A 57,671-nucleotide genomic window follows, 5' to 3' on the forward strand; every position below is an offset into this window, starting at 1 on the left:
GAGCAATTTAAATAAAAGGATAAAAATGACTATAGAATTTGATATACAAGAATCAAAAATTTTAAAAGGAGTGTATATAATAACTCCTAATAAATTTAAAGATTTAAGAGGTGAAATATGGACAGCTTTTACCGAAGAAATTTTAGGTGATATTATTCCAAAAGACTTAAAATTTAAGCACGATAAGTTTATAAATTCACATTTTAATGTTTTGCGTGGCATACATGGTGATATTAAAACTTGGAAACTTGTCACTTGTGTTTATGGGGAAGTTCATCAGGTTGTGGTTGATTGTAGAAAAAATTCATCAACTTATTTAAAATGGGAAAAATTTATTATTAATCAGAATAATCAACAAATGATTTTATTACCACCAAATATGGGAAATTCGCATTATGTTAGCTCAAAAGATGCTGTCTATTACTATAAACTTGCTTATGATGGTGAATATCTAGATGCTCCAGAACAATTTACATATGCTTGGAATGATGAGAGAATAAATATCGACTGGCCAACTAATTCACCAATTCTCTCAGAAAGAGATATTTTAGCTACAAAAAAAGGAAAATAGATGAATAAAGATTCTAGAATTTATATAGCTGGACATAAAGGTACTGCTGGTACAGCTTTGGTGGAAAACTTAAAAAAAAGAGGATATGAAAATTTAATCTTTAAAACACGACAAGAGCTTAATTTGCTAAATCAACAAGCCGTGATTGACTTTTTTGAAAAAGAAAAACCTGAATATATTTTTTTAACAGCAGTTTTGCCATGTGGTGCTGCCAATGTTTCCCAAAGAGCAGATTTTATATATGAGAACACCACTATACAAAATAATATAATTCACCAATCTTTTAGATTCGGAGTTAAAAAACTGATATTTTTTGGATCAGGTTATATGTACCCCGAGAAAACCATTAATCCTATTAAAGAGGAGAGTATGCTAACTGATGTATTGGAATATAATGCAACCTCATTTGGTATTGCAAAAATATCAGGAGCATTAATGTGCGAATCGTATAATATTCAATATGGGACTAATTTTATAACTTTGGTTTTAAATAATCTTTACGGAACAAAAGCAAATTTTGATTTTGGAAAATCTAGGGTATTACCAGCTTTGCTTCGAAAATTTCATTTGGCTAAATTACTACAAGAACAAAAAGAAGAAGAAATTTTAAAAGATATGAAAATGAAAACATTTGTTGAGGCAAAAAAATATTTAGCTAGTTTTGGAATTTTAAAAGATTGTGTAGAAATTTGGGGAACAGGAAAAGTTAGAAGAGAATTTATACATAGTGATGATTTAGCCGATGCTGCTATTTATGTTATGGAAAATATAAATTTTTCCGATCTATATAAAAAAGATGGAAAAATAGAAAATACGCATATTAATATCGGAACAGGTATTGATTATAGTATAGCAGAAGTTGCTCAAATGGTTAAACAAATTGTTGGGTTTAAAGGAAAGTTGGTTTTTAATCCTAATAGACCAGATAGTACAATGGATCGTTTAATGGACTGTTCTAAAATTCATTCCTTGGGTTGGAAACATAAAATTGAACTTGAAGAAGGTATTAGAAAGATGTATAATTGGTATTTAAATGATTGCACTAAAGAAATAAAAACTTCACAGGGGGGGGGGATATAGAAATATAATTTGTATTCATTCTCTTTATAGTAATGCTTATAAGGAGGTGGCATGACAAAAAACTCCGCAATTTACATAGCTGGACATAATGGCTTAACTGGTTCAGCTATTTTAAAGAAATTACAAGAACAAGGTTATAAAAATTTTATATTAAAATCTCACAAAGAGCTAGATTTAACAAATCAACAAGCTGTGGAATATTTTTTTAAAAAAGAGAAGCCTGAGTATGTATTTTTGTGTGCTGCTAAAGTAGGTGGGATATTAGCTAATAATACTTATAGAGCTGATTTTATATATCAAAACTTACAAATTCAAAATAATGTTATTCATGGTGCTTATTTAAATAATGTAAAAAAGCTTCTATTTTTAGGAACAGCTTGTATATATCCCAAAAATTGTCCTCAGCCTATGAGAGAAGAGCATCTTTTGACAAGTGTTTTGGAATATACAAACGAACCTTATGCTATAGCTAAAATAGCGGGTCTTAAAATGTGTGAATCTTATAATTTGCAATACAATACAAACTTTATTTCTGTTATGCCTTGTTCTTTGTATGGTTTAAATGATAATTTTAATTTAGAAAAATCACATGTATTACCAGCATTGATTAGAAAATTTCATTTAGCAAAATTACTTAATGAAAAAAGGTATGATCTTGTATTAAAAGATGTACAGATGGATGATATCAGTCAAGCTAAAGAATATCTTCAAAAATTTGGTATTAGTGAAAAAAAAGTTGAAATTTGGGGAACTGGAAATGCAAGAAGGGAATTTTTACATGCTGATGATATGGCAGGTGCTTGTATTTATGTGATGGAAAATATCAATTTTAGTGACTTGTATAATCCTCAATGTAGAGAAATAAGAAATACGCATATTAATATAGGTTCTGGTAAAGATATAACAATAAAAGATTTGGTTTCTCTGGTAAATAGAATTATTAATTTTAAAGGAGACATATTTTACAATAGTACAAAACCAGAGGGGACTCTTCAAAAACTTGGTAGCTGTGATAAAATCCATTCTTTGGGTTGGAAACATAAAATCAAACTCGAAGAAGGTATTAGAATGATGTATGATTGGTATTTAAACCAAAAATATGTAAGAAATTAAGATAAAATGTTATAATTTTTAGTAAAAAAGAGGTTTTTTATGAAAAAAACAGCATTAATTACAGGTTTTACGGGTCAAGTTGGCTCGCAAATGGCGGACTTTTTACTAGAAAATACTAACTATGATGTTATAGGTATGATGCGTTGGCAAGAGCCTATGGATAATATCTATCATCTAAGTGATAGGATTAATAAAAAAGATAGAATCAGCATTTTTTATGCTGATTTGAATGATTATTCAAGTATTCAAAAACTTTTTGAGAGCAAAAGACCGGATGTGATCTTTCATTTAGCCGCACAGTCTTACCCAAAAACCTCTTTTGATATACCTATAGAAACCTTACAAACTAATATCATAGGTACAGCAAATATTTTAGAAAATATCAGATTATTAAAAGCCAAAGATGGTTATGATCCTGTAGTGCATGTGTGCTCTTCTAGTGAAGTTTATGGTAGAGCAAAAGCAGGTGTTAAGCTAAATGAAGATACAACTTTTCATGGCGCAAGTCCTTATAGTATAAGTAAAATCGGTACAGATTATTTGGGAAGATTTTATGGTGAGGCTTATGGCATAAAAACTTATGTCACTAGAATGGGAACTCATAGTGGGCCAAGACGCTCTGATGTATTTTTTGAAAGTACGGTTGCAAAACAAATCGCATTGATTGAAGCGGGTTATCAAGAGCCTATTATCAAAGTAGGAAATTTATCAAGTGTAAGAACTTTTCAAGATGCCAGAGATGCAATAAGGGCTTATTATTTACTCTCATTAGAAAGTGAAAAAGGAAAAGTTCCTTGTGGTGAGGCTTTTAATATAGCAGGTGAAGAGGCCTTTAAACTTCCTGAGGTTATTGATATACTTTTGAGTTTTTCTATAAGAAAGGATATTAAAGTAGAACAAGATGAAGAGAGATTGCGTCCTATTGATGCAGACTATCAAATGTTTGACAATACTAAAATCAAAAGCTATATCAATTGGAAGCCAGAAATTCCAGCTAGGCAGATGTTTGAAGATTTGCTAAATCATTGGAGAAAAGAAATCTCTATGGGTAGAATCCCACTTAATAGGTAGCAATCATGATAATTCGTTCTCAAACCCCATTGCGTTTAGGTTTAGCCGGCGGGGGTACTGATATTAATTTGTATTGTGATCAATATACGGGTTATGTTTTAAATGCGACAATATCTTTGTATGTGCACTGTACTTTAGTAGAAAGAGAAGATGGGAAAATCATTTTTGATTCATCAGATACAAATATAAAAGTAGAATATAAAAGCAAAGATTTTTTAGAAAATGATGGTAAACTAGATCTTTATAAGGCAATTTATAATCGTTTAGTAAAAGACTATATTAAAAAACCTTTAAGTTTTTCATTACATACTTATTCAGATGTGCCAAGCGGTAGTGGGCTTGGCGGTAGCTCTACTTTGGTTGTGGGTATTATCAAAGTATTTGCTGAGTGGCTAAATTTACCTTTAGGTGAGTATGAAATCGCGCGTTTGGCGTATGAGATTGAACGAGAGGATATGGCTATAGTGGGTGGTGCACAAGATCAATATGCTGCAACTTTTGGTGGATTTAACTTTATGGAATTTTATGATCAAAAAAGAGTTATAGTTAACCCTTTACGCATTAAAAATTGGATAGCAAGTGAACTTGAAGCTAGAGTTTTACTTTATTTTACAAATATCACTAGAGAAGCTAAAGATATAGAAGAGCATAAAAAAGGAAAGCTAGGAGATGAAAACTCTCTTAATGCTATGCACGCGATAAAGCAAGATGCGCTAGATATGAAAGAAGCATTATTTAGAGCTGATTTTGATAAAATAGCTCAAATTTTAGGTAAGTCATGGCAGTCAAAAAAGATCATTTCTGATATAGTTAGTAATGATGAGCTTGAAAGAATCTATCACTTAGCTATGGAAAATGGTGCCTATAGCGGTAAAACAAGCGGAGCTGGCGCTGGAGGGTTTATGTTTTTTATGGTTGATCCTATAAAAAAATATAAACTTAAAAAAATTCTAAATGAGCAACAAGGATATGTGCAAGAATTCTACTTCACTAAAGAAGGAGCAAAATCATGGAAAATTTAAATTTATATATAAAATCTCATTTTAGTGATTCAATTGATATCAAAACTAAGATTTTAAATGATAATGATATGATCAGCTTAATTAAAGAGGTATCTTTAAAAGTGATCAACGCCTATAAAAATGGCAATAAAACTTTACTAGCAGGCAATGGAGGAAGTGCAGCTGATGCACAGCATATAGCTGGGGAGTTTGTGAGTAGATTTTACTTTGATAGACCTGGTATTGCAAGTATTGCTTTAAGTACTGATACGAGTATTTTAACGGCTATTGGTAATGACTATGGCTATGAAAATTTATTTGCAAGACAAGTGCAAGCACAAGGCGTGAGTGGAGATGTTTTTATAGGAATTTCTACAAGTGGAAATAGTAAAAATATCCTAAAAGCTTTAGAAATTTGTAAAGAAAAAGGAATTTTAAGCATAGGTTTAACCGGGGCTAGTGGTGGTGCTATGAATGAGCTTTGTGATTATTGTATCAAAGTGCCATCATCGTGTACACCAAGAATTCAAGAAGCGCATATTTTAATAGGACATATCATCTGTGCTATAGTAGAAGAAGAACTTTTTGGCAAGGGGTTTGATTGCAAGCTATAGTTTTAGCAGGAGGTCTTGGCACAAGGTTAAAAAGCGTAGTGCAAGATCTTCCAAAGCCTATGGCGCCCATTAATGGAAAGCCATTTTTAGCCTTTGTTTTGGAGTATTTAAAAAAACAAGGAATCACCGAAGTTATTTTAAGTGTTTCGTATAAATACGAACTTATCCAAGAATACTTTAAAGATGAATTCGATGGTATAAAAATATACTATAATATTGAAAAAGAGCTTTTAGGTACAGGTGGAGCTATAAAAGATGCCTTGAAATTGATACAAAGTCAAGCTTATATTTTAAATGGTGACACTATATTTGATATTGATCTAAAAAAGCTTGTTTTAAATGATAGTAAAATTTGTATCGCACTAAAACAAATGCAAAATTTTGACCGGTATGGTACTGTAAATGTTGATAGTCAAGGCATTATAATGTCTTTCGAAGAAAAGGTGTTTAAAAAGCAAGGTCTAATCAATGGTGGTATATACTTGCTAAAAAAAGATATTTTTGATGAATTTGACTTAGAGAAAAAATTTTCTTTTGAGGAATTTTTGCAAAAAAATCATAAAGTATTGAAAATACAAACCCAAATTTTTGATGATTATTTTGTTGATATTGGGATACCGCAAGATTATAGAAGGTTTGCAGGTGAGAGAAAGGTGTAGATATTGAAACAATTAATAATTGATTTAGACGGTACATTGACATTGGATGCTGATGTTTCCTATCAGAATAAGCCCATCAATAAAGATTTTTTAAAGCAATTACGATATTACAAGGAAATAGGTTTTAAAATAGTGATATTTACTAGCAGAAATATGAGGACTTATAATGGAGATCTTAAAAAAATTCAAGAAAATACTTTACCAGTGATTATAGAATGGCTTGATAAAAATAGTGTTCCATATGATGATATAATTATTGGAAAGCCGTGGTGTGGTTTCGATGGCTTTTATGTGGATGACAAAGCTATAAGACCTTCCGAATTTATAAAATATTCCTACGATGAAATTTTGGATATCTTAAAAAAAGAAAATCCTTATAAAGATGGAGGTAATAAATGGTAGTTATAATGTCATCGGCTTATTGTTCATCAGATTTTGATTTAGAATTTGGTAAAATTCCACCTTCTTTTTTACCTCTTGGTGGTAAACGTTTGTACGAGTATCAAATAAATTTATTTAAAAATTTAAAGGATAAAATTATTTTAACAGTCCCTCAAGATTTTCATATAAACCAATATGAACTAAAAAAAATTAGCAGTTTAAATGTTGAATTATTTTATATTCCCAGTAATTTTAGTTTAAGCGAAGCGTTGATTTATGTTATAAATATGAATTCTCCAATTAAGGAAAACCTATATATATTGTATGGGGATACTTATTTTGATTTTTTGGAGTTTGATGATAATTCATTGGTGGTTTCAAAGGCAAAAGAAAATTATAGATGGGAATATTTGTTCAATAAAAATAAATTAAATTATAAAATAAAGAACAATTTAAAAAGAGAAAATAAATTAGTATTATCTGGATTTATAAGTATTAAAAAGCCATATTTTTTAATAAAATGTATAATTGAAAGTCAGTATTCCTTTATAGAAGGATTGAAAAAGTATTCTGATAAATATTCGTTCGAATGCTATATTAATAATTCATGGTTGGATTTTGGATTAATAACTAATTATTTTCATTCTAAAAAAATTATTAGTACTCAGAGATCTTTTAATAATTTAATTTTTTGTGATGATGGATATATTATAAAATCTTCAAGTTGGAGTGATAAAATTCAAGCAGAGGTTAATTGGTTTAAAAATTTTCCAAAAGAACTTGATGTTCATATACCTAAATTTAAAATACAAAGTAATATGGCTTATAAAATAGAATATTTGTGTAATAATACATTAGCTGAATTATTTGTTTTTGGTAGTTTGCCATATTACGTATGGGAAAATATTTTTATATCTATAAGTAGTTTTTTAAAAAAACTTCATAAATATAAAGGTAATTTAAATAAAAATATTATATTTAGTTATAATGAAAAAACGCTAGATAGATTAAATTTATTACAGTACAAAGGAAATATTGTAGAAGCAGATATAGATTTTTTAAATAAAAAATATTATTTTAATGATAAAAAACCTATATCTTTGCAAGAAATATTAAATGAGGTAAATTTATATTTATCTGAAGATAATGGTAAATATTGCGCGATTCATGGTGATTTTTGCTTTAGTAATATAATGTTTGATTTTAGATCTGGTTTTGTAAAAGTATTTGATCCAAGAGGTATGGATTTTTGTGAAAATATAACAATATATGGTGATAAAAATTATGATTATGCGAAGTTAGCTCACTCTGTATTAGGATTGTATGATTTTATTGTTTTTGATTTTGTTGAGTGTGTAATCAATGAAGATAAAATATTTTTTATTATAGATGTAAACAATAATGTTAATAAAATTCAAGATGAATTTCTGAAATATTTTAATATCAATAAAAATATTTGTTCTATTGTTATTCATCTTTTTGTATCGATGCTTCCTTTGCATGCTGATAATAAAAATAGGCAGAAAGCTTTATTTGCTAATATTTTTAGATTATATTTTTATTTCAAAGATAAGGGTCTGTTATGACTATTGTTTTTCCTATGGCAGGACTTAGTTCGAGATTTGCAAAAGCAGGTTATGAGTTGCCAAAATATATGCTTAAACTTCAAAAAGAAAGCGTATTTTATAATGTAGTTTTTGGATTTAAAAAATATTTTGATAATTGTAGTTTCTTATTTATCTATAGAGATATACATAACACAAAAGAATTTATAAAAAATGAGTGTCAAAAATTAGGAATTAATACAAAAATTTGTATTGAATTGCAAAATGAAACTTTAGGTCAGGCACATACGGTTATGCTTGGCTTAGAAAAAGCAAATATACAAGACGAGGAAGAAATATTAATTTTTAATATTGATACTTTGAGATTTAATTTTATCTTTCCAGAATTTATAAAAAATGATGAAGTAGATGGTTATTTAGAAGTGTTTGAAGCAGATGGAGAGCAGTGGTCTTTTGTTTTACCTGGAAAAAATAATAGAGTATTAAAAACTGCTGAAAAAGATAGAATTTCAAATTTATGTAGTAGCGGGTTATATTATTTTAAAAAAACTAAAGATTTTAAAGAGGTTTTTCGATATGTAAAAAATAATAATTTATTAGTAAAAAATGAATTTTATATAGCACCTATGTATAATTATTTAATTGATCAGAAAAAAGATATAAGATATAATAGAATAGATATAAATGATATAATATTTTGTGGAACACCACAAGAATATGAAAGGTTAATATGATAAAAAAAGTATTTATTTATGGAAGTGCTCAATTGGGAATCCAAATTGCGTGGTTTATAAACAATGATTACGAAATTTTAGGTTTTATTGATACAGACCCAAGAAAACATACTATTAATGGGGGAGGGTATATTAAAGTAGATAATAAAGATTATATAATATATGATCCAGATATTTTACTTGATATGCAGGTTGATAAGATATTTATTGGAACTGAAGTTGATATATATATAGCACAAATAAAAAATACGTTATTAAATTATGGTATTAGTGATGATAAAATCGATCTTAGTTTAACTTTTATTCCTTATTATGCTAGACTAAATTTTATAAAAACTATTTCTTTAGGGTTTCAGGAAGAAAATATTACAGGAGCTGTGGCTGAATTAGGTGTGTTTAGAGGAAAAACAGCAAGAGAAATTAATAGATTTTTTAAAGATGATATGTTTTATTTATTTGATACTTTTGAAGGCTTTAGTGAAAAAGATATCATTAAAGAAACTGGTTTAGCTAGGCAAGCTAATACAAATGATTTTAGTAACACTTCACTTGATTTTGTAAAAAAACAAATGCTCTACTTGGATAAATGTTGTTTTGTAAAAGGATATTTCCCAGAAAGTGTTGCTCAAATTTCACAAGATGAAAAATTTAAATTTGTAAATATTGATGTGGATTTGTATCAACCTATTTTAGAGGGATTGGAATATTTTTATCCAAGACTTGTGAAAAATGGTGTTATTTTAATTCATGATTATTTTCATCCGTACTATACTGGAGCAAAGAAAGCGGTTGATGAATTTTGCCAAAAAATGAATTTGAGATGTTTACCAATAGGAGATGCTTTTAGTGTAGCAATTTTTAAATAGTTTTTTGTTATAATCTCTTTTTGAATTAAAGAGATATTATGAAATTTTGCACTACATCAAAAAAATTAAAAAAAAATATTGAGAATTTTTATAAAGTATTTTTATATAGGAGCTATAAAAATATAAATAAAGATAATACTTTTGTAGGTTGGGGTAGGAAAAAGTCAGGTTTAAAAGCTATAGAACTAGCTAAAAAATATAGTGCAAAATTTTTACTTCTAGAAGATGGCTTTTTACGCTCACTAAATTTAGGAGTAGAGAAAAGCCCGAGTTTTTCTATCGTTAAAGATGATGTGGGAATTTACTATGATGCCACGACCCCATCTAAACTTGAAAATATTTTAAATACTTATGAGTTTAGTTTTGAAGAGTTAGAGCAAGCAAAAAAAGCTATAGAACTTATAAAAAAAGAAAAGCTTAGCAAGTATAACAATAATCTTTGTATACCAAAAGAGCTTTTTAGTGTTAATGAAGAACGTGTACTAATCATCACTCAAGTAGCAAATGATACTTCTCTTAAATTTGGTTTAGCTGATAGTTTTTCAACTCAAGATATTATAAATGAAGTTATCAAAGAAAATCCAAATGCTAAAATATACATTAAAATTCATCCTGATGTATTAAGTGGTAAAAAACAAAGTGATTTTAACGCACAAGATTTACCAAGTAAATGTGCAGTTATAAAAGAAAATTATAATCCTATAGAATTATTAAGTCATTTTAAAAAAGTTTATACTAAGACTTCTGGTATGGGCTTTGAAGCTTTGATGTTAGAACGCGAATGTGTATGTTATGGCGTGCCATTTTATGCAGGCTGGGGTTTAACGCAAGATAAACAAGTGTGTAAAAGAAGGCTTAAAAAAAGAACTTTGGAAGAGGTTTTTTATGCTACTTATATTTTATATAGTGAGTATTTTAATCCTTATTTAAATCAAAAAAGCAATATTTTTGACACTATTCATACTCTAGCAAAATATAAAAAGATAGAACAAGCTAATTCTAATACTTTGTATTTTTTAGGTTTTACTTTATGGAAACGTTGGTTTATGAAGCCATTTTTTAAAGCCAAGAATAATAAAATCATTTTTTTAAACTCACTTGATGAGCTTTATAAAGCGAATTTAAACCATGAAGATAAAATTTTCATTTGGGGTAAAAAGTATGATAAAGCTTTGCTAGCTAAAGATTTTAATAATGAAATTTTCTTAGTAGAAGATGGCTTTTTACGCTCTGTTTTTTTAGGTTCAGATCTCACACGCCCTTTTTCTTTGATAGTAGATAGTAAAGGTTTGTATGTTGATTCAAGTAAACCAAGTGATTTAGAAGATATTTTGCAAAATCACATTTTTGATGAGAGTTTAAAACAAAGAGCTAAAAAACTCATCTCTACCATTACACGCAATAAATTTTCAAAGTATAATGGTTTAAAACATGAAAAATTAAATTTTAATACCAACAAAAAAGTGATTTTAATCCCTGCTCAAGTAGAAGATGACGCTTCTATGATCTTAGGTGGTGCAGGTTATGATACCTTAAAACTTTTACAAAGTGTAAGAGAGGTCAATGAAAACGCCTTTATAGTTTTTAAACCCCACCCTGATGTTTTAAGCGGTAATCGCAAAGGTTTAAAAGATAAAAACATTATTTTAAAATATTGTGATGAGATTATAGAAAATGTCAGTATAGATAGCGCTATAAATGCATGTGATGAAGTACATACTATAACCTCTACAAGCGGTTTTGATGCTCTTTTGCGTGGTAAAAAAGTAGTGGTCTATGGCAAACCTTTTTATGCAGGTTGGGGTTTGACTACAGATTTACATCAAATCCCAAGACGCACAAGAATGCTTAGTTTAGAAGAGTTGGTTGCGGGAGTTTTGATCCTTTATCCAAGATACATCCATCCAAAAAGTAAAAATTTATGTGAAGTTGAGCTTGCTTTAGATATAATGTTAAAAATGCAAAAAGATTATTTTTCTAAATTTTATTTGCGTTGGTTTATAGATATAAGAATTTATATATTAAGAAAAATAAGAAGATTGATAGAATTTATTTTGATTAGATGAATTTAAGTAAAAAGTTAAAAAAATTTTCTGGTAAAAATGTTTTATTGCTCCAAGGACCTGTGGGAGGGTTTTTTCGTAAAATTGCTATAAAAATTCCAAAAGCTAAGGTTTATAAAGTAAATTTTAATGGCGGAGATTTTTTCTTTTATCCTTTTAAAAGCATTAATTATACTAAAAGTTTAGCCGAGCTTGAAGAATTTTATAAAAAGCTTTTTGAAGAAAAACAAATTCAAGTTATCATTATGTATAATGATTGTAGAAAAGTACATGAGATAGCCATCAGTGTTGCTAAGCAAATGGGTATTGAAGTATGGATTTTTGAAGAAGGTTATATAAGACCAAACTTCATTACTTTTGAAAAAGATGGAGTGAATGCGAACTCCACTTTACCAAGAGAAAAAGAATTTTATCTAAATCAGAAAAAATTTGACAAAGATTTTAAATTTAAAACTTTCTCAAGCACTTTTAAAAATATGGCTTTTGCTTCATTTTTATACTGGCTTTTTGCTTTTTTATTTTCTTGGTATTTTAATAATTCTTTACATCATAGAAGTTTAAAGCTATTTGACTTTTTACCTTGGCTTTGTTCAGTATATAGAAAAAACAAATACAAAATTACAGAAAAAAGTTTAAATGAAAAAATTCTTTCCCTAAAACAAAAGTATTTTTTAGCTATTTTGCAAGTACACAATGATACTCAACTCTCCCATCATTATAAAAAAACTACAGAAAAATTTATAGAAGAAGTGATTATCTCTTTTGCTAATCATGCCAAAGCAAAGTCATACCTAGTTTTTAAACACCATCCTATGGACCGTGGTTATAGGGATTACACAAAGCTTATAGAAGATTTGAGCTTAAAATACAATGTCGAGGGCAGAATTTTATATGTACATGACTTACACTTACCTACGCTCTTAATCAATGCAAGGGGTACTATAGTCATAAATAGCACAGTAGGACTTTCTGCTTTATATCACAATAGCCCTTTAAAAGTTATAGGAAAAGCTTTTTATGATATAGAAGGTTTGACTTATCAAAAAAGCTTGCATACCTTTTGGAAAGAGTGCAGGGCATATAAACCTGATGCTGTTTTACATGCTAAATTTAGAAATTATGTGATATATAAAACCCAAATCAATGGAAATTTTTTCAAAAATACTAGTTTAGATTAAATTTTCTTTTTATAGTTTTTTGCAATTTTTTTCAGTTTAAAAGGTAAGCTTAAATAGCCTATTTTAAAAGGGGTTCTTGAAGCTTGCAAAAGTGCATTACCTAAAAGATAAGGCAAGTGTGTTTTGGCTATTTGAGCGTGTTTGTAGTCTGCATAGGCTTTTAGTGGTGGTAGATTTTTTTGAACTTTTTGATTTTTAAAATGTTCTTTTTTAACTTTTCTTAGTTCAAAGGGTATTTTAAAGCAATCCAAATAACTTTTGCTATTTTTCATGATAGCTTCCCCAAGTTTATAGCTTAATCTATCTTTTATCCTTAAGCTAGCTCCATAAAGTTGGTTGTTTTGATGGATGAATACTTCATATTCATTTTTTAAGCCTTTGTGATTTAAAAAACGCAAAAGATTATGATTTTGACTTTGTAAAAATGTTTGCATATCAAGTTTTTTTAGTTCATGGTATTCTAATGCTAATTCCTTATAAAATGCTATGGGTGGTATTAAAGAATCATGAGTATTTGTAAGATGAATTTTGCATTCATTTTTTTTATCATTATCATTTTCTAAAAGTAAAATTCCTATTAAATCCACATAATCAAGTCTTGGTGTTTTTTCATTTGCTGTACTTAAACCAGAACTTTCCTCACTTTGCTTGATAATTTGCGTATTAACATACAAAAAGGTTTGCTCATCACAAATTGCTTTTTCATTTTGTATATCTTGAAAAGTATTGATAAGTCCAAAATTTTTTATTAATTTAAAAGATGAGTTTTCAATACTTATAGATGATATAGCATGGGTTGATGAGTTAGTGTGATTCCAAGTATGTATGCCTAAGATTTGATAGTCTTTTAACTCTTTTGGAAAAATAATTTTTTCATTAGTTTTAATCTTTGTAGTTTTTTCACAAAAAAATGAGTTTTTATGCTCTATTTTGGTTAAATTTGAAGGTGCAAAGATATGATATTTTCTTTTTGAGCAAATGATATTTTCTTTGGATTTTTTAAAGTTATGTAAATTTTTAACGATGTTTTTTCCAAGCTCTTGCATAGCTAGTGGCATAGGATGGAATTTATAGCTTTGATCAAAATCATAAAGATTATTTTTTTGGTAGTAAAAGTCTACATCAATTAGATTAAAACCATAATAAGCACAATTTTTCCTATGAGCTTCATTGATAGCTTTTGATTTATCATTACAAGCTGGTATGGGGAGTATAAGTACTATTGTAGTTTTATTTGCTTTGTAAAGTTCTTCGTAAAAATAGTCAATATTTCTAAGTATGATATTTAAATTCATAGGACTTAGATAATCGTTGATATTTGATTCGCTAATGAGAAAATCACTTTTGATTATAGTTTTTTCATGGCGTATTAACTCATAAAGATTTTGTAAAGAAGTGCTAAGCCCTAAAGCGTAATTATGTAGTGTAATGTCTTTATTTTCAAGACCTATTCTAAGACCATTTTTAACTACACTATTGCTACCACCTAGTAAGATTACATCCATAAGTTCTTTCTTGTTTATAAATTTTTATTTATTTTATAAAATATTTTTTAATGAATAATTTCAGAGTAAAAACCCCTCATTTTGCCTTTAAATAAGCATTTGACAAAGATAACAACTTTAGCTATATTTTTAAATTCATTTTGAGTTTATTTGGGATTTTAATGGATAAATTGTGTCAAAAAAGAGATGTTTTTTATATAGCTGGTTATGATCCTAGAGGATATAGGCATTATTATGCTATGTTTAAAAAAAATTTAGCTGAGCAAAATACACTTTTAAATTATGATTATACTTTATCAAAAGCTCAAGTTAATGCATATGCTTTTTGGCAAATTCAAACTCCATATACAAACACCACTTATACTTTTTTAAGCTGGAATGATATAGTCAAAAAAAATTGGTCAGAAGGTATAAAAGATGCTTTGAGTGATTGCTATAGTTTTTTTAGAATTTATACTATAACAGGGCTTTTTTTAAAATTTGGCAAAGAATCCCCGCACCAACTCATCACAGGCTATTATCCATTTTTTTATGTACTTTTGAGTTTGATTTTTACTTTAGTTTGTGCTTTTGGAAGCTTGTTTTATTTGCAAAATTTTCATACTGTTTTGGGAATTTTGGTTTTTATTTTATCATTAGTACTTTTGCCAAAAATGCTTTATAAACTAGGCAAGAAATTAGCTGTTTTTTGGATAGCTAGAATTTGTTCTTTTTGTGCAAACTGGGAGAAAAATTCTCAAGGTGAACTTGAATTAAGAATGGATGATTTTGCTAGAGTTATTTTTGAAAAACTAAAAGAAAATGCAAATGATAAAAACTATGAGCTCATCTTAAGCACACATAGCGTAGGAACGGTGCTTTGCATAAATGTTTTAGCAAAAGTGCTTAGAAAATGTGAAGATGAAAATATATCTTTTGAAAATTTAAAAGTCTTAACTTTAGGTGAATGCATACCTTTAGTAAGCTATCAAAAAAAATCTTTTGAGTTTAGAAAAGATTTAGAGTATTTAGGAAGTAAAAATTTAATATGGTATGATTTTACTTCTATTATCGATGGGGCTTGTTTTGCACAAGTTGATTTCATACGCACAAGCGGAGTAAAAGCACAATTTAGTCCAAAATACCTTTCGGCTAAATTTCATACCTTATATAAAAGCATAGATTATAAAAAAATCAAAAAAGACAAATATAAAGCACATTTTTTATATTTATTTGCCACGCAAATTCAAGGGGTATATAACTTTTTTGAATTTATCATAGGTAAAAATAAATTAGAAGAAAAAATCAAATAGGAGAAAAACATGGGTCAGTGTCCTTTTCATCCAAAGCCTTATAAAAATAAAGCTTCTACATTAACTACTTTTTTACTAAAAAGAAGATCATGGCTTGATGGGCTTTATGAGCGAAGCTATAAGATGATGATGGGTAGAGTAAAAATGCCTGGATTTGATCTATATGTAGTAAATGATCCAAAAGAAGTTAGACGCATTATGGTAGATGAGGTTAGAGAATACCCAAAAAGCCAACTTTTACATGAACTTTTAGAGCCACTTTTAGGTATAAGCATTTTTACAACTAACGATAGAGTATGGGAAAAGCAAAGAGAGCTTTTAAGGCCTTCTTTTGAAATGACAAGGATTTCTAAGGTTTTTGATTTGATGAGTGAGGCGGCTTCTGATATGATGGCAAGATTTGCAAAATATGAAGATAAAGCAGTTATAGAAGTAGATGAAGCTATGACTTTTGTAACTGCAGATGTGATTTTTAGAACTATCATGTCATCAAAACTTGATGAGCAAAAAGGTAAACTTGTTTTGGATGCTTTTGTAACTGTGCAAGAAGAAACAGTTAAAACAGCTATGCGAAGAATGTTTCGCTTCCCAACTTGGCTTTCAAATCTTTTGGGCGAGAGAAAAAGACTTAAAGCGGGTGGAGTAATACGTAAGGTTTTATCAGATATTATAAAACCAAGATATGATAATGCCCTAAATAATCAAGGAAAATATGAAGATATTTTATCATCATTGCTTATGGTGGTAGATGCAGATACTAATGAGAGATTTTCTTTTAATGAAATTTTAGACCAAGTTGCCATGCTTTTCTTAGCAGGCCATGAAACTACTGCAAGCTCGCTAACTTGGACACTATATATTTTAAGTATTTCTTCAAATGAGCAACAAAAAGCTTATGAAGAAATCATGCAAGTTGCGGGTGATGAGGAGTTTAAAATAGAACATATTAGAGCAATGAAATATCTTACAAATGTGTTTAAAGAAAGTTTAAGACTTTATCCACCAGTTGGTTTTTTTGCTAGAGAAGCAAGAAATGAAAGCAAAATGAGAGATAAACTTATTAAAAAAGGTTCAGGCGTAGTAGTAGCTCCATGGCTTATCCATAGACATGATAGTTTTTGGGAAAATCCACATGAGTTTGATCCAAGTCGCCATGAAGACAAAAGCAAGATTAAAAAAGACACTTATATGCCTTTTGGTATGGGAGAGCGTGTGTGTATAGGGCAGGGCTTTGCTATGCAAGAGGCTGTTTTGATTTTAGCTAATATTTTAAGGACTTATAAGTTAGAATTAGAAGAAAATTTTGTACCTGATATTGTAGGAAGACTAACTATAAGATCAGCAAATGGTATGAATATAAGATTTATAAAAAGGCAAAAATGAAAGAAAAATTAGCAGGAACCATACTACTTTGTGCTATCGTTCCTTTAGCAGTGATTAGTTATCTTTTTATTGTTATAGTGGGTACTTTTGGTAATCCTGCTAGGGTTAGACAAGGTGTGAGAGCGCTTGATCATTTTGTCAATGCTACTTTGTTTAATGGCTATGCTTGGGAGTCTTTATCATCTCATGCTTGGAGAGAACGCGATAAAAGATGGGCTAAAATAGTTATTAAAATCACAGATTTTTTTGATAAAAATCACTGCCAAAAGGCAAATAAAAGAGAACAACCTATAGTAGATTTAGTTTTAGAAAGAAAGCTTACCGAACAAACCGTCGGCAAGCAGCTTTAATTTTCTCCAAATAAAGCTTTAAGGTTTTTAAACGCTTCTTCTTGGTTATTAGTTTTGTCTTCATTATTTACTTCATTAAGCTCTATCTCATATCCAAGAAGCATGCTAGCTAAGCGTATATTAATACCACTTTTTCCTATGGCTTTGCTTTTTTGTTCGCTATTTAGCGTTACAATGGCTTTTTTATCTTCAATACTAACTGAGTTTATAATGGCTGGAGCTAGGCTTCTAGTGATTAAAATTGCCATTTCATTAGAATACTCAATGCAGTCAATATTTTCATTTTTTAATTCTTTGCTTACAGCATTGATTCTAACTCCTTTTATACCCACAGTTGCTCCTACTGCATCAACGCTTGGGCTATTAGCTTGTAAGATGATTTTTGCTCTCTCGCCCGGAATTCTTGCACTTGCATAAATATTTATAAGACCATCTTTGATTTCAGGAACTTCAGCTTTTAGTAAAGCTTCTAAAAATTTAGGGCTAGTTCTACTAAGCTCCATTCTCATACCTGATTTATCAATATATACATGTCTAATAACAGCTTTAATCACATCGCCAACTTTAAATTTTTCACCTTTGATACGATTTTTTCTAGGTAAATATGCACGAAACTCATCAATTTCTACATAAGTATTTTCTTCACTATCTACTCTTACTACGCTACCAAAAACCATATGTCCTACCATTTTTTGGTATTTTTCATAGATTTTTTCTTCTAAGAGTTTTTGTATATTGTATTCTAATTCTTTATGTAAAATATTTACAGCAGTGCGGCCTAAATTTTCTAAAGAACATTCATAAGTTAGCTCATCGCCAATTTCTACATCTTTAGCTTCAGCCCTTGCTTTACTTAAAGCGATAAAATGCTCATTTTCATTTTCTAATCTTTCATCATTATCAGCTACTACGATGATTTTTTGATAAAGTTGTAAATTTTTACCTGAATCAACAAAAAATTCATACTTATCGCCATAAATTTTCTTAGCAGTATTAATAAGTGCTTTTTTAACTCTTTCTCTTACATCTTCTATTTGTAAATTTTTCTCATTAGCAATGGATTCAATTATATCTGTGATTTTTTCCATAATGACAACACAACCTTAATTTTGGATTTTAAAAGTTTGAAGAATAAAATTATATCTTTAATAAGTTTAATTAAAAGTAAAATTTGCTATAATTTCAGATTAAAAAAAACTTGAGGATGATGATATGGATTTAAAAATAGCAAGAACCTCTGTTGATGAAAAGCCAAAAAGTATAAGTTTAGAAAGTATTGAAAAGGCTGTGGATAAAGAAGGTCAAAAATTTTTCTATTTTGATAAAGACAATGCGCATAAGCAATTAATTGCTTTAGTAGAGCATTTTGAAAAAAAAGGAAAATGTGTTTATCATAGAACGATCAAATATGGTTTAGATGATACAGATTTTATGTATGAGGTACACATTCTTTGAGTAAAAAACTTTTTATACAAACTTTAGGTTGTGCTATGAATGTTAGAGATTCAGAGCATATGATAGCCGAACTTAAAGAAAAAGAAAATTACGAATTAACTCAAGATGCAAAAGAAGCAGATTTGATTTTAATCAATACTTGCTCAGTGCGTGAAAAGCCTGTGCATAAGCTTTTTTCAGAAGTTGGAAGTTTTGAAAAAATCAAAAAAAATGGCGCTAAAATAGGAGTTTGTGGTTGTACTGCTTCGCATTTAGGAGATGAGATTTTTAAGCGCGCTCCAAATGTGGATTTTGTTTTGGGCGCTAGAAATGTTTCTAAAATTACAAAGGCTGTAAATACGCCAAAATTTTTAGGTAATGATATAGATTTTGATGAGAGTAATTATGCTTTTGCAGATTTTAGAAATAGTCTTTATAAAACTTATATTAATATTTCTATAGGTTGTGATAAACATTGTACTTATTGTATAGTGCCACACACAAGAGGAGATGAAATTTCTATACCTTTTGAGATTATTAAAAATGAAGCATTAAAAGCTGTTTCTAAAGGTGCTAAAGAGATTTTTTTACTAGGGCAAAATGTTAATAATTATGGCAAAAGATTTTCTAATGCACATGAAAAGATTAATTTTTCAGATCTTTTGGAAAAGTTAAGTGAAATAGAAGGATTAGAACGTATCCGCTTTACAAGTCCACACCCATTACATATGGATGATAGATTTTTAGAGGTTTTTTCTAAAAATCCTAAAGTGTGTAAGTCTATGCATATGCCTTTACAAAGTGGCTCAAGTGAAATTTTAAAAGCTATGAAACGTGGTTATACTAAAGAGTGGTATTTAGATAGAGCATTGAAATTGCGTTCTATGTGTAAAGATGTGAGTATTTCTACTGATGTGATTGTAGCTTTTCCAGGTGAGAGTGATAAAGACTTTGAAGATACTATGGATGTACTTGAAAAAGTGCGATTTGAGCAAATGTTTTCTTTTAAATACTCTAAAAGACCATTAACTAAAGCTGCAACTATGCCAAATCAAATTCCTGATGATATAGCTTCAAAACGCTTGAGTATTTTACAAGCAAGACATACAGAAATTTTAGACGAAATTGTTGCAAAACAAAAAGATAAAGAAATTGAAGTTTTATTTGAAGAATTAAGAAGTGAAGGTTTTGTAGCAGGTAGAAGTGATAATAACTTTTTGATTCAAGTTAAAGGTAGTGAAGAGTTATTAGGACAAATGAAAAAAGTAAAAATCACCAATCCTAGGCGTATGGTGTTAAATGGCGAAATCCTTTAAGATTAATCTTTTAGCTTTTGGAATTTTTTTATTACAATGGCTGATTTTTTTAACTTGCAGAAAGGTTTATTTAGGGCAAAAGCTTCCAAAAAGATCATGTGTGATACTTTTTTGGCATGGGCGTCTTGCTCTAATGCCTTTTGCTTATCGTAAGATGGGTATTAAAGGAAAAAAAGCTTATGTGATGATTTCACACCATAAAGATGGAGAAATCATTGCTAGAAATATTGCTTTGTTTGGTTTAGATACTCTAAGAGGTAGTACAAGTAAAGGTGCTTTGGCTTTGCTAAAACAATCTTTTAAAATTTTAGATCAAGGTGATGATGTGATTATTACTCCAGATGGCCCAAGAGGACCTTATCATAGTGTTTCTGATGGTTCTGTGATGATTGCTTTGAAAAAAAATGCTCCACTTTTTTTACTAAATTATGAGGCAAGTTCCTTTTGGGAATTTAAAAGTTGGGATAAAATGATTTTACCTAAACCTTTTTCTAAAATTACTTATAGATTGAGTAAAGAAATAAAAATACAAAATTTAAATTTAGAAGAAGCTAAAGTATTGATAAAAGAAAAATTTGATATGATAAGTCAAATAGATAAAGGATAAACATTATGTTATCTTTTTTTAGAAAATATATTTTACAGCTTTTAATTAGTATTTGTTATGATGAAAAACGGTATATTATAAGATGTCATACTTGGAAAAAATCTCAGCCTATTGATACTTTTGAAAAGAGCTTTGAAGATAAAGAAAAAGCTATAGAATATGTTAAGAATTTAGTTAAAGATTTTCAAATTTATTATATTTGTGCTTTTTTTACTCCTATTGCTCAAGGAGTAGTGCCAAGTTTAAATTTTAAGGAACTTTCTAAATTTGGTGTAGATGCGAATAGTGTTAAATGCATTTCTTTTAGCAATAGTTTGTTGTATGTTTCTCATAGTTCTTTAAAATCTTACCAAGAAGATTATGAGGTTTTTGGTGGTTTAGATTTACTTTATTCACCTTTTTCTTTACTTTATTATTGTATAACAAATAGAGGTTTTGAAAAAAAAATAGGGCTTTTTGTATATAGATATCATGATTTTGTTGCGATGTTAATTTGTAAAAATGAAACTATATTATTTGGAAGCTATTTTAATATAGCAAGTCAAAATTATGATGAAGATGATTTTTTTGATGATATTAAAGAAGAATTTGACTTACAAATTGATGATGAAAATCAAGAAGAAGAAAATGAACAAAATTATGATTTAAAAAGTTTAGAAGAAATGAGTCAAGAGCTTGATAAACTTGAAGAATTAGAAGATGAAAAAGAAGATAGACCTATAAATTCTTTAGAAAATTTTAGTTCTGATATGAAAATGATAGAATATATTATTTCAAGTGTTAAAGAATTTTATCATAATCCTTTATATGAAAATAGTTTTTTAGAAGAGATTGTGATTTTTGATGAAGAAAGTTTTAGTTCAACCTCTTTAGATTATTTAGAGAACGAGCTTTTTATCAAACCAAAAATTGAATTTGTAGATACTTTAAATTTAATGAATGATCTCATGGTGAAGGATTTAAGATTATGAGATATAGTTTAATTAAACCTAAGACAAAGCCAATTTTTAATCTTTTTACCAGAATTTGGATTTATTTTACAAGTATTAGTGTAGCTTTAATTTTTCTATTATTCATAATACTAGTTTTTAAAAATTATTCTACACGGCTACAACTAGATAATAAAAAAGAAGAATTGATTCAAACTATAACTCAAATTAATGCTGGTAAAATTAAATACAAGGAGTTGTTGAGACAAAATGATAAAGTAGAATTGATTTTGGGTAGTTTGACAAAAGAAAATAGAGAAGGTAAAAATAAAACACTATTAAAAAGTATACAAAACCTTTTTGCATTAGTTCCCAAGGATATTTCTCTTGATGAGGTTTTAATGGAGAATAATTCTTTAATACTAAGAGGTATTACACCTTCAAAAGAAATGTTCGCATTGTTATTGGAAACACCTTTAAGAAGTATTTTTTCAAGTTCTCAGGTTAGCTATTATCAATTAGAAAATGGTTGGTATCGTTTTGTTAGTGTTAATATTACCATACCAGAGGAAAATTTATGAATAAAAATGATAAAAGCTTAGAAGAAACAGATGTATTAAAAATATTAATTTATTCTTTTTCTTTTATTGGACTTTGTGCATTATTGATTTTATTTTTAATTATGCCTTTTTTAAAAGATTATAAAATTGAACATTCAAAATTAGCTAAACAACAAATTCAAAATACTAAAGCTTTACATGAATTACAAGCTTTGGAGAAAGTTATTGCTGATTTTCAAAATGCTAATATGCAAAATTTAAATCAAATTAGTACTGATTTTTCTCAAAAAGAATTAATGAATTTTATGAAAAATTATTTTGATGATATAAAAATTAATCTTATTCCTATACAAAAAGAATCGGAGTATTTGAAATATCAATTTGGAGTTAATGTGAAAATGAAAAAACCTCAAGCTTTTTATTCTTTCTTAAATGACCTGAGAAATTATAAAAATTTAATCGAAATTTCAACTCCGATAGAATTTAAAGCAGAGGAAAAGCATATTAACTTAAAATTTAGAATTAAAGTATTTTATGCATCACCTATTCAAAAATAATTACTTCATTATTTTGATAAGGAGTAACTTCTTCTTTATTGCTTTGTTTTGCATCTTGAACTTCTGAGTTTTTTTGTGCTTTTGGCTCTTCTTTGATTTCTTTGATGTTAGTTTTTAAACTAGATGTGATTTCTTTATAAAAAGCAACAAAAACTTTATCAATTTCTAAAGCACTTGCTGCAAGACTTTCATTAAGCTGAGTAGGAACAGCACTGTATACCTCTCTAAAGCTTTCTATGCTTGCTTGACCTTTTATAGGATAATTTAAGATAATAGGATCGTTTAATTTTGCTGAGCTTGTTGTGCTTTGGAAAGTATCTTCTTGATGTAAATTATTTAAATGACTTTGAGCTTCTAAAATAATCATAAAAGAAGACTCTACACTATCACCTCTAAGACTTGAATTTCTTGTAACCTTATCTTCATATAAATTAGCATTAATAACTATATTAAAGGCATAATCAGGATTTTCATTATCTATAATATATCCTTTACTTTGAAGCAATACTTTGCTATCTTCTAAAAGTTGTTTTTTGAGTAATTCTAGGCTTTTATTGATTCTTTGATTTAGAGTAGATTGTTCAAAATATGAACTATAAAAAGTACTTTTTATAATTTCTACATTATTGATTTTGACTTTAGGGTTATTAGCATTTGTGTGGTTGTGTTCTTCAAAAGTGCTTTTAAAATTTGGCATAGAAATATAATATGTTTTTTGATTACCAGTGCAAGCACTTAAAAATAAGATTATGCTAAAAAATAATAATATTTTTTTCATTTTCTCTCCTTGCGATTTTTATAATTATAACAATTTTTTGCTATATTATATGTTTTATAATAAAGGCTTTTTATGGAATTTTGGCAAAATATTTATGCAAATTTTGATGTGGTAGCTTTTGAAATTTTTGGTTTAAAAGTGCATTGGTATGGCATTATGTATGTGCTAGCTTTACTCGTTGCTTTAATGGTTGCAAAATACTATGCGATTAAAGACAATATGGGAATTTCTAAAGCTATGCTTGATAGCTATTTTATATGGGTAGAAATAGGGGTGATTTTAGGTGCAAGAATAGGTTATATTTTAATTTATGATGCACATACTTTATGGTATCTTACACATCCTTGGCAAATTTTTAATCCTTTTTATAATGGAGAATTCGTAGGGATTAGGGGTATGAGTTATCATGGTGCTGTTGTGGGATTTTTGATAGCAACTTATGCCTTTTGTAAAAAAAATAAGCAAAATTTATGGAAATATCTTGATTTGGTAGCTATTAGTGTGCCATGTGGTTATATTTTTGGCCGTATTGGAAATTTCTTAAATCAAGAATTATTTGGTAGAACTACAGAAGCGCCTTGGGGTATTTATGTAGATGGAATATTGCGTCATCCATCGCAGCTTTATGAGGCATTTTTAGAAGGTTTTGTAGTTTTTGCTATTTTACTACTAATAAAAAAATATAAAAAATACAATGGAGAATTAATTGCTTATTATACGATTTTGTATGCTCTAGCGCGCTTTGTGTGTGAGTTTTTTAGAGAGCCTGATTTTGGTATAGGCTTTGTTGCTTTTGGTATGAGCATGGGTCAGATATTGAGCTTATTAATGTTTTTATTAGGACTATTTTTATCTTTTTATTTAAGAAATATTAAAAAAAATTTATAAATTTTTATTTATTTTAAGAATAAAAGTTCTATAATTGCTCCGATATTAAAACTTATCAACTTTTAAAAGGAGTAAATATGAGCCAACTCATTGAAGGTTTTTTAGGCAAGAGTATTGATGGCAAAAAAAGTAAAATGCCAGCAAAACTTGACTATATTCAAAGTGCAACAGGCTTAATCTTAGGTTTGTTTATGTGGGCACATATGTTGTTCGTTTCTACCATTTTGGTTAGTGATGATTTTTTTGATTCAGTGGTTCACTTTTTAGAACTAAAATTTATCATTAATAGCCCTATGATGAGCTACATCACTTCTTTCTTAGCTGCCTGTGTTTTGGTTATTTTCTTTGTGCATGCAGGTCTTGCAATGAGAAAATTTCCTATTAATTTCAGACAATACCAACTTTGTAGAACACACTTAAAATATATGAATCATGGCGATTCTTCTTTATGGTGGGTTCAAGCTGCAACTGGTTTTGTAATGTTTTTCTTGGGTTCTGCACACTTAATTTTTATCATTACTAATGCAGATAAGATTAGTGCTGATATGTCAGGTGATAGAGTAGTAAGCCATTTTATGTGGTTATTTTATATTGCATTATTAATCTGTGTTGAATTACATGGAAGTATTGGTCTTTATAGATTATGTGTAAAATGGGGTTGGTTTGAAGGAAAAGATGCAAAAGAAAGTCGTAAAAAACTTAAAAAAGCAAAATGGTTTATTAGTATTTTCTTCTTAGTTTTAGGTGTATTAAGCTTGGCTGCTTTTGCAAAAATAGGCTTTAATAATTACCAAAACAACTCTGTGGCACAAATAGTAAAAACTTATGATGGAGCTAAATATGAACATACAATATAGTGATGCTTTAGTTATCGGTGGTGGTCTTGCAGGTTTAAGAGCTGCTATTGAAGTTGCAAAAAGTGGTCAAAGTGTAACTTTATTAAGTATTTGTCCGGTTAAAAGATCTCACTCAGCTGCTGTACAAGGTGGTATGCAAGCGAGTTTAGGAAATAGTGTTAAAGGTGAGGGAGATAATGAAGATGTGCATTTTGCTGATACAGTAAAAGGGTCTGACTGGGGCTGTGATCAAGAAGTTGCAAGAATGTTTGCACAAACTGCTCCAAAAGCTGTACGTGAGCTTGCTGCTTGGGGTGTACCTTGGACTAGGGTTACAAAAGGACCTAGAACTGTTGTTATCAATGCTCAAAAAACTACCATTGAAGAAAAAGAAGAAGCACATGGTCTTATAAATGCAAGAGACTTTGGTGGTACTAAAAAATGGAGAACATGTTATATCGCTGATGCAACAGGACATTGTATGTTATATGGTGTGGCAAATGAAGCGATTAAACATCAAGTTAAAATCATCGATAGAATGGAAGCAGTAAGAATTATCCATGATGGTAAAAAATGTCTAGGGGCTATCGCTAGAGATTTAACCAATGGAGAATTAATTGCTTATGTTGCTAGAGGAACTATGATTGCAACAGGTGGTTATGGTAGAATTTATAAACAAACTACAAATGCAGTAATTTGCGAAGGTACAGGAGCTGCTATCGCACTTGAGACTGGACTTTGCAGACTTTCAAATATGGAAGCAGTACAATTTCACCCAACTCCAATCGTACCAAGTGGTATCTTACTAACTGAAGGTTGTAGAGGTGATGGTGGTATCTTAAGAGATGTTGATGGTTACCGCTTTATGCCTGATTATGAGCCTGAGAAAAAAGAACTTGCAAGTAGGGATGTTGTAAGTCGTAGAATGATGGAGCACATTAGAAAAGGAAAAGGTGTAAAAAGCCCTTATGGAGATCATTTATGGCTTGATATTTCTATCCTTGGTCGTGCTCATGTTGAAAAAAATCTTCGTGATGTTCAAGATATTTGTAAGACATTTAATGGTATTGATCCTGCTGATGAGGGTCCAAAAGGTTGGGCACCAGTTTTACCTATGCAACATTACTCAATGGGTGGTATTAGAACTAAACCAACTGGCGAAAGCCAATGGTTAAATGGTCTTTTTGCATGTGGTGAAGCAGCCTGCTGGGATATGCACGGATTTAACCGTTTAGGCGGAAATTCATGTTCAGAAACTGTTGTTGCAGGTATGATTGTAGGGGATTATTTTGCACAATATTGTAAAGAAAATGGTAATGATATTGATACAAATATCGTTAAATCTTTCCTTTCTAAGGAGTATGATTACTTAAAATCTCTTGTAAGTAAAGAAGGAAAACATGATGTATTTGAAATCAAAAATAGAATGAAAGACATTATGTGGGAAAAAGTAGCTATCTTTAGAACAGGTCAAGGTCTTGAAGAAGCGGTTAAAGAGCTTGAAGAGTTATATCATAAATCACTTGATTTAAAAGTACATGATAAAGAATTAAAATGTGCAAACCCAGAGCTTGAAGAAGCTTATAGAGTTCCAAGAATGCTAAAAATTGCTTTATGTGTTGCTTATGGTGCACTTTTAAGAACAGAAAGCCGTGGGGCTCATTATAGAGAAGATTATCCAAAAAGAGATGACTTAAATTGGATGAAAAGAACAAATACTTACTGGGTAGAAGGTGAAAGTATGCCTAGAGTTGAGTATGAAGATCTTGATATTATGAAAATGGAAATTCCACCTGCATTTAGAGGTTATGGTGCTAAAGGAAATATTATTGAAAATCCATTAAGCGAAAAACGTCAAGCTGAAGTTGATGCGATCCGTGAAAAAATGGAAGCAGAAGGCAAAGGTAGATATGAAATTCAACATGCTTTAATGCCTTATGAATTACAAGCTAAATTTAAAGCACCAAATCAAAGAATAGGAGTTGATTATGAGTAGAAAATTAACAATAAGAGCATTTAAATATAATCCATTAAGTAAAATTTCTAAGCCTCATTTTGTTACTTATGAGCTTGAAGAAACTCCATTTATGACGATTTTTGTGTGCTTAACTCAAATCAGAGAAAAAATGGATGCGGATTTGAGTTTTGACTTTGTATGTAGAGCAGGGATTTGCGGAAGCTGTGCTATGATGATTAACGGTAAGCCAAAACTTGCTTGTAAAACATTGACAAAAGACTATCCAGATGGCGTTATAGAACTTATGCCTTTACCTGCATTTAGACACATAAAAGATTTAAGTGTTAATACAGGTGAGTGGTTTGATGGTATGTGTAAACGCGTTGAAAGCTGGGTGCATAATGAAAAAGAAACAGATATTTCTAAACTTGAAGAGCGTATTGAGCCAGAAGTTGCTGATGAGACTTTTGAACTTGATCGTTGTATAGAGTGTGGAATTTGTGTTGCTTCTTGTGCGACTAAGTTAATGAGACCTGACTTTATTGCAGCTACTGGACTTTTAAGAACAGCTAGATATTTACAAGATCCACATGATCACAGAACCATAGAAGATTTTTATGAATTAGTGGGTGATGATGATGGTGTATTTGGATGTATGTCTTTACTTGCATGTGAAGATAATTGCCCAAAAGAACTACCTTTACAAAGTAAAATTGCTTATATGAGAAGACAGCTTGTCGCTCAAAGAAACAAATAATCCTAGCCCCCAAGAAAAGGGGGCACTTAAAACCTTACTAAAACAAATTTGGCAAAATCATAGTGTTTATCTTGATACAAATACACTTTTTGATGAAAGTTTAATTGATGTTCAAAAAGCAGCAATTCTTTTAAGTACTAATCTTGATAATTATGAAAGATTTAGCGCTTTAAATGAATTTAAAAATTTGATGAAAAGTTTAAATTTACGCTTAGATCTTTATGGTATACAGTATGCACAGGTTTGTTTTATTAATGCTTTAAATTTGGGAATTTTAGACAAAAACGAGCTTTTAAAAGCCTTGGAAAAACTTCAAAAAATCACCGATAATACTTTAATATGTGCTTTTGTATCTAGGCAAAAAGTTATTCAAAAAGATTACAAGCAAGAAGTTAAAAACTCATATCAAACACTAGATCTCATTAATCAAAACTTACAAGAGCTTTGCGAGGATGAAAAAGCTCAAAAACTCTTACAAGAAGCTTTGGTTAAATTTAGCAATATTGATTTTTCTATCGCGGTAACGGGTGTGGTAAATGCAGGTAAATCAAGCATGCTAAATGCGCTTTTAAAAAAAGATTTTTTAGGTGTATCTAATGTGCCTGAAACTGCAAATTTGAGTGTTTTAAAATACGGCAAAGACCAAAAAGCTAAGATATATTTTTGGAATGATGAAGAATGGCAAGATATTTTAAAAAGCTCTAAAGATAATCAAGATATGCAAGAACTTATAAAACAATTAGAGCAAAATTTCAATCTAAATGAATATATTGAAAAAGAAAATAAAAATATAGAAATAAAAATTGAAGAATTAAAAAATTACACTAGTGCAAAAAACAAAATCTCAGCACTTATTAAAAAAATAGAGCTTTTTGCATCGCTTGATTTTTTAAAAGATAATGTTTGTATAGTTGATACTCCAGGACTTGATGATGTGATTATCCAAAGAGAGCTTTTAACAAAAGCGTATATAAGCAAGGCTGACTTTTTAATCCACCTTATGAATGCTTCTCAAAGTCTTAGCCAAAAAGATTGTGATTTTATTATAGAATGTTTGCTAACTTCAAGGGTAAGTAAGCTTTTGATTGTGCTTACTAAAGCTGATTTGCTTAGTCAAAAAGACTTGCAAGAAGTAATTAACTATACTAAAAATAAGCTCAAAGAAAATTTAGCACAAAAGCAGCTTAGCCAAGAATTATTAGATAATTTAGATTTTGTGTGTATTTCTTCAAAATTAGCTAATGATTTTTATCAAAAAAAAGGTGGAAATTTAGAACAAAGTAATATTTTAGCACTAGAAGAACTTATAGCTAAAAGCTTATATGATAAAAACAAAATTGCTCTAAGTGCTTATAAAAAAGAATTATTATTACATTTAGAAAAAATAGAAGAAAAAATTAAATTTTCTAATAAAATGCTAAATTATGAAAGCTTTGAGCTTGATAAACAAAATCAAACTATTATCAATAATTTTAAAGCAAAAAAAGAAAAATTAATGCAAGTAAAAGCAGAACTAAGTGCTATTTTTAACACAAAAGATGAAAATACTCAAGAAATTTTAACACTTTTGCATTTACTAGCTAAAAAATTAAAAGAAAAACTTATAGATGAGTTAAAATATAATCAAAATAATAAAATCAAAAACAACACTCAAAGACTAAATACCATCATCGATACGACTTTAAAAGATGGAATTTTTGATCTTTTAAGAGAGCTAAAACAGCAAAGTGAGTATAAAATTAATGAGCTTAAAAACACTCTAAGTGTGAAATATGATTTTTTAAAAGCTATTTTAGAACAAAATTGTGATGATTTTAAAAGTAAGGTGGAAACAAAAATAGAAAGCATTTTTACCAATGATCTTTTTATGGCATTAAAAGCGGAACTTTTAAAAAATTTAGAATCCACGCAAGATATTTATAAACTAGAAAGCTCTTTAGAAAATCAAATTTTAGAAAAATTACAAACATTTAATATAGAAAAAATTGCCCTAGATTTAAAAAATAATCAAGAATTTTTTGCTAATTTAGAGCTTAGTTTAAATTTATATGAAAAAGAGCAAGAAGAACAAATCAAAGACTTAAAAGACTTGATTTTGCAAATAGAACAAAATGAACAAAATTCCAAAGAGTTTTTAGAAAAAAACAATACAAAATTACAAAGTTTAAAGACTTTAAAAACGGAGCTTTTAAATGCAAAATGATTTGATTAATGATTTTTTAAAAGCTTATGAAAATGCTTATTGTAAAAGCTTTGATGATAGTTTTGAAGGAAAAATCTTAGCAATCAAAAATGCATTTTTGGAACCAAGTTTGCATTTAAATGATGTCTTTTTAAAAGATCTTGAGATGATTATAGCTAGCTATAAAAGAGCCATCAATGTGGCTATTATAGGGCAATTTTCTAGTGGTAAATCTACGCTTTTAAATTTAATTTTACAAAAAGAATGCCTGCCAACAGGCGTGATTCCAGTGACTTTTAAGCCCACTTTTTTACGCTATGCTAAGGAGTATTTTTTAAGAGTTGAATATGAAGATGGCAGTGATGAGATTGTTGATATAGACGAACTTTCTAAATTTAGCGATCAAAGAAATGAGTTAAAAGAAACTAAAAGTTTGCACCTTTTTGCACCTATTGAGCTTTTAAAAGATATCACACTTATAGATACCCCAGGTTTAAATGCAAACACCACCGATACGCTAACTACTTTTAAAGAGCTTTCTTTTATGCATAGTGCTATTTGGCTTAGTTTGATTGATAATGCAGGCAAAAAAAGTGAAGAAGATGCTATAAAGGCAAATGCTAAGCTTTTAGAGCGTGGTGGAATTTGCGTGCTTAATCAAAAAGATAAGCTAAGCCAAGATGAGCTAGAAAATGTTTTAAATTATGTTCATTTAGTTTTTGATAAGTATTTTGAAAAAATCATCGCAATTTCATGCAAAGAAGCAAAATTTGATTTACAAAAGTCAAATTTACCTTTGCTTTATGAGTATTTAAAAGAACTTGATTATGAGCACATTAAAAAAGATTTTATCAAAGAAAAACTTAGTAATTTATGCGAACTTTTATCAAATCAATATGATTTATTTCAAAATGCGCTAGAGCAATTAGAGCTTAAATTTAATGCTATTTTGCAAATTTTCAAAGCAAGCAAGCTAGAGCAAAAAATAAAAATTTTAAATCATAATTGTTTAGATAAATTAAAACTTGTTGGAGAAAAAATTTCTCAAGAAATTTTAAAATTTATCAAAGAAAAAGATAGTAGTTATTATAAAGAAGCTAAGGGTTTATTTAAGAAAAACCTTTATGAAAAAGTTGCTTATAAAGCGCCATATCTTTCAAGTGATGATGCGTTTTTGGCTATGTTTTATAACTCTGAAGCAATGAACAAGGAATTTAAAAGATTAAAAAATGAAATCGCCTTAGAATTTAGTCAAATTAAAGATGATTTTTCTTTATTTTTTACTCATTTAGAAGAGCAAATTTTGCTTTTTAAAGCTCAATTTTCAAATTTACAAAAAGAAAATGCCTTAGAAAGTGAAAAAGAATTTGCTAGTTTTAGAAGCTTTGCTAGTGCTAGTGAGGAGCTTTTTTTAAAAGATTTTAAGCAATTATTATTTAAAAGCCAACTTGAACTTGATCTATTTTTAGAAAAGCTTAATCTAAAAGCTTTAGCAAATTATGAGAGTGCTACTAAGCTTACTTTGGGATTTTTTAGCACTAAAATGAATGCAAGTAAAGAATTTTACGAGCTTGATAGCACTGAGTTTAGCTTGTATCATCCAAAAGCAAGTGAGGTGCATCAAAGAGTATTAACCGAGCTTAATGTATATGAATTTGAAGATTTACTTTTAAATAAACCTGTAGTTTTAAAAATTTATAAAAATTATATGCAAAGCTTTAATGATTTTGTAGAAGCTAAAAGACAGATTATTTTGAATTTAAAAAGTGAATTTGAGGCTAAAAAATCAATGATTTCTAGCATCAAATCCCAAATTTCTAAGCTTTAAAAATTTTTTCTAAGTGTATATTTTTGAAATTTGTGATTGTTTGTTAAAATATGACGAGAATATTGTATCTTACAGTATTTTTTTGTTTAATTTTATTTTATCTTGTTTGAATCTTTAGTATTTAAAATATTAAAAACACTTTTTTTATCCAATGAAAAAGTATTATTTTCATCGTTTTTAATCAAATAACTTTCTCCGATACTTGAAAGTATATGCAAATCTTTTACAATCAAAGTTGCATTATTTTCTTGAAAAATGGGAATATGATTAAAGTCTAGTAATTCTTTAATTTCAGTTTTATTGTAAAGCATAAAACTTTGGTTGTAATTACCTACTTTGCTTATTTTAACAATGTAAGGGTTTAGCATAATAAGCACTAATATAAAAGCGAGTATACTATTAGTTAGTAAAATTTTGAAAAAATTGTATTTTTTATAAATAGAAAAATACATTATAAAAACAGTCAAATAGTAGACAATGCACGCAAATATAGAGATAAAGAATTCTTCTACTTTAAAAAATATAATAATAAAGCAAAAGTTAAAAAATAGAATGCATAAAATATAAAAAAATAATATTATTTTTAAAACAAATTCTTTTTCTAAAATTTTTTTTGACACCAAATAAAAATAATGTTGCAATGATAATAGGTAGTAAAGGAGCTATAGCGTGTATTAAAGATTTTAAATTCGGAAAGAAATTAGTAATGTTATCTAAAAAATAAATAATTAAAAAAGCTCCAATACCAGATAATATCATAGGAAAAAATACAAAACACACACTTTGCCAAGTTTTAATATTGTAAATATTTTTAAAAATTGCTTTAAAAAAGAATAAAGGCATAACATAAACAATAACAAAAAATGAAATAAATATAAATCCCACCCAAGCTATTGAAAAAACATTAAGAATAATCAAATCTTTGCTAAAATCAGGGGTAAAATGGACGTTGAAAATATAATATTGAGTTAAAATCCAAGCCCCTAAAATGAAACTTATAAAAATAATACCAGTGCTTACTATTCCTAAATATTGTTTTAAAAAATCCATTATCTGAAAAAAATTCTGCTTAAAATTTTTAAATTCGTTTATATTTTCTTTATTCATTTATTTATCTTTTAAAAAATTTTATAAAAGATAATTTTATAAGAAAATGCTTTTTTAAATCTTTAAATGATATATAAAACACAAAGTTGAAATAATTTCAAGGGCTTTAACCCTTGAAATTATAAACCATAAAGCTCTTTGCGTCTTTGCTCTAAACAAGGTAAAATTTTTCTAACTTCTTTAATCTCATCAAGATTAATTTCGCTAAATTCCAAACCTTCTTCTTCGCTCATTTTTATAAGCTCTATTCCTAAGGGATTTATGAGCGAAGAATGACCTGTATAGATATTTTTTGTTTGTGAACATGCGCACAAAAATAAAGTATTTTCCAAAGCTCTAGTGCGAGTAAGCAGTGAAAAATGCTCTTTTTTTAAATCCCCATCCACCCAAGCAGTAGGCACTATGATAAGCTTTGCACCTTGTAAGGCTAAAGTTCTAGCAATTTCAGGAAAACGGAGTTCATAGCAAACCATAAGTCCCATTTTGCCAAAACGCGTATCAAAAGCTTTTAAAGGATTATCAGCCTCCTTTATATCTTTACTTTCATCGTAAGAAAAAGCATTGTAAAGATGAGTTTTAGAATATTTATGGATGATTTTTCCAGAGTCTGCAAAAATTACACTATTTTTAGTTTTTTGTATATCTTTTTCAAAAAAACCAAAAACCACACAAATATTTAAATCTTTACTCTCTTTTAAAACACCTTGCACAAATTCATCATCTTCGCTTTGCGCAATAGCTCCAAAATCTCCTCCGCTTGGCACGAAGGCCATAGAAGTTTCGGGAAAAACGATTAAATCAGTTGAGTTTTGCTTTGCTTTTTTTATAAGTATTAAGATTTTTTCTAAATTCTCTTGCCATTTTGGACTTGTTTTAATTTGTGCTAAAGCAATTTTCATTTTAAACCTTTGAAAAATTCATTTGCGCCCAAAAGCTCGCTTAATGGTATACCTTGATCCATTTGTGCTTTAGTATTTTTTTCTCCTTCTTGCACACTCAAAGCTCTTTTAGCTAAATTTTCAATATCATCAAACTCAGGATTTAAGACCAAAATTCCATCATCGTCGATTAAAATCAAGTCCCCAGCATTTACTACCACTCCATCAATGGCAATAGGTATATTAATAGCTCCTTCAATACCTTTAATTCTTGTAGTAAGAGCTGAAATTTGTCTATAATAAACATTCACCCCCAAATTGCAAATCGCATTAAAATCAGTAATAGCTCCATCAATAATCACCGCTCCCACCTTAGCACATTTAGCCATATAACACACTAATTCGCCAAAAGGTGCTCTTTCATAATCTTTATTAGTATCAATAACAACAATATCACCTTCCTTTACTACATCAAAAACCTTATGTACTGCGGTAGAATCCAAATGTGGAATTCTAACTGTTACTGCATTTCCTACTATTCTAGCACCATGATGAAGCGCTTTAAGATTTCTAATAAAACCATGATCTTGCATATGCCCTATGGTTGAAGGACACACATCTTTACAAATCTTCATAATGCTTTGATCGCATTTTTGTATTCTTGGTTTTAAAATAAACATTTTTTCTCCTTTTGATTAATTTAATGCATTTTGCGGTTTAATAAATAAATACGCTATTAAAGCAATACTAGCAGGAATGATATTGAAAAATATCGCCACACTCCAGCCCCAATGTTGCACCATAAATCCCATCACTAAAGGCGAAAGTGCCGAGCCTAAATTTCCCCATAAATTCATCCAAGCACTCACAGCTGCTGCTTGATTTCTACCTTTATCAGCGGCTACTGCCCAAGAAATCACCACGCTAAGTCCTAAAAATCCAAAACCTAGCGAGAGAAAAATTATGCTTAAAATTACATTATTCGCAAGAAAAACGACTAAAAATATAAAAATATCAAACATTAAAAAACCTAAAATCGCTAGATAAGTTCTTGCTTTGACAAAATCATTACTAAGTTTTAAAATTTTATCACTCAAATATCCACCAAATGCTACAAATAAACAAATCATAAGCCATGGTATGGATGCTCCAAAACCAAGTTCTTTTAGATTAAGTCCTTTGGCTTCTTGTAAAAAATTTGGCAACCATACAATAAAAAGTCCTGTAATATAAATACTAAAAAAATAAGCTATTCCAAGTGCATAAAATTCTTTATTTTTTAAGAATTTTTTCCATGGAATTTTACTATTTTGTGTGATAAAGCGTTCTTTTTTAATAAATTCTAATTCTTCTTTTTTAATGAATTTATGCTCTTCAGGTTTACTTGTAGCAAGAAAATAAAATAATAGAGCAATTAAAATTCCTATGCCTCCAAACACATAAAAAACACTTTCCCAACCAAAACGATCAACCAAATACACAGAAACAAAAGGTGCAATTACCGGACCAAAATAAGAACCAGCTAACAAAAAACTCGCTGCTCTTGCTTTTTCAGATTTTGCAAACCAGTTATTATTAAATGCAGCATTACTAGGATACATAGGAGCTTCTGCAAAACCAAAGAAAAATCTTACAATGCAAAGCATTAAAAAAGTTCCAGCAAGTGGGGTTAAAATAGTAAAAAAAGACCAAAAAATAAGACTGAAAATAGTCATAGCTTTATTACCAAATTTTTGGATTAACACTCCACTTGGAAGCTGTGCAAGTGCATAAGCTAAGAAAAATAAAGAATTTAACAAACCAAATTCTGTTTTACTAATACCAAATTCATCCATCATAAAAGAAGCAACTACGGAAATATTAGCTCTATCCATATAAGCAATAAGTCCTATTAGGAAAAATACAAAAGCAAGTATCCATCTAAGCTTCATAAACACTCCTTTTTCTTTTTTATTATAAGACTTTGTTTTGATTTTCGTGTTGATTTTTAAAAATATTTTTTTTTATGTTACTTTTAGTGATATTTTTATTGAATTTAATTTGATGGAGTTATCAAAAATATTTTAATCTTTACTATTCATAATAGTACTGTGTAAATAAGTTACTTTTTAAGTTAATATGTACTATTCTATAAAGTGTAATTTAAGTTTTTATTGTATTTTGATACAATATGCTTAATATATCTATTATATTTTTATTTTAAGTATAAAATTAAAGTGATTTTTTTATAGGATGTTCTTTATTTAATGGTAAAGTGCCTAAAATTTTAGGCTTTAAAAATTTTTTCTAGGTGTGTTTTGTAGTTGGTAAAATATTCTTGTATTTGAGGATTTTTGATTACATCATTTACTATGAAAGTAGGTAAAGCACTCATACCTAAGAACTCATGTGCTTTGTGAAAGTGTAAATACACTCCATCAACTCCGGTTCCATTAAAAAATTCATTCTTATCATCAAAAGCTTGTATTGGAGCATTCCAAGTTAGTGAAAGCATGTATTTTTTATTTTTTAAAAGCCCGCCTGTGCCATAATTCTTAGTAGGTTCATTATGACTTCTGCCATCGTTTTTATAAAATACTCCATGTCCTGCTGTGAAAACATCATCAATGTATTTTTTTACTATCCAAGGCTCACCCATCCACCAACCAGGCATTTGCCAAATCAAAACATCAGCATTTAGAATTTTTTCTACCTCATCGTTTGTGTTATAGCCTTGATCTATATGTGTTTGTTGAGTTTGTAAACCAAGTTCTTGTAAAGTTTTAAGTGCAAGCTCGTGTAAGCTTGTATTTAGTTTTCCTTTAGAATGCCCAAAATCTTTTGCACCATTTAATAATAATATTTTTTTCATATTCATCCTTTGTGTTTTTAGAAATTATAATTTAACTATAATTTTATGTCAATACTAAAATTTATGTAAGATACTATACTATAAGAAAGTGTAAAATAAATATGTTACTTTTTATGATTAATTTTTTTAAAATCATATAAAAATAGTATTATTTTTTTTATTTAAGACCATATTAAAAAAGCAAGGAATAGAATGGATATAATGATACTATCAACAAAAAGGAGGAAAATATGCAAGATAATGTCATTGATCGTAGAAATTTTTTTAAATTAAGTCTTTTGGGTGGTGGTGTGGTTGCTGCTAGCACTATGAGTGGTGGAGCTATATTGCATGCTGCAGAATTAACTCATGTGCATAAGAAAACACAAGGAAGCTCAAATAAAATAAGAGGAAAAATGTTTTTTCAAGTACAGACTGATTTTGATAATCTAAGCGCAGCGTGTGAGAGAATTTATCCAAAAGATGAGCAAGGTGATGGTGCTATAGGCTTAGGCGTGCCTTATTTTATTGACAATCAATTAGCTTCAGCTTATGGTTATAATGATAGAGAATATCTACAAGGACCATTTATAGAAGGAATTGCTGAGCAAGGTTATCAAACCCCAATGAAACGCAATGAGATTTTCTTAGAGGGTGTTAAAGCTTTGGAAATAATATCTCAAAAGCGCTATAAAAAAACTTTTTCATCTTTAAAAGGAGTTGAGCAAGATAAAATTTTAGTTGATTTAGAAAAAAATAAAATCGATTTCATAGGATTTAAATCTTCTGAATTTTTTACTCTTTTAAGGGATATGACAATAGCTGGAGTTTTGTCTGATCCAATTTATGGTGGTAATGATAATAAAAATGGTTGGAAAATGATGCAATATCCTGGTGCTCAAATGAGTTATATTGACAAGATTACAAGCGATGAGTTTTTTGACATAGAGCCTATGAGCTTAGCTGATATGGAAGGATAAATTATGGCAGAAGTATTAAAAAAAGTAGATGTGGTAACAGTAGGGGCTGGTTGGACAGGTGGTATAGTTGCAGCAGAACTTACCAAGGCTGGATTGACTGTCTTGAGCTTAGAGCGTGGTATGATGCAAACTACGGAAAATTTTGCGATGATTCACGATGAGTGGAGATATGGTATTAATTATGGTTTAATGCAAGATTGCTCAAAAGATACAGTAACTTTTCGCCATAATGTTAATGGTTTAGCCTTACCATATAGAAAAATGGGATCTTTTTTGCTTGGAAGTAATGTTGGTGGTGCAGGGGTTCATTGGAATGGTTGGACCTTTAGATTTTTACCTTATGATTTTGAGATTAAAACAAAAAGTTTTGAAAGATATGGCAATAAATTAGGTGATGATTATACTTTGCAAGATTGGGGTTTAACCTATAAAGATATGGAGCCTTATTATGATAAGTTTGAAAAAACCTGTGGAATTTGTGGAGAAGAAAACCCACTTGCTGAAAAAATGGGTTTGTTTAGATCAAGTCCTTATCCGCAAGAACCTTTAGAAAACACTAAAATGCTTAAACGCTTCGAAAAAGCTGCAAAAGAAATGAAATTGCACCCATTTAGATTACCCGCAGCTAATTCAAAAGGCGGTTATACTAATCCAGATGGTCAAGATCTAGCTCCATGTCAATATTGTGCTTATTGTGAGCGTTTTGGTTGTGAGTATGGTGCTAAGGCTAGTCCTATCAATACTGTCATACCTAAAGCTATGAGCACAGGAAAATATACTATAAGAACTCATAGTAATGTTATAGAAATACTAAAAAAAGATGGCAAAGCTACAGGAGTTAGGTTTGTAGATACAAGAACTATGAAAGAATATATTCAGCCAGCAGATATTGTAGTGCTTACAAGCTATATGTTTAACAATGCTAAGCTTTTAATGGTAAGTGGTATAGGTGAACAATATGATCCAAACACAGGCAAAGGAACTTTAGGTAAAAACTATTGTTATCAAATCAATATGGGAACAACAGCGTTTTTTGATGAGCAATTTAATACATATATGGGTTCAGGTGCTTTGGGTACAACTTGCGATGACTATAATGGGGATAATTTTGATCACTCAAAAGAGAAGTTTTTACACGGAGCTATGATTTATAGTGTGCAACTTGGAAATCGCCCTATCCAATCAGCTCCACTGCCAAAAGGAACTCCAAGTTGGGGAGCTGAATTTAAAAAAGCTTTAAATTATAATTTTACAAGAGCTATTACAGTAGGAGGACAAGGCGCATCTTTACCACACAAAAGCAATTATTTGAGTTTGGATCCAACCTATAAAGATGCTTTTGGAATGCCACTGGTAAGACTTACTTATAATTTTACAGATCAAGATCGTGCTTTGCATAAATTTATAACAGATAAAACAGCTGAAGTAGCTAAAAAAATGCAAGGAGTGAGATCGATTAAAAAAGGAGCTTATTTAAAAGATTATAGTATAGTGCCTTATCAATCTACACATAATACGGGTGGAACTACTATGGGTGCTAATCCTCAAACAAGTGTTGTTAATACTTATTTGCAACATTGGGATATGGATAATCTTTTTGTTGTTGGTGCGGGAAATTTTCAGCACAATAGCGGATACAATCCTACTGATACAGTTGGAGCTTTGGCTTATCGTTGTGCAGAGGGTATTTTAAAATATCATAAAAATGATAGACAATTAGTATAGATATACGTGAAGCATTTTGCTTCACGTATTATTTTTCGCTACTGTCTTTTTCTTTTTTCTTTTTCCACAAATGAAGCGCAACTCCACATGCACCACCAACAATAGCAGCAATGATAAGATTTGTGATGAAATCCATCGAAATCCTTTTTAATGTGTTTCATTTTGATAAAAAATGATTTTGGATTATAATATAAAAAAGCATAATACTATATTAAAGGAAAGTATATGGAAGAAAAGTGCGATTTTACAGAATGTGGGTTTAACTATACCTTGTCTTTGATTTCGGGAAAGTATAAGATGAGTGTTTTGTATTGTTTATTTCGCTATGAAGTTGTAAGATATAATGAGCTTAAAAGATATCTTGGCAATATTTCTTTTAAGACTCTAACGCATACTTTAAGAGAGCTTGAAAATGATGATTTAATCACGCGTAAAGAATACCCACAAATCCCTCCAAAAGTAGAATACCGCCTTGCTAAAAAAGGACAAAGTTTGATCCCTATTTTACAAGCGATGTGTGATTGGGGTGAGGCAAATCAAAAGGAAGAAAAATGATAGAATTATTAGATGGTATAAATTTAGAAAAATACATGGGTACATGGCTAGAAATGGCTAGAAAACCTGCATTTTTTCAAAAAACTTGCAAAAGTGCTAAGGCAGAATATGAGCTAGAGTATGAAGGCTCTACGCCTATAATAAAAGTTAAAAATATATGCACAAAAGAAAATGGAGAAATCTCTCAAGCAAATGGCAAAGCTAGGGTAAAATCCCCAAGATCTTTGGCGGTTAAATTTAGTATTTTTATGAATGTTTTTAACAAACCAAATTATGAGATTATTTACATTGATACAAATTATCAAGTTTCTATCGTAGGTAGTCCTGATAAAAAATATCTTTGGATTTTATCAAGAGAGATTTTAGTAAAAGAGCAAATAAACTCTTTGCTTGAAATAGCCAAGCAAAGAGGTTTTGATACTAGTGATGTGATTTTTGATGAGTATTAATCCTCTGCACTCATATCGATTACATAGCGGAATTTGGCTTTTCCTGAAGTGAGATTTTCATAAGCTTTGTCAATCTCACTTGGTTTGATGAGTTCAATTTCAGGATAAATTCCATGTTCTAAAGAAAAATCAAGCATTTCTTGAGTTTCTTTAATGCCCCCAATAAGCGAGCCATATACTTTTTTACCTGCTTTAAATACAAAATGAATGATGTTAATGCTAGGACTTACTTCATGTGGAGGTAATCCTACTATAGCCATCTCGCCACCAAATTTTAACAAATCCATATAAGCTAGCGGATCATAAGGTGTTGGTATGGTAGAGATGATGAGGTCAAATCTTTCTTTTACCACACTTTTATCTGTACTAGTATAAAAATTACTCACACCCATAGCTAGAGCTTCTGCTTTTTTGTTCTCATTTCTTGCAAAAACACTTACTTTTGCACCCATTTTTACAGCATATTTAACTGCCATCATACCAAGTCCACCAAATCCTGCTATGGCTACGCTTGAGCCTTCTTTGATATTTGAAAATTTAAGCGGTGAGTAGGTAGTAATACCCGCACAAAGTAAAGGCGCCACTTTGTCAAGCGGAGCATTTTTTGGTACATTGATAGCAAATTTTTCACTTACTACGATGTTGTTTGAGTAGCCTCCATAGGTGTTTTCATTATCATGAAATACATCTTTGCAGTTATAAGTGTAGATGGTTTTACCATTTTCGCAAAATTGCTCTTGAGATTTTTTGCATGCTTCGCACTCTCCGCATGAGTTTACCATACACCCAACTCCAGCAAAATCACCTACTTTAAATTTACTCACATTTTCACCCACTGCGATAACTTCTCCTGCTATCTCATGGCCAGGCACGCAAGGGTAGGTTGCCTCGCCCCATTCGCTTCTTGCGGTGTGTATGTCACTATGGCAAATTCCTGCGTATTTGATAGCGATTAAGATGTCGTTTTTACCTACTTTATGGCGTGTAAATTCAAAAGGTGTGAATTTAGAATCCTTGCTAAGCATAGCATAGCCTTTACTTTTAACACGACCATTTTCTAAAAAGATTTTTGAGTCCATTTTCTCTCCTTTGTGGTTTTTGAAATTATATTAAAGCTAGGTTTTTATTGCAATAGGGAAAATAAAGTAAGATACTATACTCAAGGTGCGTTTAAGGGTTTTGTAAAAAAACATATAATTTAACTACCGAGTTTTTCTCGGTAGTTGTGAATTTTTCAAAAATTAAAAATTTTTATCTAAAACATATTTTTTATCTATTATAAATGATTTTTCTGTGGATGTATTATTTTCTTTTTTACTTTGTATATAATAAACATCTTTTGCATCCGATAGAATGTGTATATTTTCTACTTTTATACCTTCTGTGTTTTCAATAAAGCTGATATTATTATCTATTAATTTATCTTTTAGAAATTTATTTTTGCTTAGTAATAATTCTGCGTCAAAATTACCTATTTTTAAATAGGAAATAATATTTTTGTTTAAAGCAAAAAGAGAAAAAATCAAGATGATAGCATTGATAAGTATAAAAAATTTAAAATCATTAATGTAAAATAAAAAGCTGAATAAAATACAAAAAACAATGCAGACAAGAACTAAATGATAATAAATATTATCATTTATTTGTGTATTAATAATAACAAGGGCATAAATAAAAGCAATAACTACATACAATATAAATATTAGTATAATCTGCATTGCGCAAATTTCTATTATGTTTGATGAAATTATATATTTTTTTTCAAAAAACCATAGTATTATATTTATAACAATTAATATAATTACAAATAAACTAAGATCGCTTAGTGTAACAAAAGCTGTTATTGATGCGGTAAGGCAAATTACTGTAGGAATTATTCTTGGTATTTTAAGAAAATATTTATGTAATTCTCTTGAAAAAACGAATATTGCTGTATAGAAAAAACAAAAAATACCTCCAAATAAAATACCTGTTACTGCCAAAGCGATTATCTTATGATTGTCTATAGAAGGAATAGTTTTTGTTTGTATAAAATGCTGTGCTAGTATGAATATGGCTATAAAAAATCCCACGATATTAATCAATGAAAATAAATCTTTTGATTTCTTTAAAATCAATTTTGAAATATTGGTAAAATATTGTGTATCTTTTCTTGTTATATAAGATTCTTTATATTTTATAAATTTGGATTCAGATTTAAAAATTAACTCTTCTGATTTTTTAAAAATTGATTTTAATGTATTAGTAAAATCTTGCATATATTTTCTTATTCTATGAGATTTTGTAAGTTCGGATTTATGTTTATTGAGCTTTTCTAGTTTTATTTTATTAATATTCTTTACATACAAATTAAAACAAAAATAAATTTCATCTTCTAAATCATTGATTTCATGAGGGTTGTTTTTAAATTTTGTGTATTCTAAATTATTAAAAAATAATATTTCTTTATTTATAAGTTCTTGTAATCTTCTATTTATTATCTTTATATTTTCATGGTTTAAAATTTCTTCTTCTTTTTTAAGTTCTTCAATTAATTCTTGACAATCTTGTAGCTTTTTTTCTTTTGTAGCTAGCAGGGTTTCAAAATTCATTAATAATCCTTATTTTATATTATCACAATTAGTATTAAGGCATTAAAACAATATCCACTAAATCATTTTCTTTTATGTCATCATTTGCTATCATAAGTGCAGCTTTGTGGTTAAGGTTGTTGATGATAGCACTTGAGCCTTGTTTTTTACCTTTTAAATTGGCATAAATTTTTCCATCTTTAAATTCTACATTACATGCTACAAATTCTAAATGCGGACTTTTTTTCTTATAGTCAGTATTTGCAAATGCCTTAAACACGTAGTCTTTTTCTTGTAAAAGCCAAGCATTTAAAAGTTCTCTTACATATAAATTAAACATCACCATAGCCGAGTATGGAAAACCCGGCAGGGCAAAGATGAATTTATCTTCAAATTTGGCTATTTTGATGTGTTTGCCAGGTTTTACATCGACTTTGTCTATGATGATTTCATACTCTTTAACAGCTTGCTTTAAAAAGTCAAAATCCCCCATGGAAACTCCACCAGTGGTAACTAAAATATCACACGCATTAAGTGCTTGTTTTAAAACACTTGGAGTTTTTTGCATATCATCTTTTAAAAGTGGGAAAATTCTAGCTTCAGCACCAAGTTTTTTTGCCATATTAGCTATGGCTACATGGTTTGATGAGCGAATTTGTGCAGGGTGTTCTAAGCTTTCGCCTAAGTCTTTGATCTCACTTCCGCTACTTAGCACGCCTATGATAGGTTTAGCAAAAACACTAATATGAAAATATCCAAGCTCGGCTAAAAGTGCTATCTCGCTATAGCCTAGCTTTGTGCCTTTTGTGAGTAAAATTTCACCTTCAGTGTAGCTCTCGCCCACCTTTCTTACAGCAAAGCCTTGTGGAACTTTTTCTTTTATATAAACCACACCATTTTTAACTTCTACTTTTTCAACAGGCACTAAGGTATCACAACCCTCACTCAATAAAGAGCCTGTAAAGGTTTTAACGCATTCTTTATTTTGTATTTTAAAGCTTGGAAAAACTCCCGCAGGTACTTCACCTATGATAGACAAAGGCTCATCTTGTTCGCTAAATTTGATCGCATAGCCATCCATAGAAGCAGTGGGAAATTGAGGGTTATTAGTAGAAGCTTTGATGTCTATGGCTAAAATTCTATCTAAGCATTGTGTTAAAGCAATGTTTTCTATCTTTTCATATGCTTGTATGTGTGAATGAAGTATGTCTAAACTTTGGCTATAAGAAGTTAGCATTTTAGTCCTTAGTGCTTAAAATTCCTGCTCCTTGAAGTTTCAAAGAGCGTTCTTTGGCATAAATTTTTTCACCATTGATGATATCATATTTCCATATAGGTGCGCTTGCTTTAAAATCTTCTACAAAATCATTAATCAGCTTAAGTCCTAATTTTCTTTGTTTGCTTAAAACCCCAGCAAAATAAGAACTCTCACGCACCTTAACCTCGCCGATAGAGTGAGCAAACATCAAACTTACATTTTCATTCGCAAGTTTTTGGCACCACTTTTCAAACCAAGTTTTTAATAAAGGCTCATATATATCAAAACTCAAAGCCTCAATCTCATCTTCAGCCCTCACTATACCACAAAATGTGATCAAAGCTCCGCAGTTTTTATCTTTAGCATATTCATACCATCTAGCATAAATGCTAGGAATTTCTAAGGCTCCTTGATGTAATTCAAACATAACTCATCCTCCACAAACCGGTGGTAATAAACATATTTTATCCCCATCTTTTAAGGTAGTTTCATCATCAAAAACCATTTCATCATTTAAGGCAACTGCACAAAGATCAAGCCATTCTTTTAAGCTTTCATCTTGCCCTAAAATTGCTTTTAATTCTTTAAGATTGCTTACGTTTAGTTCTAAGCTTTCTTTGTTAATTGGCCCTAGAAATTCAACTTTTACCATTTTTTTACCTTTATTCTTTGATTTCTAAAATTCCCATCATTCCAAGATCTTCATGCTCTAAAATATGGCAGTGAAACATTCTAATACCGGTAAATTTTTGACTCATTCTAAGTCTTAATTCTTCTCCAGGTTTTACATTAATCGTATCTTGCAATGCTCTGAATTTTGCTTTTGTTATTTTACCCTTAAATTTAGAAGATATGAGTTCAAATTGTGTTCCGTGTATATGGAAAGGATGATCCATATGCGATTTGTTTTTTACTACCCATTCTTCTACCTCATTTAATTTTGAGGTTAAATCCGTTCTATTCATATCAAATGTTTTACCATTGATTAAAAACATAGAAGCAAGGCTTTTTTTGATTTCTTCTTCACTTTTTTTACTAATACCATGCATTTGCATATGATCTTCATTCATAATCACTTCTTTAAAGCTTGTAGCTTCTTTTAAAGGTGGAAATTCGCGTAATTTTTCCGGTATGTTTTCTATAGCTTTTTCTATTTTAAGATCAGCTAACATAAGAGTGTAAGGTTTTTCTTTAACAAGCATTTTATCGCGGTCATAATAAGTACTTTCAAGTTTAAAATCGCCCTTACTTGCTTTGATTAGCACTTCTACTCTTGAAGCGGGACTTAAAAATAACTCATCTAACTCAACACCTTTTTCTATAAGCCCTCCATCAGTTCCTACTAAAATAAATTTAGCACCTTTAATGCGTAAATTTAAATATCTTGCCGCACAAAAATTATAAATACGAATTCTTTGAGCTTTGTCAAGTGTTATTTTTGGCTTTAATTGTCCATTAATAAGAACTAAATTTCCTTCTCTACCATTTAGCCAATCAAATAAATTATTATCAGGAATTTGTGCGTTTTCATCTAAACGCAAATCACTAATCACCCAATCTTGTTCTTGTAAATGCGACAACGCGTCTTTTTTGGCTTTTACTACAAACACCCCTGCTAAGCCTTTATAAACTTGCTTTGCTGTGGTGTAGTGTGGGTGTGGATGATACCAGTAAGTTCCTGCTGAATTTTCTCCAAGTTTAAAGCGATAAATTCTTTCTCTGCCAGGCATGATAGGATCGTGTGGGTTGCCATCTTGCTCAGGTGGTATGTCAAGTCCATGCCAGTGGATAGTAGTTGGCTCTTTTAAACTATTTTTTACCAAAATTTCCACAGTATCACCTTCATAAACTTCTATTTTAGGTCCAGGTATAGAGCCATTGTAAGTAAAGCATTTTGTTTTTTTACCTTTAATAAGTTCTATTTGACTTTCTTTGATTTCTATACTTGATCTAAAGAAATTTTTCTTTGTACTTGTGTTTTTTAGAAGTTTTAAATTTGCTAATGTTTGTCCGCTAGGAAAGTCTTTTTCATCGAGTAGTTTAATGTTTGGATTTTCTAGTTTTATAAAAGAAGTATTGATTTCTTTTACATCTTTTTGTGTATGTTTTGAGTGCATATTATGATGAGAATGATCTCCCATTGCATAAGCACTGCTAATACTTGCTAAACCTAAAGCATTAAATTTTAAAAATAACCTTCTGTTCATTAAATTTTCACTCCTAAATTAATTTTGATTTGGATTTTGATTATAACTATTATTTGATTAATGATGGTAAATTATAAAAACAAGATATAATTTTAATATGATTTGTTATACAAGTGGTTTTAAATTAAAAAATTAAGGACAAATAATGCTAATTAAAAATCATCTAGATAAAGACTTTCAAACCCCTGCTTATATTTTAGAAGAAGACAAGCTTAGAAAAAATTGTGAGCTTTTGGCTAAAGTGAGCGAGCAAAGTGGAGCAAAAGTTTTGCTTGCCCTAAAGGGTTTTGCTTTTTCAGGTGCTATGGATATAGTGGGCGAGTATTTATCAGGTTGTACTTGTAGCGGGCTTTGGGAAGCTAAATTTGCAAAAGAATATATGAACAAAGAAATTCATACTTTTTCACCTGCTTTTAAAGATGATGAAATAGATGAAATCATAGATCTTTCACACCATATAGTATTTAACTCTTTTAATCAGTTTAAAAAATTTAAAGATAAAGCAAGCCACAAATTTCTTGGTTTGCGTTGTAATCCAGAGCTTTCAGTGGCTCCAAAAGAACTTTATAATCCTTGTGGTAGATTTTCAAGATTAGGAATTCGTGCGATTGATTTTGAAAATGAAGATTTAAGTGCCTTAAGTGGGCTTCATTTTCATGCTTTATGTGAAGAAAGTGCACATTCTTTAGAGCTTGTGTTAAATGCTTTTGAAGCTAAATTTTCAAAATTTATTAAAAATATGAAATGGGTTAATTTTGGCGGGGGTCATCACATTACAAAAGAAGGCTATGACACGCAAAAACTAATTGATCTTTGTAAAAAATTTAGCGATAAATATGGAGTGCAAGTGTATCTTGAGCCAGGTGAGGCTGTGGGTTGGCAGTGTGGAACTTTAGTTGCAAGTGTGATAGACATAGTAGAAAATGAGAAAAAAATAGCTATTTTAGATACTTCAAGCGAAGCTCATATGCCAGATACTATCATCATGCCTTATACAAGCGAGGTTTTAAATGCTAGAATTTTATCAAGTCGTGATGGGGAAAAATATAGCGAGTTAAAAGAAAATGAATTTGCTTATTTACTTGGTGGTAATACTTGCCTAGCAGGAGATATCATGGGTGAGTATGCTTTTACTCAAGAGTTAAAAATAGGACAAAAAATAGTATTTTTAGATCAAATTCATTATTCTATAGTTAAAAACACCACTTTTAATGGAGTAAGACTTCCAAATTTAATGTTCTTGGATAAGAATGAAAATTTATCTATGGTAAGAGAATTTGGCTATGAAAATTATTCAAAAAGAAACTAAAAATTGAGTTTTTTTGTAGTTTTTTGCAAATTTATGTTTTTTAAATAAAACTTTTTTTAAAATAAAAATGGAAACTGAAAATTAACAAAACTACAACGCTAAGCTTTTTCTAGCGTGTAATGTTTAGGAGTAATTTATGCATAGGGTTATACTAGCTCTTTTAGCCTGTTTTAACTTTCTATTTGCTCAAGAAAATTTTGAAGTTAAAAATACTCAAATTTGGGATGTGCAAAGAGTGATGAATATAGAAAGTTATCAAAATTTTGGTGCTTTGTGGACTAAACTGCAAGGTGAGTATATTGCAAGTGCTGTTTTGATTATACTTATAGTGGTTATTTCAGCTTTTGCATTGCACTATATGGTCATAGGTCCAAAGAAATTTTCTCATGATGGTAAGAAAATTTATGCTTTTTCAGTATTTGAAAGATTGTTTCATTTTGTAGCGGCAATTTCTTGGATTATCCTTGTGCCAACCGGACTTATTATGATTTTTGGATCGTATTTTGGTGGTGGATTTTTTGTAAGAATGTGTAAAAACTTACATGGCATTGCTACCATTTTATTTATCATTTCTATCATTCCTATGCTTTTGTGTTGGATTAAAAGAATGCTTCCTGCAAGTTATGATTTAAGATGGATGATGATAGTAGGTGGATATTTAAGCAAAGAGAAAAAACCTGTTCCTGCGGGTAAGTTTAATTTTGGTCAAAAATCTTGGTATTATATAGCTGTTTTTGGTGGCTTTTTGATGATAATCACCGGTGCGTTTATGTTTTTCCTTGATTTTAATTCTACTTCCTTACAGTCTATTTTTGGAATTTCTCATATAGATATTTTAAGAGCTTCAGCTATCATCCATAATATTTTGGGTATTTTATGTGCGGTATTTTTTGCTATTCATATTTATATGGCTGTATTTGCTATTAAAGGAAGTATCCACTCTATGATTAGTGGTTATAAGGAAGAAGAGGAAGTTTATATTTTACACTCTTATTGGTATAAAGAATTAAGCGATAAAAAACAAATCAATCCATCATTTACTTACGATTCTAAAACAAAATTTTAAAATCTCACTTGATTTTTTTAAATTTTCCTTGTTATAATCAAATAAAAATAACAAGGAAAATTAATGATACAAGATATTGATCTTTCGCGCAAATATTTTTATGAATTTTTTTCAAAAGCTTTTAATTTTATCGATGAAAAAGAGTTTAAAATTTGGCATGAACAAGTTTTAGTTTTAGCTCAAAGCCCTTTAGATGATAGTTTAAAGTCTGATTTTGAAAAACTTAGTGCATGTGATTTTGCAAGTTTTAAAGAAGAACAAAATGCGGTGTTTTTTGATTTTTCTTATGTGAATGTACCTATTAGTGCTTCTTTTTACGATGAGGGTAGAGATGATGGTAAAATGAAGCTTCAAGCTTGTGAAATCATTAGAAAAACCAAATTTAGAAAAAAAGAAGATTGCAGACAAAGTGAAGATGAATTTGGCTTTTTATTTGCTTTTATGGCAAGTATTATTGAGCATGATTTAAAAGTTGCACAGCAATTATTTCGTTTTGTGATAAACCCTGTGATAGATGAGTTTATAGAAAAATTACAAATCCACAAAAACTCAAATTTTTACATTGCTATTGCTAATATTATGAAAGTCTTTTTTGCAAACGAAAGGGCTTATTTAGAAGTACAAGCGCCTGTAAAAAAAGAAGGTAAAAGTATAGCAGATGAAGCTTTACAAAGACTTCCTTATGAACCAAGACTTCCTACTAAATTTAGCAAAACAAATATAGAAGAACTTAGCAAATTATAAAAATTAATATGTATTTTGTTACCAAAATACATATTATCAAAATCATCTTTTTATGAAAATAGAAATTAAATAAAATCTTAAGTGAAAATATGCAAAATTTACTCTGTTAAGTGTGTAAATACTTTGAAAATAAGTATTTATAGTTATTCTTTACTTTTATTTCAAAGGAGAGAACATGGAGGCCAATCAAAGAAGGGATTTTTTAAAAAAATCTTTGAAAATTGGTGCTTTAGGGGTAGTAGCTGGGGCAAGTGTGAATGCTTTAGCTAAAGATGATTACCAAGAGCAAAATACCGTAGTTTTAGGAAAAAGTACTAAAAAAGAAGTGCTTTATAAAAAAACTATGCATTGGGAAAAATACTACAAAATAGCTTATTAATTAAGAAAGGAAGAAGATGGCATTAGCAAGAAGAAATTTTCTTAAGCTTGCTGGTATTGCTGGTCTTGGAAGTGCGGCTTTTGGTAGTGAAAACAAAGCTATTAGAGTTGCAAGTGAACAAGAAGTAGCAAATCCTTATCCAGATTCTAAGATTGTTAGAACAATCTGTAGTATCTGTAGTGCAGGCTGTGGAATTAAAGCAGAAGTGCAAGATGGAGTTTGGGTGCGTCAAGAAAACGCTATAGAACATCCTATTTCACAAGGATCACACTGCTGTAAAGGGATAGATCAAATCGATCTTACTAAATCAAAACAGCGTATTAAATATCCTATGAAAAAAGAAAACGGCAAATGGGTACGTTTAACTTGGGAACAAGCTATCAATGAAATTGGTGATAGAATGCTTGAAATCCGTAAGGAAAATGGGCCTGATAGCGTTATGTTTTTAGGTTCGGCTAAATTTAATAATCAACAAGCTTATTATTTTAGAAAATTTGCAGCATTTTGGGGTACTAATAATATAGACCACGTTGCTAGAATTTGACACAGCGCAACAGTCGCCGGTGTGGCGAATACATGGGGTTATGGCGCTATGACAAATCATTTTGGTGATGTGACTAAACACTCAAAAATGATGATTATTTTTGGTGCAAATACTGCTGTGGCAAATCCTATCGGATTTAAACACTTATTGCAAGCAAAAGATCGTAATAATGCTAAATTAGTAGTTGTAGATCCTGTATTTACAAAAACTGCAGTGCATGCTGATGAATACGTAAGAATTCGTCCAGGTACAGATATAGCTTTAGTTTATGGTATGCTTCATTTAATCTTTAAAAATGGTTGGGAAGATAAAGAATTAATCAAAACTAGAACTTATGGGGTTGAAGAAATAAAAGCAGAGGCTGCTAAATGGACTCCTGAGGTTGTAGAAGATGTAACAGGTGTTCCAGCTGCTCAACTTGAAAAAATCACAAGAATGCTAGCTACAATCAAACCTGCTACACTATTTTGGGCTTTAGGTATTACTCAACACTCAGTAGGTAGCTCTAATACAAGAATTCTAGCTATCTTGCAACTCGTTCTTGGTAATATAGGCAAACCAGGTGCAGGAACAAATATCATCAGAGGTCATGATAATGTTCAAGGTGCTACTGATATGGGTTGTTTAGCTGATACTTTACCAGCTTATTATGGGCTTGATGATAATGCTTGGAATCATTTTTCTAATGTATGGAATGTTGAGAGAGAGTATTTAAATTCAAGATTTTATTCTAAAGAATGGATGCATGAAAAAGGCTTTTCACTAGCAAAATGGTGGCAAGGCGTTTTACATGAAGAAAAAACTTATTCTAACTCACCTATCCGTGTGCTTTGGGTTCAAGGAACGGGTATTACTTCTATGGCGCATACGGTAAAAATTCAAGAAGCGCTTAAAAAACTTGATATGATTGTAATCGCTGAACCTTTTGTAAATGAAGTAGCAGTTTTAGCAGACCGTCCAGATGGAATTTATATTATTCCTGCTTCAACCCAATTTGAAACAGAAGGTTATGTGACTGCGACTAACCGTGCTATGCAATGGCGTTCTCAAGTAGTAAAACCAATTTATGAAAGTAAAGAAGACCAAGAGATTATGTTTGCTTTTGCTAAAAAATTTGGTTTTTATAAAGAATACACTCGTGGTATGAAAATGGAATTAAAAGATCATAAACTTGTGCAAACAAGAGATGATAATGATGATAATTTCATATGGCCTGATGATGCTACAAGAGAAATGAGTAATGGTCTTTTAAGTATAGGCTTAAGAGGTATTTCAGCTGAGCGTCTAAGAAAACACCAACAAAATTGGGAGCATTTTGATCCTGATACTCAAAGAGGTATTGGTGGTGAAGTTAAAGGTGAATATTATGGTTTACCTTGGCCTTGTTGGGATAAACAACATCCAGGCACTTCTATCATGTGGAATGTTGATATACCTTATGAAGAAGGTGGTATGGGCTTTAGAAATCGCTTTGGTTTAGAGCATGAAGGGCATTCTCAATTAGCAGATGAAGCCTTTACTCCAAAAGGATGTAAAGTTAAAGGTGGCTACCCACAAATTACTAAAGAAAATATCGAAAAAGTGTTTAATATCAAACTAAGCGATAAAGAAAAAGAATTAATGGGTGCTAGCTGGAGTACAGATATTTCAGGTATAATCTTAGAAAAATGCAGGGAAAAAAGTGCTTGTTGTTTAGGTAATGCAAGAGCTAGAATGAAAGTTTGGGAATTTGCTGATCCTATTCCACTACATAGAGAGCCTATTCACTCACCTCGTTGGGATTTGGTTAAAAAATATCCTACTTGGGGTGATCAAGAGAAAAACTTTAGAGTTGAGAGTAAATTTATCAGCGAGCAACAAAAAACAGATTGGAGTAAAGAATTTCCAACTATTATTTCAAGTATGCGTTTAGTAAATTTAAGTGGTGCGGGTATGCTTGAGAGAACTAGTAAATATCTTGCTGCAATCACACCTGAGATGTTTGCTAATGTACATCCTGAACTTGCTTTAAAATATGGCATAAATGATGGTGATATGATGTGGATTCACTCACCACAAGGCACTAAGATTAAAGTAAAATGTGTGCATAATCATTCAGTTACACCAGATAGAATTTGCTTGCCTTATAACTTTGCGGGTATTATGCAAGGAGTGGATTTAAGTTACAATTATCCTGAAGGTACTAAACCTTATACTATAGGGGAAAGTTCTAATACGGTTACTAACTATGGTTTTGATATAAATACGCAAATTTCTGAGTTTAATGCAGGACTTTGCAGACTTGAAAAGGCTTAAGGGGTAAGTTATGGCTAGAATGAAATTTTATGTAGATAATAATCGCTGTATTTCTTGCTTTGCTTGTCAAGTAGCTTGTTCAAGTGCGCACGAAGTGCCAGTGGGGATTAATAGAAGAAAGGTAATCACTCTAAATGAAGGTATAGAAGGTAAAGAGTTTTCAACAACTCTTGCCTGCCAACACTGTACAGATGCTCCATGTGAGCAAGTTTGTCCTGTAAAATGCTTTTATATTAGAGCTGATGGTATTGTTTTACATGATAAAAAAACTTGTATAGGTTGTGGGTATTGTCTTTATGCGTGTCCTTTTGGTGCTCCACAATTTCCAAGAGATGGTGCTTTTGGTATTAAAGGTGAAATGGATAAATGTACCATGTGTGCAGGTGGTCCTGAGCCTACTAACTCTCATGAAGAAAGAGAACTTTATGGACAAAACCGTATCGCAGAGGGTAAAGTACCTATGTGTGCTGCGGTTTGTTCTACAAATGCACTTTTGGTTGGTGATGCAGCTGAAGTTAGTGCGATGTATAGAAAAAGAGTTTTACTTAAGGGTCAAAATTTAGGACTTGATGCAAAATAACTCAAAGGGTGTTTACAAACACCCTTTTTTACTACTTATAATCCAAGGTTAATTCATGGAAGAACTAATTTTACAAATTCAAAAAAATCTTGATGAAAATAATAAACTTACTTGTAAAAAAGCACTAGAACTTTTAAAACAATATTCTAAAGAAGATTTTCAAACTGTTATAAAAGAATTAAGTATAAAAATTTCAGATTGTGAGCTAGGTCAATTTGGAAAGTTAAATAAAAATATAGCAAAAAGTGAAATTTTAGAAAAATTAGAAACAAAACTAGATTCTAAGCGTCGCATATCATGTAAAGATGCTTTAGAATGTGCTAAAAACTTTAATATGGCTGATATTAGAGCTACACTTAAAACTTATAAAATTGATGTTAAATATTGCGAACTTGGTTGTTTTGAAGAAAAAAAAGGTAAAAAATTTCATATAAAAAGCAAAATTTGGGTAGAAAATCCTGATGGAGAGTTGCTTTTTGGTAAAGGGAAAACAGATATTTTAGAATTAGTTGGAGAATGTGGAAGTATTTCCCAAGCGGCTAAACAACTAGGGATTAATTATAAAAAAGCTTGGCTTTATATACAGGATTTAGAAAAAAATATGAAAGAAGAATTACTTATTGCTAAAAAAGGAAGGGGAAGTCAATCAGGTAGCAAACTTACTCCTAGAGCTTATGAGTTAATTCAAAATTTTAAAATTTTACAACAAGATGTAGAAGAATACACCAATAAACGCTTTAAAGAATTATTTTTCAAAAAAAATCAAGAAAAAGACAAAACTTAATTTGAATACAAGTTATAACAATATATCATTAAATAAAAAAGGTAAAAAATGAAAATTGATTGTAGAGATTTAGCTTGTCCACGTCCAGTGATAGAAACAAAAAAAGCTTTAGAAGAGTTAAAAGAAAATGAAAATTTAGAAATTCTTTTAAATTCTCAAGCTTCTAAAGAAAATGTAATGAGATTTTTAAAATCTTTAAATTTGAAATTTAATGTTAAAGATTTAGATGATGAGAGTATTATTAGTATTGTAAAAGATGGCGATATAGCTCATACTCAAGAACAAAATTTACAAGAATACAATGTATTATTTTTAAAAAGTGATAAAGTAGGCGAAGGGGAGCTTGGAAAAAATTTAATGCTAGGCTTTTTAAAAACTTTAAAAGATTTACCTAATAAACCCGCAAAAATCCTTTGTGTTAATGATAGTGTTTTGATGAATACTGATTGCTCTCATATGGCATTTGAAGCTATGAAAGAACTTGAAAATTTAGGAGTTGAAATTTATAGTTGCGGGGCATGTTTGGAATTTTTTGGCAAAAGCAAAGAGCTTAAAATAGGTAAAATAGGTAATGCTTATGAAATTTTAAATGAACTTTTTGGAAAGGCAAAGATTATTTCTTTATGATATATAAAGATCAAAAACTAACTCAATACGTAAAAGCTGCGGGTTGAGCTGCCAAATTAGACTCGGTGGGTCTTGACAAAATTCTTGGCATTTTAAAACCGCATGAAAATATTTTAAGTGGTATTAATAATAACGAAGATGCAAGTGTTTATAAGCTAAATGAAGATTTAGCTTTAGTGCAAACTCTTGATTTTATCACACCTGTGGTTGATAGTGCGTATCATTTTGGCGCTATAGCTGCTGCAAATGCCTTAAGTGATGTATTTGCTATGGGCGCTGAGGCGATTAATGCTTTAAATATTGTAGGCTTTGATACTTGTCATTTTAATAATGAAATTTTACTTGAAGTTTTAGAAGGTGCTAGAGTTAAGGTTGAAGAAGCAGGAGCTGTGCTAGTAGGTGGGCATACTATAGAAAATGATGAATTTATTTTTGGTCTTAGTGTAACAGGTGTAGTTCATCCTAAAAAATTTATAGCTAACAATGGTGCAAAAGATGGTGATGTGATTTTACTTACTAAGCCTATAGGTAGTGGTATTATTAGCACTGCTATTAAGGCTGGTTTACTAGAAAAAGAAAATATTTTAAAAGCAATAGAGCAAATGAGCTTTTTAAATTTATACGCAAGTCGTATTTTAAGGGAATTTAAAAGTCTTAGCGCTTTAAGTGATGTGACAGGTTTTGGTCTTTTGGGGCATTTAAAAGAAATGTTAAATAAAGAGATTATGATAGAAGTATATAAAAATGAAATTCCTTTGATGGATGGAGTTTTGTCAATGGCTAATATGGGGATTATCCCAGCAGGAGCTTATAAAAATAAAGATAGTCTAAAAAATTGGATTGAAAATTTAAACGAAAAAGATGAGGATATAGTATATTTTGATTCTCAAACTTCAGGTGGACTTTTAGCTACCATAAATGAAAATGAAGCAAATAAAGCTTTAAAAATCCTAAAAGATCACAATATTGAAGCAAAGATTATTGCTAGATGTGTAAAAAATACTCATAATTATTTATTATTACGCTAATATTTTATTTACAATTAAAAATATATGTTTATATTTGTTACTTTTTCACATAAAAAAATAAATTATAAATAAATATATGTTGATTTTCGTTGCATTTTTTGTATCATAAATACATATTAACTATTAAAGTGGAGGAAAAAATGATACAAAAAGCTTTGCAATTAGCTGAAGAATTACAAAGAAAGATAGAAAGTAATATCTCTCAAAGCGAAAAAGAATTTCATGCCAAAATGCAAAAACTTTTAAACAACCCTAAAAATAAAGTAATGTTGATCGAGCTTTTAGATCGCTCTTTTAGATGTAAAGATAAAAGTGCTAGTTTTGAGCTGATAGAATATACTTTAAACAAATATGGCATAGCAGATTTTTTTAGTGCTTTTGAAAAATTTTTACTTTTTTCATTTTTAAATTTTGGAAAATTTGCACCAACTCTTAGTGTGCCATTTTTCATTAAGCATTTAAGAGAAGATACTAAAGCTATGGTTTTAGATGCAAATCCTAGTGTTTTAGAGCCTCATATGCGTAAAAGAAAAGATGAAGATAAAATCACCTTAAATGTAAATTTAATTGGTGAAGAGGTTTTGGGTGAGGCTGAGAGTGCTTATAGGATGAAAAAATACGAAGAAGCATTAAAAACAAGCTATATTACTTATATTTCTATTAAAATTACTACCATTTTTTCCCAAATCAATATTATTGATTTTGAATACTCTAAAGATGAGGTGGTAAAAAGATTGGATAAATTATATGCTCTTGCTTTAGAGGAAGAAAAAAAGCAAGGTGTGTCTAAATTTATCAATCTTGACATGGAAGAATTTAGAGATTTGGAATTAACCGTTGAAGCTTTTATGGAGAGTGTTGCAAAATATGATATTAAAGCAGGTATTGTTTTGCAAGCTTATTTACCTGATTCTTATGAGTATTTGAAAAAACTTTTTGCTTTTTCAAAAGAAAGAGTTTTAAAAGGTATGAAGCCTATAAAAATTCGCTTTGTAAAAGGAGCGAATATGGAAAGTGAAGAAACTATAGCTTCACAAAGAGGTTGGGCTCTGCCTACTTTTTATAAAAAAATTGATACAGATAGTAACTATAAAAAAATGCTTGATTTTGTCTTAGAGGGAGATAATCATAAATATATTAATGTAGGTATTGCAAGCCATAATTTGTTTGAAATTGCTTATGCTTATACTAGAATTTCACAAGCTGGAGCTTTATCATCTTTTACTTTTGAAATGCTTGAGGGTATGAGTTTGCAATGTTCTTATGAGCTTTCTAAAATGCATGATCTTATACTTTATGCTCCAGTTTGTGATGAAGCACATTTTAATAATGCTATTGCATACTTAGTAAGAAGACTTGATGAAAATACTAGTGAAGATAATTTCATGAGATATTTTTTCAATCTTAAAGTTAATGATAAAAATTGGCAAATGCAAAAAGAATTATTTATAAAATCCTTAGAAGGCGTTGCTAGTTTGGATAATTCTACTCATAGAACTCAAGATAGAAACAATGAAACAAAGGCTATTAGTTCTTATGAGAGTAAAGAATTTAAAAACGAACCTGATACAGATTTTATCTTAAAAGCAAATAGAGAGTGGGCTAAAAATATAAGAACTAAATATGAAAATTTAGAAAATTATGATGTATATCCGGTTGTAAAAGAGGAAATTAAAAACGAAAATTTACAAGTAGTAGAAG

Annotated in this window: 57 protein-coding genes (1 of these 57 running past the window's edge); 42 read left to right on the plus strand and 15 right to left on the minus strand. The window is 29.7% G+C overall.

Features of this window, described 5'->3' with window-relative positions; translation table 11 throughout:
* Positions 1 to 25: 25 nt before the first annotated feature.
* Genes CAMP5060_RS02745 through kpsS form a run of 13 tightly spaced genes read left to right on the plus strand, consistent with a single transcriptional unit; the run spans position 26 to position 12,896 of the window.
* Positions 26 to 571, plus strand: a complete 546-nt coding sequence (locus tag CAMP5060_RS02745; RefSeq protein WP_337217903.1) for a dTDP-4-dehydrorhamnose 3,5-epimerase family protein — start codon at positions 26 to 28, stop codon at positions 569 to 571.
* The gene (locus CAMP5060_RS02750; protein WP_337217858.1) at positions 572 to 1,651 is read left to right on the plus strand and encodes a GDP-L-fucose synthase family protein; all 1,080 of its coding nucleotides are present in this window, start codon (positions 572 to 574) and stop codon (positions 1,649 to 1,651) included.
* Positions 1,652 to 1,702: 51 nt separating this feature from the next.
* Entirely contained in the window at positions 1,703 to 2,764 is a 1,062-nt protein-coding gene (locus tag CAMP5060_RS02755) for a GDP-L-fucose synthase family protein (protein ID WP_337217859.1), read from the plus strand.
* A 39-nt stretch (positions 2,765 to 2,803) separates the two neighbouring features.
* Positions 2,804 to 3,835, plus strand: coding sequence for a GDP-mannose 4,6-dehydratase (locus CAMP5060_RS02760; RefSeq protein WP_337217860.1), 1,032 nt, complete (start codon positions 2,804 to 2,806; stop codon positions 3,833 to 3,835).
* A gap of 2 nt (positions 3,836 to 3,837) precedes the next feature.
* Positions 3,838 to 4,857 carry a D-glycero-D-manno-heptose 7-phosphate kinase gene (hddA, locus tag CAMP5060_RS02765; RefSeq protein ID WP_261545018.1) on the plus strand — a complete coding sequence of 340 codons (1,020 nt, stop codon included), beginning with the start codon at positions 3,838 to 3,840 and terminating at the stop codon, positions 4,855 to 4,857.
* The gene (gene gmhA2, locus CAMP5060_RS02770; protein WP_263659401.1) at positions 4,845 to 5,450 is read left to right on the plus strand and encodes a D-sedoheptulose 7-phosphate isomerase; all 606 of its coding nucleotides are present in this window, start codon (positions 4,845 to 4,847) and stop codon (positions 5,448 to 5,450) included. Before hddA ends, gmhA2 begins: the two co-directional genes overlap by 13 nt.
* Entirely contained in the window at positions 5,438 to 6,109 is a 672-nt protein-coding gene (gene hddC / locus CAMP5060_RS02775) for a D-glycero-D-manno-heptose 1-phosphate guanosyltransferase (protein ID WP_337217861.1), read from the plus strand. Before gmhA2 ends, hddC begins: the two co-directional genes overlap by 13 nt.
* 3 nt (positions 6,110 to 6,112) lie before the next feature.
* A complete protein-coding gene (locus CAMP5060_RS02780; RefSeq protein WP_337217862.1) occupies positions 6,113 to 6,511 on the plus strand; it encodes an HAD hydrolase family protein in 399 nt (132 codons plus the stop codon).
* Positions 6,505 to 8,076 (plus strand): capsular biosynthesis protein, encoded by a 1,572-nt coding sequence (locus CAMP5060_RS02785; RefSeq protein WP_337217863.1) that lies wholly within the window; start codon positions 6,505 to 6,507, stop codon positions 8,074 to 8,076. The genes CAMP5060_RS02780 and CAMP5060_RS02785 overlap by 7 nt, the downstream gene beginning before the upstream one ends.
* Positions 8,073 to 8,789 (plus strand): glycosyltransferase family 2 protein, encoded by a 717-nt coding sequence (locus CAMP5060_RS02790; protein ID WP_337217864.1) that lies wholly within the window; start codon positions 8,073 to 8,075, stop codon positions 8,787 to 8,789. Before CAMP5060_RS02785 ends, CAMP5060_RS02790 begins: the two co-directional genes overlap by 4 nt.
* The gene (locus tag CAMP5060_RS02795; protein ID WP_337217865.1) at positions 8,786 to 9,655 is read left to right on the plus strand and encodes a TylF/MycF/NovP-related O-methyltransferase; all 870 of its coding nucleotides are present in this window, start codon (positions 8,786 to 8,788) and stop codon (positions 9,653 to 9,655) included. The genes CAMP5060_RS02790 and CAMP5060_RS02795 overlap by 4 nt, the downstream gene beginning before the upstream one ends.
* Before the next feature lie 38 nt (positions 9,656 to 9,693).
* Entirely contained in the window at positions 9,694 to 11,721 is a 2,028-nt protein-coding gene (locus tag CAMP5060_RS02800) for a capsular polysaccharide biosynthesis protein (RefSeq protein WP_337217866.1), read from the plus strand.
* Positions 11,718 to 12,896 carry a capsule polysaccharide modification protein KpsS gene (kpsS, locus tag CAMP5060_RS02805; protein ID WP_337217867.1) on the plus strand — a complete coding sequence of 393 codons (1,179 nt, stop codon included), beginning with the start codon at positions 11,718 to 11,720 and terminating at the stop codon, positions 12,894 to 12,896. Before CAMP5060_RS02800 ends, kpsS begins: the two co-directional genes overlap by 4 nt.
* On the opposite strand, the gene CAMP5060_RS02810 is transcribed toward kpsS, so the two are convergent.
* Positions 12,893 to 14,401, minus strand: coding sequence for an SGNH/GDSL hydrolase family protein (locus tag CAMP5060_RS02810; RefSeq protein ID WP_337217868.1), 1,509 nt, complete (start codon positions 14,399 to 14,401; stop codon positions 12,893 to 12,895). The genes kpsS and CAMP5060_RS02810 overlap by 4 nt on opposite strands.
* Before the next feature lie 161 nt (positions 14,402 to 14,562).
* Between CAMP5060_RS02810 and CAMP5060_RS02815 the strand changes: the two genes are divergently transcribed.
* Genes CAMP5060_RS02815 through CAMP5060_RS02825 form a run of 3 tightly spaced genes read left to right on the plus strand, consistent with a single transcriptional unit; the run spans position 14,563 to position 17,426 of the window.
* Positions 14,563 to 15,693 (plus strand): DUF829 domain-containing protein, encoded by a 1,131-nt coding sequence (locus CAMP5060_RS02815; RefSeq protein ID WP_337217869.1) that lies wholly within the window; start codon positions 14,563 to 14,565, stop codon positions 15,691 to 15,693.
* A gap of 9 nt (positions 15,694 to 15,702) precedes the next feature.
* Positions 15,703 to 17,076: a cytochrome P450 gene (locus tag CAMP5060_RS02820; RefSeq protein ID WP_337217870.1), complete on the plus strand. Its 1,374-nt coding sequence runs from the start codon at positions 15,703 to 15,705 to the stop codon at positions 17,074 to 17,076.
* Positions 17,073 to 17,426, plus strand: a complete 354-nt coding sequence (locus CAMP5060_RS02825) for a membrane protein (protein ID WP_039627957.1) — start codon at positions 17,073 to 17,075, stop codon at positions 17,424 to 17,426. Before CAMP5060_RS02820 ends, CAMP5060_RS02825 begins: the two co-directional genes overlap by 4 nt.
* On the opposite strand, the gene nusA is transcribed toward CAMP5060_RS02825, so the two are convergent.
* Complete coding sequence (gene nusA, locus CAMP5060_RS02830; protein ID WP_039617565.1) at positions 17,423 to 18,514, minus strand: transcription termination factor NusA; 1,092 nt, start codon at positions 18,512 to 18,514, stop codon at positions 17,423 to 17,425. The genes CAMP5060_RS02825 and nusA overlap by 4 nt on opposite strands.
* Positions 18,515 to 18,638: 124 nt before the next feature.
* Here nusA and CAMP5060_RS02835 point away from each other — a divergent pair, with 124 nt between their 5' ends.
* The 6 genes from CAMP5060_RS02835 to CAMP5060_RS02860 are packed head-to-tail and all read left to right on the plus strand — an operon-like array spanning position 18,639 to position 22,829.
* The gene (locus CAMP5060_RS02835; protein WP_039617566.1) at positions 18,639 to 18,881 is read left to right on the plus strand and encodes an HP0268 family nuclease; all 243 of its coding nucleotides are present in this window, start codon (positions 18,639 to 18,641) and stop codon (positions 18,879 to 18,881) included.
* Positions 18,878 to 20,176: a tRNA (N6-isopentenyl adenosine(37)-C2)-methylthiotransferase MiaB gene (gene miaB / locus CAMP5060_RS02840; protein WP_087700339.1), complete on the plus strand. Its 1,299-nt coding sequence runs from the start codon at positions 18,878 to 18,880 to the stop codon at positions 20,174 to 20,176. Before CAMP5060_RS02835 ends, miaB begins: the two co-directional genes overlap by 4 nt.
* The gene (locus tag CAMP5060_RS02845) at positions 20,160 to 20,783 is read left to right on the plus strand and encodes a lysophospholipid acyltransferase family protein (RefSeq protein ID WP_087700341.1); all 624 of its coding nucleotides are present in this window, start codon (positions 20,160 to 20,162) and stop codon (positions 20,781 to 20,783) included. The genes miaB and CAMP5060_RS02845 overlap by 17 nt, the downstream gene beginning before the upstream one ends.
* A gap of 5 nt (positions 20,784 to 20,788) precedes the next feature.
* Positions 20,789 to 21,754 (plus strand): hypothetical protein, encoded by a 966-nt coding sequence (locus CAMP5060_RS02850; protein WP_214099893.1) that lies wholly within the window; start codon positions 20,789 to 20,791, stop codon positions 21,752 to 21,754.
* On the plus strand, positions 21,751 to 22,293 hold the full coding sequence (locus CAMP5060_RS02855) for a hypothetical protein (RefSeq protein WP_087700345.1): 543 nt from the start codon (positions 21,751 to 21,753) through the stop codon (positions 22,291 to 22,293). The genes CAMP5060_RS02850 and CAMP5060_RS02855 overlap by 4 nt, the downstream gene beginning before the upstream one ends.
* Complete coding sequence (locus tag CAMP5060_RS02860; protein ID WP_337217871.1) at positions 22,290 to 22,829, plus strand: hypothetical protein; 540 nt, start codon at positions 22,290 to 22,292, stop codon at positions 22,827 to 22,829. The genes CAMP5060_RS02855 and CAMP5060_RS02860 overlap by 4 nt, the downstream gene beginning before the upstream one ends.
* Here CAMP5060_RS02860 and CAMP5060_RS02865 read toward each other — a convergent pair.
* Positions 22,816 to 23,607: a membrane lipoprotein lipid attachment site-containing protein gene (locus tag CAMP5060_RS02865; RefSeq protein ID WP_087700348.1), complete on the minus strand. Its 792-nt coding sequence runs from the start codon at positions 23,605 to 23,607 to the stop codon at positions 22,816 to 22,818. The genes CAMP5060_RS02860 and CAMP5060_RS02865 overlap by 14 nt on opposite strands.
* Positions 23,608 to 23,679: 72 nt before the next feature.
* Here CAMP5060_RS02865 and lgt point away from each other — a divergent pair, with 72 nt between their 5' ends.
* The 6 genes from lgt to CAMP5060_RS02895 all read left to right on the plus strand — a co-directional run bounded on the left by lgt (position 23,680) and on the right by CAMP5060_RS02895 (position 32,055).
* The gene (lgt, locus tag CAMP5060_RS02870) at positions 23,680 to 24,495 is read left to right on the plus strand and encodes a prolipoprotein diacylglyceryl transferase (protein WP_214099894.1); all 816 of its coding nucleotides are present in this window, start codon (positions 23,680 to 23,682) and stop codon (positions 24,493 to 24,495) included.
* A gap of 77 nt (positions 24,496 to 24,572) precedes the next feature.
* Positions 24,573 to 25,352 (plus strand): fumarate reductase cytochrome b subunit, encoded by a 780-nt coding sequence (locus tag CAMP5060_RS02875; RefSeq protein WP_012661076.1) that lies wholly within the window; start codon positions 24,573 to 24,575, stop codon positions 25,350 to 25,352.
* Positions 25,336 to 27,327, plus strand: a complete 1,992-nt coding sequence (locus CAMP5060_RS02880; protein ID WP_039617579.1) for a fumarate reductase flavoprotein subunit — start codon at positions 25,336 to 25,338, stop codon at positions 27,325 to 27,327. Before CAMP5060_RS02875 ends, CAMP5060_RS02880 begins: the two co-directional genes overlap by 17 nt.
* The gene (locus CAMP5060_RS02885; RefSeq protein ID WP_012661078.1) at positions 27,320 to 28,045 is read left to right on the plus strand and encodes a fumarate reductase iron-sulfur subunit; all 726 of its coding nucleotides are present in this window, start codon (positions 27,320 to 27,322) and stop codon (positions 28,043 to 28,045) included. The genes CAMP5060_RS02880 and CAMP5060_RS02885 overlap by 8 nt, the downstream gene beginning before the upstream one ends.
* Entirely contained in the window at positions 28,023 to 30,248 is a 2,226-nt protein-coding gene (locus CAMP5060_RS02890) for a dynamin family protein (RefSeq protein ID WP_337217872.1), read from the plus strand. Before CAMP5060_RS02885 ends, CAMP5060_RS02890 begins: the two co-directional genes overlap by 23 nt.
* Complete coding sequence (locus CAMP5060_RS02895; RefSeq protein WP_337217873.1) at positions 30,238 to 32,055, plus strand: dynamin family protein; 1,818 nt, start codon at positions 30,238 to 30,240, stop codon at positions 32,053 to 32,055. The genes CAMP5060_RS02890 and CAMP5060_RS02895 overlap by 11 nt, the downstream gene beginning before the upstream one ends.
* A gap of 92 nt (positions 32,056 to 32,147) precedes the next feature.
* Here the strand turns inward: CAMP5060_RS02895 and CAMP5060_RS02900 are convergent, their stop codons facing one another.
* The 6 genes from CAMP5060_RS02900 to CAMP5060_RS02925 all read right to left on the minus strand — a co-directional run bounded on the left by CAMP5060_RS02900 (position 32,148) and on the right by CAMP5060_RS02925 (position 36,891).
* Entirely contained in the window at positions 32,148 to 32,423 is a 276-nt protein-coding gene (locus CAMP5060_RS02900) for a hypothetical protein (protein WP_261529562.1), read from the minus strand.
* A 172-nt stretch (positions 32,424 to 32,595) separates the two neighbouring features.
* Positions 32,596 to 33,105, minus strand: a complete 510-nt coding sequence (locus tag CAMP5060_RS02905) for a hypothetical protein (protein WP_337217874.1) — start codon at positions 33,103 to 33,105, stop codon at positions 32,596 to 32,598.
* 176 nt (positions 33,106 to 33,281) lie between these two features.
* A complete protein-coding gene (locus tag CAMP5060_RS02910; protein ID WP_214125928.1) occupies positions 33,282 to 34,061 on the minus strand; it encodes a carbon-nitrogen hydrolase family protein in 780 nt (259 codons plus the stop codon).
* Positions 34,058 to 34,720 carry an RraA family protein gene (locus tag CAMP5060_RS02915; protein ID WP_337217875.1) on the minus strand — a complete coding sequence of 221 codons (663 nt, stop codon included), beginning with the start codon at positions 34,718 to 34,720 and terminating at the stop codon, positions 34,058 to 34,060. The genes CAMP5060_RS02910 and CAMP5060_RS02915 overlap by 4 nt, the downstream gene beginning before the upstream one ends.
* A 15-nt stretch (positions 34,721 to 34,735) precedes the next feature.
* Positions 34,736 to 35,971, minus strand: a complete 1,236-nt coding sequence (locus CAMP5060_RS02920) for an MFS transporter (protein WP_261529560.1) — start codon at positions 35,969 to 35,971, stop codon at positions 34,736 to 34,738.
* A gap of 335 nt (positions 35,972 to 36,306) precedes the next feature.
* A complete protein-coding gene (locus tag CAMP5060_RS02925; RefSeq protein WP_337217876.1) occupies positions 36,307 to 36,891 on the minus strand; it encodes an NAD(P)H-dependent oxidoreductase in 585 nt (194 codons plus the stop codon).
* Between the two features lie 230 nt (positions 36,892 to 37,121).
* On the opposite strand from CAMP5060_RS02925, the gene CAMP5060_RS02930 reads away from it, so the two are divergent.
* The 4 genes from CAMP5060_RS02930 to CAMP5060_RS02945 all read left to right on the plus strand — a co-directional run bounded on the left by CAMP5060_RS02930 (position 37,122) and on the right by CAMP5060_RS02945 (position 40,579).
* Positions 37,122 to 37,850, plus strand: a complete 729-nt coding sequence (locus tag CAMP5060_RS02930; RefSeq protein ID WP_263667075.1) for a gluconate 2-dehydrogenase subunit 3 family protein — start codon at positions 37,122 to 37,124, stop codon at positions 37,848 to 37,850.
* Positions 37,851 to 37,853: 3 nt separating this feature from the next.
* Entirely contained in the window at positions 37,854 to 39,575 is a 1,722-nt protein-coding gene (locus CAMP5060_RS02935; protein ID WP_087700363.1) for a GMC family oxidoreductase, read from the plus strand.
* A gap of 225 nt (positions 39,576 to 39,800) precedes the next feature.
* Positions 39,801 to 40,130 carry a MarR family transcription factor RrpA gene (gene rrpA, locus CAMP5060_RS02940; protein WP_087700365.1) on the plus strand — a complete coding sequence of 110 codons (330 nt, stop codon included), beginning with the start codon at positions 39,801 to 39,803 and terminating at the stop codon, positions 40,128 to 40,130.
* Positions 40,127 to 40,579 (plus strand): lipocalin family protein, encoded by a 453-nt coding sequence (locus tag CAMP5060_RS02945; RefSeq protein ID WP_087689501.1) that lies wholly within the window; start codon positions 40,127 to 40,129, stop codon positions 40,577 to 40,579. Before rrpA ends, CAMP5060_RS02945 begins: the two co-directional genes overlap by 4 nt.
* On the opposite strand, the gene CAMP5060_RS02950 is transcribed toward CAMP5060_RS02945, so the two are convergent.
* From CAMP5060_RS02950 to CAMP5060_RS02975, 6 genes are all read right to left on the minus strand, one after another.
* Complete coding sequence (locus CAMP5060_RS02950; protein ID WP_214099903.1) at positions 40,576 to 41,658, minus strand: NAD(P)-dependent alcohol dehydrogenase; 1,083 nt, start codon at positions 41,656 to 41,658, stop codon at positions 40,576 to 40,578. The two genes, CAMP5060_RS02945 and CAMP5060_RS02950, sit on opposite strands and share 4 nt — an antisense overlap.
* Positions 41,659 to 41,820: 162 nt before the next feature.
* Entirely contained in the window at positions 41,821 to 43,170 is a 1,350-nt protein-coding gene (locus CAMP5060_RS02955; RefSeq protein WP_337217877.1) for a hypothetical protein, read from the minus strand.
* A 34-nt stretch (positions 43,171 to 43,204) separates the two neighbouring features.
* Positions 43,205 to 44,386 (minus strand): molybdopterin molybdotransferase MoeA, encoded by a 1,182-nt coding sequence (locus CAMP5060_RS02960; RefSeq protein ID WP_337217878.1) that lies wholly within the window; start codon positions 44,384 to 44,386, stop codon positions 43,205 to 43,207.
* Between the two features lies 1 nt (position 44,387).
* On the minus strand, positions 44,388 to 44,834 hold the full coding sequence (locus CAMP5060_RS02965) for a molybdopterin synthase catalytic subunit (RefSeq protein ID WP_214099906.1): 447 nt from the start codon (positions 44,832 to 44,834) through the stop codon (positions 44,388 to 44,390).
* Positions 44,835 to 44,837: 3 nt separating this feature from the next.
* On the minus strand, positions 44,838 to 45,059 hold the full coding sequence (locus CAMP5060_RS02970) for a MoaD/ThiS family protein (RefSeq protein ID WP_087700377.1): 222 nt from the start codon (positions 45,057 to 45,059) through the stop codon (positions 44,838 to 44,840).
* 10 nt (positions 45,060 to 45,069) lie between these two features.
* The gene (locus tag CAMP5060_RS02975) at positions 45,070 to 46,614 is read right to left on the minus strand and encodes a multicopper oxidase family protein (protein WP_337217879.1); all 1,545 of its coding nucleotides are present in this window, start codon (positions 46,612 to 46,614) and stop codon (positions 45,070 to 45,072) included.
* A 145-nt stretch (positions 46,615 to 46,759) separates the two neighbouring features.
* Here CAMP5060_RS02975 and nspC point away from each other — a divergent pair, with 145 nt between their 5' ends.
* From nspC to CAMP5060_RS03025, 10 genes are all read left to right on the plus strand, one after another.
* Entirely contained in the window at positions 46,760 to 47,923 is a 1,164-nt protein-coding gene (gene nspC / locus CAMP5060_RS02980; protein WP_087700380.1) for a carboxynorspermidine decarboxylase, read from the plus strand.
* A 136-nt stretch (positions 47,924 to 48,059) separates the two neighbouring features.
* A complete protein-coding gene (locus CAMP5060_RS02985; RefSeq protein ID WP_039627999.1) occupies positions 48,060 to 48,989 on the plus strand; it encodes a formate dehydrogenase subunit gamma in 930 nt (309 codons plus the stop codon).
* Between the two features lie 63 nt (positions 48,990 to 49,052).
* The gene (locus CAMP5060_RS02990; protein WP_087700382.1) at positions 49,053 to 49,733 is read left to right on the plus strand and encodes a TorD/DmsD family molecular chaperone; all 681 of its coding nucleotides are present in this window, start codon (positions 49,053 to 49,055) and stop codon (positions 49,731 to 49,733) included.
* Positions 49,734 to 49,908: 175 nt separating this feature from the next.
* Entirely contained in the window at positions 49,909 to 50,112 is a 204-nt protein-coding gene (locus tag CAMP5060_RS02995) for a twin-arginine translocation signal domain-containing protein (protein ID WP_012661099.1), read from the plus strand.
* A gap of 16 nt (positions 50,113 to 50,128) precedes the next feature.
* Positions 50,129 to 52,951 (plus strand): formate dehydrogenase subunit alpha, encoded by a 2,823-nt coding sequence (locus tag CAMP5060_RS03000; protein ID WP_261529549.1) that lies wholly within the window; start codon positions 50,129 to 50,131, stop codon positions 52,949 to 52,951.
* A 10-nt stretch (positions 52,952 to 52,961) separates the two neighbouring features.
* On the plus strand, positions 52,962 to 53,531 hold the full coding sequence (gene fdh3B / locus CAMP5060_RS03005; RefSeq protein WP_039662920.1) for a formate dehydrogenase FDH3 subunit beta: 570 nt from the start codon (positions 52,962 to 52,964) through the stop codon (positions 53,529 to 53,531).
* A gap of 55 nt (positions 53,532 to 53,586) precedes the next feature.
* Positions 53,587 to 54,315, plus strand: coding sequence for a winged helix-turn-helix domain-containing protein (locus CAMP5060_RS03010; protein ID WP_337217880.1), 729 nt, complete (start codon positions 53,587 to 53,589; stop codon positions 54,313 to 54,315).
* A 48-nt stretch (positions 54,316 to 54,363) separates the two neighbouring features.
* Positions 54,364 to 54,942, plus strand: coding sequence for a sulfurtransferase-like selenium metabolism protein YedF (gene yedF / locus CAMP5060_RS03015; RefSeq protein ID WP_337217881.1), 579 nt, complete (start codon positions 54,364 to 54,366; stop codon positions 54,940 to 54,942).
* Positions 54,939 to 55,970, plus strand: a complete 1,032-nt coding sequence (gene selD / locus CAMP5060_RS03020; RefSeq protein WP_337217882.1) for a selenide, water dikinase SelD — start codon at positions 54,939 to 54,941, stop codon at positions 55,968 to 55,970. Before yedF ends, selD begins: the two co-directional genes overlap by 4 nt.
* A gap of 140 nt (positions 55,971 to 56,110) precedes the next feature.
* On the plus strand, positions 56,111 to 57,671 hold the beginning of the coding sequence (locus CAMP5060_RS03025) for a bifunctional proline dehydrogenase/L-glutamate gamma-semialdehyde dehydrogenase (RefSeq protein WP_337217883.1). Its footprint extends 1,937 nt past the window's final position; only the first 1,561 of its 3,498 coding nucleotides appear in the window; the start codon lies at positions 56,111 to 56,113; its stop codon lies beyond the right edge, outside the window.

This window comes from Campylobacter sp. 1569, assembly GCF_024723675.1.
GTDB lineage: Bacteria > Campylobacterota > Campylobacteria > Campylobacterales > Campylobacteraceae > Campylobacter_D > Campylobacter_D jejuni_C.

Coding starts and splice junctions, on each gene's coding strand:
- CAMP5060_RS02745 (WP_337217903.1), top strand. CDS start 26: ATGACTATAGAATTTGATATACAAGAATCAAAAATTTTAAAAGGAGTG.
- CAMP5060_RS02750 (WP_337217858.1), top strand. CDS start 572: ATGAATAAAGATTCTAGAATTTATATAGCTGGACATAAAGGTACTGCT.
- CAMP5060_RS02755 (WP_337217859.1), top strand. CDS start 1,703: ATGACAAAAAACTCCGCAATTTACATAGCTGGACATAATGGCTTAACT.
- CAMP5060_RS02760 (WP_337217860.1), top strand. CDS start 2,804: ATGAAAAAAACAGCATTAATTACAGGTTTTACGGGTCAAGTTGGCTCG.
- gmhA2 (WP_263659401.1), top strand. CDS start 4,845: ATGGAAAATTTAAATTTATATATAAAATCTCATTTTAGTGATTCAATT.
- CAMP5060_RS02785 (WP_337217863.1), top strand. CDS start 6,505: ATGGTAGTTATAATGTCATCGGCTTATTGTTCATCAGATTTTGATTTA.
- CAMP5060_RS02790 (WP_337217864.1), top strand. CDS start 8,073: ATGACTATTGTTTTTCCTATGGCAGGACTTAGTTCGAGATTTGCAAAA.
- CAMP5060_RS02795 (WP_337217865.1), top strand. CDS start 8,786: ATGATAAAAAAAGTATTTATTTATGGAAGTGCTCAATTGGGAATCCAA.
- CAMP5060_RS02800 (WP_337217866.1), top strand. CDS start 9,694: ATGAAATTTTGCACTACATCAAAAAAATTAAAAAAAAATATTGAGAAT.
- kpsS (WP_337217867.1), top strand. CDS start 11,718: ATGAATTTAAGTAAAAAGTTAAAAAAATTTTCTGGTAAAAATGTTTTA.
- CAMP5060_RS02810 (WP_337217868.1), bottom strand. CDS start 14,401: ATGGATGTAATCTTACTAGGTGGTAGCAATAGTGTAGTTAAAAATGGT.
- CAMP5060_RS02815 (WP_337217869.1), top strand. CDS start 14,563: ATGGATAAATTGTGTCAAAAAAGAGATGTTTTTTATATAGCTGGTTAT.
- CAMP5060_RS02820 (WP_337217870.1), top strand. CDS start 15,703: ATGGGTCAGTGTCCTTTTCATCCAAAGCCTTATAAAAATAAAGCTTCT.
- CAMP5060_RS02825 (WP_039627957.1), top strand. CDS start 17,073: ATGAAAGAAAAATTAGCAGGAACCATACTACTTTGTGCTATCGTTCCT.
- nusA (WP_039617565.1), bottom strand. CDS start 18,514: ATGGAAAAAATCACAGATATAATTGAATCCATTGCTAATGAGAAAAAT.
- CAMP5060_RS02835 (WP_039617566.1), top strand. CDS start 18,639: ATGGATTTAAAAATAGCAAGAACCTCTGTTGATGAAAAGCCAAAAAGT.
- CAMP5060_RS02845 (WP_087700341.1), top strand. CDS start 20,160: ATGGCGAAATCCTTTAAGATTAATCTTTTAGCTTTTGGAATTTTTTTA.
- CAMP5060_RS02850 (WP_214099893.1), top strand. CDS start 20,789: ATGTTATCTTTTTTTAGAAAATATATTTTACAGCTTTTAATTAGTATT.
- CAMP5060_RS02855 (WP_087700345.1), top strand. CDS start 21,751: ATGAGATATAGTTTAATTAAACCTAAGACAAAGCCAATTTTTAATCTT.
- CAMP5060_RS02860 (WP_337217871.1), top strand. CDS start 22,290: ATGAATAAAAATGATAAAAGCTTAGAAGAAACAGATGTATTAAAAATA.
- CAMP5060_RS02865 (WP_087700348.1), bottom strand. CDS start 23,607: ATGAAAAAAATATTATTATTTTTTAGCATAATCTTATTTTTAAGTGCT.
- lgt (WP_214099894.1), top strand. CDS start 23,680: ATGGAATTTTGGCAAAATATTTATGCAAATTTTGATGTGGTAGCTTTT.
- CAMP5060_RS02875 (WP_012661076.1), top strand. CDS start 24,573: ATGAGCCAACTCATTGAAGGTTTTTTAGGCAAGAGTATTGATGGCAAA.
- CAMP5060_RS02880 (WP_039617579.1), top strand. CDS start 25,336: ATGAACATACAATATAGTGATGCTTTAGTTATCGGTGGTGGTCTTGCA.
- CAMP5060_RS02885 (WP_012661078.1), top strand. CDS start 27,320: ATGAGTAGAAAATTAACAATAAGAGCATTTAAATATAATCCATTAAGT.
- CAMP5060_RS02895 (WP_337217873.1), top strand. CDS start 30,238: ATGCAAAATGATTTGATTAATGATTTTTTAAAAGCTTATGAAAATGCT.
- CAMP5060_RS02900 (WP_261529562.1), bottom strand. CDS start 32,423: ATGCTAAACCCTTACATTGTTAAAATAAGCAAAGTAGGTAATTACAAC.
- CAMP5060_RS02905 (WP_337217874.1), bottom strand. CDS start 33,105: ATGGATTTTTTAAAACAATATTTAGGAATAGTAAGCACTGGTATTATT.
- CAMP5060_RS02910 (WP_214125928.1), bottom strand. CDS start 34,061: ATGAAAATTGCTTTAGCACAAATTAAAACAAGTCCAAAATGGCAAGAG.
- CAMP5060_RS02915 (WP_337217875.1), bottom strand. CDS start 34,720: ATGTTTATTTTAAAACCAAGAATACAAAAATGCGATCAAAGCATTATG.
- CAMP5060_RS02920 (WP_261529560.1), bottom strand. CDS start 35,971: ATGAAGCTTAGATGGATACTTGCTTTTGTATTTTTCCTAATAGGACTT.
- CAMP5060_RS02925 (WP_337217876.1), bottom strand. CDS start 36,891: ATGAAAAAAATATTATTATTAAATGGTGCAAAAGATTTTGGGCATTCT.
- CAMP5060_RS02930 (WP_263667075.1), top strand. CDS start 37,122: ATGCAAGATAATGTCATTGATCGTAGAAATTTTTTTAAATTAAGTCTT.
- CAMP5060_RS02935 (WP_087700363.1), top strand. CDS start 37,854: ATGGCAGAAGTATTAAAAAAAGTAGATGTGGTAACAGTAGGGGCTGGT.
- rrpA (WP_087700365.1), top strand. CDS start 39,801: ATGGAAGAAAAGTGCGATTTTACAGAATGTGGGTTTAACTATACCTTG.
- CAMP5060_RS02945 (WP_087689501.1), top strand. CDS start 40,127: ATGATAGAATTATTAGATGGTATAAATTTAGAAAAATACATGGGTACA.
- CAMP5060_RS02950 (WP_214099903.1), bottom strand. CDS start 41,658: ATGGACTCAAAAATCTTTTTAGAAAATGGTCGTGTTAAAAGTAAAGGC.
- CAMP5060_RS02955 (WP_337217877.1), bottom strand. CDS start 43,170: ATGAATTTTGAAACCCTGCTAGCTACAAAAGAAAAAAAGCTACAAGAT.
- CAMP5060_RS02960 (WP_337217878.1), bottom strand. CDS start 44,386: ATGCTAACTTCTTATAGCCAAAGTTTAGACATACTTCATTCACACATA.
- CAMP5060_RS02965 (WP_214099906.1), bottom strand. CDS start 44,834: ATGTTTGAATTACATCAAGGAGCCTTAGAAATTCCTAGCATTTATGCT.
- CAMP5060_RS02970 (WP_087700377.1), bottom strand. CDS start 45,059: ATGGTAAAAGTTGAATTTCTAGGGCCAATTAACAAAGAAAGCTTAGAA.
- CAMP5060_RS02975 (WP_337217879.1), bottom strand. CDS start 46,614: ATGAACAGAAGGTTATTTTTAAAATTTAATGCTTTAGGTTTAGCAAGT.
- nspC (WP_087700380.1), top strand. CDS start 46,760: ATGCTAATTAAAAATCATCTAGATAAAGACTTTCAAACCCCTGCTTAT.
- CAMP5060_RS02985 (WP_039627999.1), top strand. CDS start 48,060: ATGCATAGGGTTATACTAGCTCTTTTAGCCTGTTTTAACTTTCTATTT.
- CAMP5060_RS02990 (WP_087700382.1), top strand. CDS start 49,053: ATGATACAAGATATTGATCTTTCGCGCAAATATTTTTATGAATTTTTT.
- CAMP5060_RS02995 (WP_012661099.1), top strand. CDS start 49,909: ATGGAGGCCAATCAAAGAAGGGATTTTTTAAAAAAATCTTTGAAAATT.
- fdh3B (WP_039662920.1), top strand. CDS start 52,962: ATGGCTAGAATGAAATTTTATGTAGATAATAATCGCTGTATTTCTTGC.
- CAMP5060_RS03010 (WP_337217880.1), top strand. CDS start 53,587: ATGGAAGAACTAATTTTACAAATTCAAAAAAATCTTGATGAAAATAAT.
- yedF (WP_337217881.1), top strand. CDS start 54,364: ATGAAAATTGATTGTAGAGATTTAGCTTGTCCACGTCCAGTGATAGAA.